Origin of the sequence: Mesorhizobium sp. BR1-1-3 (assembly GCF_020165455.1) — a bacterium.
Taxonomy (GTDB): domain Bacteria; phylum Pseudomonadota; class Alphaproteobacteria; order Rhizobiales; family Rhizobiaceae; genus Mesorhizobium; species Mesorhizobium ciceri.
In genome coordinates, this window is sequence record NZ_JAIUIC010000022.1 from 1 (window position 1) to 46,483 (window position 46,483).

The 46,483-nt window shown below is 63.9% G+C and carries 61 protein-coding genes and 1 tRNA gene; 29 read left to right on the forward strand and 33 right to left on the reverse strand.

Annotated features, from left to right (window positions below; genetic code table 11):
* Positions 1-160 precede the first annotated feature (160 nt).
* Positions 161-1,762 carry an FGGY-family carbohydrate kinase gene (locus LB559_RS31065; protein ID WP_224675766.1) on the forward strand — a complete coding sequence of 534 codons (1,602 nt, stop codon included), beginning with the start codon at positions 161-163 and terminating at the stop codon, positions 1,760-1,762.
* A 140-nt stretch (positions 1,763-1,902) separates the two neighbouring features.
* Positions 1,903-2,934 carry a cupin domain-containing protein gene (locus LB559_RS31070; protein WP_224675767.1) on the forward strand — a complete coding sequence of 344 codons (1,032 nt, stop codon included), beginning with the start codon at positions 1,903-1,905 and terminating at the stop codon, positions 2,932-2,934.
* Between the two features lie 9 nt (positions 2,935-2,943).
* Here the strand turns inward: LB559_RS31070 and dinB are convergent, their stop codons facing one another.
* Together dinB and LB559_RS31080 are read right to left on the reverse strand one after the other, a co-directional pair.
* The gene (gene dinB, locus LB559_RS31075) at positions 2,944-4,191 is read right to left on the reverse strand and encodes a DNA polymerase IV (RefSeq protein ID WP_224621174.1); all 1,248 of its coding nucleotides are present in this window, start codon (positions 4,189-4,191) and stop codon (positions 2,944-2,946) included.
* Between the two features lie 121 nt (positions 4,192-4,312).
* Positions 4,313-4,729, reverse strand: a complete 417-nt coding sequence (locus LB559_RS31080; protein WP_063172582.1) for a winged helix-turn-helix transcriptional regulator — start codon at positions 4,727-4,729, stop codon at positions 4,313-4,315.
* Between the two features lie 103 nt (positions 4,730-4,832).
* Between LB559_RS31080 and LB559_RS31085 the strand changes: the two genes are divergently transcribed.
* On the forward strand, positions 4,833-5,432 hold the full coding sequence (locus LB559_RS31085) for a dihydrofolate reductase family protein (RefSeq protein WP_224675768.1): 600 nt from the start codon (positions 4,833-4,835) through the stop codon (positions 5,430-5,432).
* Positions 5,433-5,456: 24 nt separating this feature from the next.
* Here the strand turns inward: LB559_RS31085 and LB559_RS31090 are convergent, their stop codons facing one another.
* The 4 genes from LB559_RS31090 to ada form a co-directional block, all read right to left on the reverse strand.
* The gene (locus LB559_RS31090; RefSeq protein WP_063168578.1) at positions 5,457-6,200 is read right to left on the reverse strand and encodes a 2OG-Fe(II) oxygenase; all 744 of its coding nucleotides are present in this window, start codon (positions 6,198-6,200) and stop codon (positions 5,457-5,459) included.
* On the reverse strand, positions 6,197-6,751 hold the full coding sequence (locus tag LB559_RS31095; RefSeq protein WP_224675769.1) for a methylated-DNA--[protein]-cysteine S-methyltransferase: 555 nt from the start codon (positions 6,749-6,751) through the stop codon (positions 6,197-6,199). The genes LB559_RS31090 and LB559_RS31095 overlap by 4 nt, the downstream gene beginning before the upstream one ends.
* Positions 6,752-6,901: 150 nt before the next feature.
* The gene (locus LB559_RS31100; RefSeq protein ID WP_224675770.1) at positions 6,902-7,120 is read right to left on the reverse strand and encodes a hypothetical protein; all 219 of its coding nucleotides are present in this window, start codon (positions 7,118-7,120) and stop codon (positions 6,902-6,904) included.
* Positions 7,121-7,141: 21 nt separating this feature from the next.
* A complete protein-coding gene (ada, locus tag LB559_RS31105; RefSeq protein ID WP_224675771.1) occupies positions 7,142-8,254 on the reverse strand; it encodes a bifunctional DNA-binding transcriptional regulator/O6-methylguanine-DNA methyltransferase Ada in 1,113 nt (370 codons plus the stop codon).
* Between the two features lie 129 nt (positions 8,255-8,383).
* On the opposite strand from ada, the gene LB559_RS31110 reads away from it, so the two are divergent.
* Together LB559_RS31110 and LB559_RS31115 are read left to right on the forward strand one after the other, a co-directional pair.
* Positions 8,384-8,680, forward strand: coding sequence for a type II toxin-antitoxin system HigB family toxin (locus tag LB559_RS31110; RefSeq protein WP_013530736.1), 297 nt, complete (start codon positions 8,384-8,386; stop codon positions 8,678-8,680).
* On the forward strand, positions 8,680-9,078 hold the full coding sequence (locus LB559_RS31115; RefSeq protein WP_024501642.1) for a type II toxin-antitoxin system HigA family antitoxin: 399 nt from the start codon (positions 8,680-8,682) through the stop codon (positions 9,076-9,078). The genes LB559_RS31110 and LB559_RS31115 overlap by 1 nt, the downstream gene beginning before the upstream one ends.
* A 15-nt stretch (positions 9,079-9,093) precedes the next feature.
* Here the strand turns inward: LB559_RS31115 and LB559_RS31120 are convergent, their stop codons facing one another.
* On the reverse strand, positions 9,094-9,786 hold the full coding sequence (locus tag LB559_RS31120) for a winged helix-turn-helix transcriptional regulator (RefSeq protein WP_024501641.1): 693 nt from the start codon (positions 9,784-9,786) through the stop codon (positions 9,094-9,096).
* A 176-nt stretch (positions 9,787-9,962) separates the two neighbouring features.
* Between LB559_RS31120 and LB559_RS31125 the strand changes: the two genes are divergently transcribed.
* Together LB559_RS31125 and LB559_RS31130 are read left to right on the forward strand one after the other, a co-directional pair.
* A complete protein-coding gene (locus tag LB559_RS31125) occupies positions 9,963-10,289 on the forward strand; it encodes a DUF1330 domain-containing protein (RefSeq protein WP_013530739.1) in 327 nt (108 codons plus the stop codon).
* 121 nt (positions 10,290-10,410) lie between these two features.
* The gene (locus LB559_RS31130; protein ID WP_196815378.1) at positions 10,411-10,947 is read left to right on the forward strand and encodes a hypothetical protein; all 537 of its coding nucleotides are present in this window, start codon (positions 10,411-10,413) and stop codon (positions 10,945-10,947) included.
* Between the two features lie 60 nt (positions 10,948-11,007).
* Here the strand turns inward: LB559_RS31130 and LB559_RS31135 are convergent, their stop codons facing one another.
* Positions 11,008-11,457 carry an ester cyclase gene (locus LB559_RS31135; protein ID WP_024501639.1) on the reverse strand — a complete coding sequence of 150 codons (450 nt, stop codon included), beginning with the start codon at positions 11,455-11,457 and terminating at the stop codon, positions 11,008-11,010.
* A gap of 255 nt (positions 11,458-11,712) precedes the next feature.
* Between LB559_RS31135 and LB559_RS31140 the strand changes: the two genes are divergently transcribed.
* Positions 11,713-11,814 carry a hypothetical protein gene (locus LB559_RS31140; protein ID WP_013530742.1) on the forward strand — a complete coding sequence of 34 codons (102 nt, stop codon included), beginning with the start codon at positions 11,713-11,715 and terminating at the stop codon, positions 11,812-11,814.
* Between the two features lie 138 nt (positions 11,815-11,952).
* Positions 11,953-14,070: an EAL domain-containing protein gene (locus LB559_RS31145; RefSeq protein ID WP_224675772.1), complete on the forward strand. Its 2,118-nt coding sequence runs from the start codon at positions 11,953-11,955 to the stop codon at positions 14,068-14,070.
* A gap of 54 nt (positions 14,071-14,124) precedes the next feature.
* Here LB559_RS31145 and LB559_RS31150 read toward each other — a convergent pair whose 3' ends face one another.
* On the reverse strand, positions 14,125-14,319 hold the full coding sequence (locus tag LB559_RS31150; protein ID WP_024501638.1) for a hypothetical protein: 195 nt from the start codon (positions 14,317-14,319) through the stop codon (positions 14,125-14,127).
* Positions 14,320-14,785: 466 nt separating this feature from the next.
* On the opposite strand from LB559_RS31150, the gene LB559_RS31155 reads away from it, so the two are divergent.
* Positions 14,786-15,517 carry a 3-keto-5-aminohexanoate cleavage protein gene (locus LB559_RS31155; RefSeq protein WP_224675773.1) on the forward strand — a complete coding sequence of 244 codons (732 nt, stop codon included), beginning with the start codon at positions 14,786-14,788 and terminating at the stop codon, positions 15,515-15,517.
* 35 nt (positions 15,518-15,552) lie between these two features.
* On the opposite strand, the gene gcvA is transcribed toward LB559_RS31155, so the two are convergent.
* A complete protein-coding gene (gene gcvA, locus LB559_RS31160; protein WP_224675774.1) occupies positions 15,553-16,455 on the reverse strand; it encodes a transcriptional regulator GcvA in 903 nt (300 codons plus the stop codon).
* A gap of 127 nt (positions 16,456-16,582) precedes the next feature.
* On the opposite strand from gcvA, the gene LB559_RS31165 reads away from it, so the two are divergent.
* Positions 16,583-17,287, forward strand: a complete 705-nt coding sequence (locus tag LB559_RS31165; protein WP_024501629.1) for an SDR family oxidoreductase — start codon at positions 16,583-16,585, stop codon at positions 17,285-17,287.
* Positions 17,288-17,336: 49 nt separating this feature from the next.
* The gene (locus tag LB559_RS31170; protein WP_224675775.1) at positions 17,337-18,395 is read left to right on the forward strand and encodes a Gfo/Idh/MocA family protein; all 1,059 of its coding nucleotides are present in this window, start codon (positions 17,337-17,339) and stop codon (positions 18,393-18,395) included.
* Positions 18,396-18,560: 165 nt separating this feature from the next.
* On the opposite strand, the gene LB559_RS31175 is transcribed toward LB559_RS31170, so the two are convergent.
* Positions 18,561-19,160 carry a DUF922 domain-containing Zn-dependent protease gene (locus tag LB559_RS31175; protein WP_063168572.1) on the reverse strand — a complete coding sequence of 200 codons (600 nt, stop codon included), beginning with the start codon at positions 19,158-19,160 and terminating at the stop codon, positions 18,561-18,563.
* Between the two features lie 118 nt (positions 19,161-19,278).
* On the opposite strand from LB559_RS31175, the gene LB559_RS31180 reads away from it, so the two are divergent.
* Positions 19,279-19,773, forward strand: coding sequence for a hypothetical protein (locus tag LB559_RS31180; protein WP_224675776.1), 495 nt, complete (start codon positions 19,279-19,281; stop codon positions 19,771-19,773).
* A gap of 71 nt (positions 19,774-19,844) precedes the next feature.
* Here LB559_RS31180 and LB559_RS31185 read toward each other — a convergent pair whose 3' ends face one another.
* Positions 19,845-21,281, reverse strand: a complete 1,437-nt coding sequence (locus LB559_RS31185) for a PLP-dependent aminotransferase family protein (RefSeq protein WP_224675777.1) — start codon at positions 21,279-21,281, stop codon at positions 19,845-19,847.
* 35 nt (positions 21,282-21,316) lie between these two features.
* Between LB559_RS31185 and LB559_RS31190 the strand changes: the two genes are divergently transcribed.
* From LB559_RS31190 to LB559_RS31200, 3 genes are all read left to right on the forward strand, one after another.
* Positions 21,317-22,069, forward strand: coding sequence for a pyridoxamine 5'-phosphate oxidase family protein (locus LB559_RS31190; protein ID WP_027160750.1), 753 nt, complete (start codon positions 21,317-21,319; stop codon positions 22,067-22,069).
* Between the two features lie 64 nt (positions 22,070-22,133).
* On the forward strand, positions 22,134-22,586 hold the full coding sequence (locus LB559_RS31195; RefSeq protein ID WP_127384752.1) for a GNAT family N-acetyltransferase: 453 nt from the start codon (positions 22,134-22,136) through the stop codon (positions 22,584-22,586).
* A gap of 175 nt (positions 22,587-22,761) precedes the next feature.
* Entirely contained in the window at positions 22,762-23,961 is a 1,200-nt protein-coding gene (locus LB559_RS31200) for a PLP-dependent aminotransferase family protein (RefSeq protein WP_224675790.1), read from the forward strand.
* Here LB559_RS31200 and LB559_RS31205 read toward each other — a convergent pair.
* Positions 23,938-24,240: a hypothetical protein gene (locus LB559_RS31205; protein ID WP_224675778.1), complete on the reverse strand. Its 303-nt coding sequence runs from the start codon at positions 24,238-24,240 to the stop codon at positions 23,938-23,940. The genes LB559_RS31200 and LB559_RS31205 overlap by 24 nt on opposite strands.
* A 318-nt stretch (positions 24,241-24,558) precedes the next feature.
* Between LB559_RS31205 and LB559_RS31210 the strand changes: the two genes are divergently transcribed.
* From LB559_RS31210 to LB559_RS31235, 6 genes are all read left to right on the forward strand, one after another.
* Positions 24,559-24,987: a VOC family protein gene (locus LB559_RS31210; protein ID WP_013530756.1), complete on the forward strand. Its 429-nt coding sequence runs from the start codon at positions 24,559-24,561 to the stop codon at positions 24,985-24,987.
* A gap of 185 nt (positions 24,988-25,172) precedes the next feature.
* Positions 25,173-25,688 (forward strand): hypothetical protein, encoded by a 516-nt coding sequence (locus tag LB559_RS31215; RefSeq protein WP_013530757.1) that lies wholly within the window; start codon positions 25,173-25,175, stop codon positions 25,686-25,688.
* 230 nt (positions 25,689-25,918) lie between these two features.
* Entirely contained in the window at positions 25,919-26,536 is a 618-nt protein-coding gene (locus tag LB559_RS31220) for a C39 family peptidase (protein WP_024501618.1), read from the forward strand.
* Between the two features lie 24 nt (positions 26,537-26,560).
* Positions 26,561-27,649 carry a D-alanine--D-alanine ligase family protein gene (locus LB559_RS31225; RefSeq protein WP_127369041.1) on the forward strand — a complete coding sequence of 363 codons (1,089 nt, stop codon included), beginning with the start codon at positions 26,561-26,563 and terminating at the stop codon, positions 27,647-27,649.
* 152 nt (positions 27,650-27,801) lie between these two features.
* Positions 27,802-29,787 (forward strand): AI-2E family transporter, encoded by a 1,986-nt coding sequence (locus tag LB559_RS31230; RefSeq protein ID WP_224675779.1) that lies wholly within the window; start codon positions 27,802-27,804, stop codon positions 29,785-29,787.
* Between the two features lie 78 nt (positions 29,788-29,865).
* Positions 29,866-30,354, forward strand: a complete 489-nt coding sequence (locus tag LB559_RS31235; RefSeq protein ID WP_224675780.1) for a GNAT family N-acetyltransferase — start codon at positions 29,866-29,868, stop codon at positions 30,352-30,354.
* 57 nt (positions 30,355-30,411) lie between these two features.
* Here LB559_RS31235 and LB559_RS31240 read toward each other — a convergent pair whose 3' ends face one another.
* The 4 genes from LB559_RS31240 to LB559_RS31255 form a co-directional block, all read right to left on the reverse strand.
* Positions 30,412-31,413 (reverse strand): aldo/keto reductase, encoded by a 1,002-nt coding sequence (locus LB559_RS31240; RefSeq protein WP_127388351.1) that lies wholly within the window; start codon positions 31,411-31,413, stop codon positions 30,412-30,414.
* A 98-nt stretch (positions 31,414-31,511) separates the two neighbouring features.
* On the reverse strand, positions 31,512-31,757 hold the full coding sequence (locus LB559_RS31245) for a DUF982 domain-containing protein (protein WP_013530762.1): 246 nt from the start codon (positions 31,755-31,757) through the stop codon (positions 31,512-31,514).
* A 130-nt stretch (positions 31,758-31,887) separates the two neighbouring features.
* Positions 31,888-32,067, reverse strand: a complete 180-nt coding sequence (locus LB559_RS31250) for a hypothetical protein (protein WP_024501614.1) — start codon at positions 32,065-32,067, stop codon at positions 31,888-31,890.
* Positions 32,068-32,177: 110 nt separating this feature from the next.
* Positions 32,178-33,062 (reverse strand): LysR family transcriptional regulator, encoded by an 885-nt coding sequence (locus LB559_RS31255; RefSeq protein WP_013530764.1) that lies wholly within the window; start codon positions 33,060-33,062, stop codon positions 32,178-32,180.
* Positions 33,063-33,165: 103 nt separating this feature from the next.
* On the opposite strand from LB559_RS31255, the gene LB559_RS31260 reads away from it, so the two are divergent.
* Positions 33,166-34,035: an SDR family oxidoreductase gene (locus LB559_RS31260; protein ID WP_224675781.1), complete on the forward strand. Its 870-nt coding sequence runs from the start codon at positions 33,166-33,168 to the stop codon at positions 34,033-34,035.
* Positions 34,036-34,115: 80 nt separating this feature from the next.
* Here the strand turns inward: LB559_RS31260 and LB559_RS31265 are convergent, their stop codons facing one another.
* Positions 34,116-34,433, reverse strand: a complete 318-nt coding sequence (locus LB559_RS31265; protein WP_013530766.1) for a hypothetical protein — start codon at positions 34,431-34,433, stop codon at positions 34,116-34,118.
* A gap of 278 nt (positions 34,434-34,711) precedes the next feature.
* On the opposite strand from LB559_RS31265, the gene LB559_RS31270 reads away from it, so the two are divergent.
* Positions 34,712-34,954 carry a hypothetical protein gene (locus tag LB559_RS31270; protein WP_013530767.1) on the forward strand — a complete coding sequence of 81 codons (243 nt, stop codon included), beginning with the start codon at positions 34,712-34,714 and terminating at the stop codon, positions 34,952-34,954.
* A 91-nt stretch (positions 34,955-35,045) separates the two neighbouring features.
* Here LB559_RS31270 and LB559_RS31275 read toward each other — a convergent pair whose 3' ends face one another.
* The 4 genes from LB559_RS31275 to LB559_RS31290 all read right to left on the reverse strand — a co-directional run bounded on the left by LB559_RS31275 (position 35,046) and on the right by LB559_RS31290 (position 36,404).
* Complete coding sequence (locus LB559_RS31275; RefSeq protein WP_013530768.1) at positions 35,046-35,252, reverse strand: hypothetical protein; 207 nt, start codon at positions 35,250-35,252, stop codon at positions 35,046-35,048.
* Positions 35,253-35,449: 197 nt separating this feature from the next.
* On the reverse strand, positions 35,450-35,635 hold the full coding sequence (locus LB559_RS31280; protein WP_013530769.1) for a hypothetical protein: 186 nt from the start codon (positions 35,633-35,635) through the stop codon (positions 35,450-35,452).
* Between the two features lie 317 nt (positions 35,636-35,952).
* Positions 35,953-36,026: transfer RNA gene (locus LB559_RS31285), tRNA-Gln, on the reverse strand.
* Between the two features lie 84 nt (positions 36,027-36,110).
* The gene (locus LB559_RS31290) at positions 36,111-36,404 is read right to left on the reverse strand and encodes a hypothetical protein (protein WP_063172570.1); all 294 of its coding nucleotides are present in this window, start codon (positions 36,402-36,404) and stop codon (positions 36,111-36,113) included.
* 551 nt (positions 36,405-36,955) lie between these two features.
* On the opposite strand from LB559_RS31290, the gene LB559_RS31295 reads away from it, so the two are divergent.
* Positions 36,956-38,023: a sensor histidine kinase gene (locus LB559_RS31295; RefSeq protein ID WP_224675782.1), complete on the forward strand. Its 1,068-nt coding sequence runs from the start codon at positions 36,956-36,958 to the stop codon at positions 38,021-38,023.
* Between the two features lie 34 nt (positions 38,024-38,057).
* Here LB559_RS31295 and LB559_RS31300 read toward each other — a convergent pair whose 3' ends face one another.
* From LB559_RS31300 to LB559_RS31310, 3 genes are all read right to left on the reverse strand, one after another.
* Positions 38,058-38,774, reverse strand: coding sequence for a helix-turn-helix transcriptional regulator (locus LB559_RS31300; RefSeq protein ID WP_224675783.1), 717 nt, complete (start codon positions 38,772-38,774; stop codon positions 38,058-38,060).
* A 45-nt stretch (positions 38,775-38,819) separates the two neighbouring features.
* Positions 38,820-39,752: an NAD(P)-dependent alcohol dehydrogenase gene (locus tag LB559_RS31305; protein WP_224675784.1), complete on the reverse strand. Its 933-nt coding sequence runs from the start codon at positions 39,750-39,752 to the stop codon at positions 38,820-38,822.
* 102 nt (positions 39,753-39,854) lie between these two features.
* Entirely contained in the window at positions 39,855-40,232 is a 378-nt protein-coding gene (locus tag LB559_RS31310) for a nuclear transport factor 2 family protein (protein WP_224675785.1), read from the reverse strand.
* A 284-nt stretch (positions 40,233-40,516) separates the two neighbouring features.
* On the opposite strand from LB559_RS31310, the gene LB559_RS31315 reads away from it, so the two are divergent.
* Positions 40,517-41,065, forward strand: a complete 549-nt coding sequence (locus LB559_RS31315; RefSeq protein ID WP_224675786.1) for an MgtC/SapB family protein — start codon at positions 40,517-40,519, stop codon at positions 41,063-41,065.
* On the opposite strand, the gene LB559_RS31320 is transcribed toward LB559_RS31315, so the two are convergent.
* On the reverse strand, positions 41,045-41,983 hold the full coding sequence (locus tag LB559_RS31320; RefSeq protein ID WP_224675787.1) for an alpha/beta fold hydrolase: 939 nt from the start codon (positions 41,981-41,983) through the stop codon (positions 41,045-41,047). The two genes, LB559_RS31315 and LB559_RS31320, sit on opposite strands and share 21 nt — an antisense overlap.
* Positions 41,984-42,129: 146 nt before the next feature.
* On the opposite strand from LB559_RS31320, the gene LB559_RS31325 reads away from it, so the two are divergent.
* Positions 42,130-42,438, forward strand: a complete 309-nt coding sequence (locus LB559_RS31325) for a hypothetical protein (RefSeq protein ID WP_013530773.1) — start codon at positions 42,130-42,132, stop codon at positions 42,436-42,438.
* Positions 42,439-42,529: 91 nt separating this feature from the next.
* Complete coding sequence (locus LB559_RS32975; protein ID WP_263484935.1) at positions 42,530-42,664, forward strand: hypothetical protein; 135 nt, start codon at positions 42,530-42,532, stop codon at positions 42,662-42,664.
* A gap of 38 nt (positions 42,665-42,702) precedes the next feature.
* Here the strand turns inward: LB559_RS32975 and LB559_RS31330 are convergent, their stop codons facing one another.
* From LB559_RS31330 to LB559_RS31350, 5 genes are all read right to left on the reverse strand, one after another.
* Positions 42,703-42,948: a DUF982 domain-containing protein gene (locus LB559_RS31330; protein WP_027160738.1), complete on the reverse strand. Its 246-nt coding sequence runs from the start codon at positions 42,946-42,948 to the stop codon at positions 42,703-42,705.
* Positions 42,949-42,962: 14 nt separating this feature from the next.
* Positions 42,963-43,199, reverse strand: a complete 237-nt coding sequence (locus LB559_RS31335; RefSeq protein ID WP_224675788.1) for a DUF982 domain-containing protein — start codon at positions 43,197-43,199, stop codon at positions 42,963-42,965.
* A 94-nt stretch (positions 43,200-43,293) separates the two neighbouring features.
* Positions 43,294-43,737 carry a GFA family protein gene (locus tag LB559_RS31340; RefSeq protein ID WP_127370569.1) on the reverse strand — a complete coding sequence of 148 codons (444 nt, stop codon included), beginning with the start codon at positions 43,735-43,737 and terminating at the stop codon, positions 43,294-43,296.
* Positions 43,738-43,908: 171 nt separating this feature from the next.
* The gene (locus LB559_RS31345; RefSeq protein ID WP_013530777.1) at positions 43,909-44,088 is read right to left on the reverse strand and encodes a DUF3606 domain-containing protein; all 180 of its coding nucleotides are present in this window, start codon (positions 44,086-44,088) and stop codon (positions 43,909-43,911) included.
* A gap of 493 nt (positions 44,089-44,581) precedes the next feature.
* On the reverse strand, positions 44,582-44,773 hold the full coding sequence (locus LB559_RS31350; RefSeq protein WP_224621159.1) for a hypothetical protein: 192 nt from the start codon (positions 44,771-44,773) through the stop codon (positions 44,582-44,584).
* 198 nt (positions 44,774-44,971) lie between these two features.
* Between LB559_RS31350 and LB559_RS31355 the strand changes: the two genes are divergently transcribed.
* Entirely contained in the window at positions 44,972-45,400 is a 429-nt protein-coding gene (locus tag LB559_RS31355; protein ID WP_013530779.1) for a DoxX family protein, read from the forward strand.
* 52 nt (positions 45,401-45,452) lie between these two features.
* On the opposite strand, the gene LB559_RS31360 is transcribed toward LB559_RS31355, so the two are convergent.
* Both LB559_RS31360 and LB559_RS31365 read right to left on the reverse strand, forming a co-directional pair.
* Positions 45,453-45,758, reverse strand: a complete 306-nt coding sequence (locus tag LB559_RS31360; RefSeq protein ID WP_224675789.1) for a hypothetical protein — start codon at positions 45,756-45,758, stop codon at positions 45,453-45,455.
* Between the two features lie 73 nt (positions 45,759-45,831).
* The gene (locus LB559_RS31365; protein WP_063168562.1) at positions 45,832-46,101 is read right to left on the reverse strand and encodes a hypothetical protein; all 270 of its coding nucleotides are present in this window, start codon (positions 46,099-46,101) and stop codon (positions 45,832-45,834) included.
* Positions 46,102-46,483: the final 382 nt, after the last annotated feature.

Here is a 46,483-nt window from a genome sequence, read left to right on the forward strand (position 1 = left end):
GGGACATTGGGGGAAACCTTCGGTTTAAGGGAGTAGGGGAGTAGGGCAGTAGGGCAGTATGATTGCTCTGCCGTTCAATGCCCGGGCCCGAGCCAAGCCACCATCTCCTATTCCCTTACTGCCCTACTCCCCTACTGCCTTAAACCGAAGGTTTCCCCCAATGTCCCACTTCCTCGGCATCGACGTCGGCACCGGCAGCGCGCGGGCCGGGGTGTTCGACCACATGGGAAACCTGCTTGCCTCGGCCAAACGGGACATCGAGGTCTGGCGCGAGGCCGGCGACATTGTCGAGCAGTCGAGCAACGACATCTGGCGGGCGGTTTGCGCGGCCACGCGTGAAGCGGTCGCGCAATCGGGCGTGGCGCCCGAGGCGATCGCCGGCATCGGCTTCGACGCCACCTGTTCGCTGGTGGTGCTGGGCGAGGGCGGCGTGCCGCTGCCGGTAAGCAAGTCCGCCAATCCGGAACGCAACATCATCGTCTGGATGGATCATCGCGCGGTCGAGCAGACGCGCCGCATCAATCGCAGTGGCGAGGCGGTGCTGAACTACGTCGGCGGCGTCATCTCGCCGGAGATGGAAACGCCGAAACTCTTGTGGCTGGCCGAAAACCTGCCCGCCACTTTCGACGCCGCCTGGCAGTTCATGGACCTCGCCGATTTCCTCACCTGGCGGGCGACCGGCAGCCTTGCCCGTTCGGTCTGCACGGTGACCTGCAAATGGACCTATCTGGCGCATGAGAGCCGCTGGGACGAGACGTATTTCCGCAAGATCGGCCTCGGCGCGCTGGCCGACGAGGCATTCGCGCGCATCGGCACCGAGATCGTGCCGGCCGGTGCCGCACTCGGCGGCGGATTGACCGCGCAGGCAGCAGCAGACCTTGGTCTCAACCCCGGCACCGCGGTGGCGGCCGGACTGATCGACGCGCATGCCGGGGGCGTCGGCACGGTCGGCGCGCGCGGCGATTTCGGCAGCGTGCTGTCGCGCATGGCCTATGTTTTCGGCACCTCGGCCTGCACCATGTCGTCGACCGCCGAGCCGGCCTTCGTCGACGGTGTCTGGGGTCCGTATTTCTCGGCCATGGTGCCGGGCCTGTGGCTGAACGAGGGCGGCCAGTCGGCAGCTGGTGCTGCGATTGATCATCTGGTGCGCATGCACCCTGCAGCCGGCGAAGCGACCGCCAAAGCGCAAGCCGAGGGGCTCAGCCTCAGCGCCTGGCTGTCGCTGCAGGCGCAAAGCCGCAATGGAGCCGCGGCCACGCCAGCCCTGGTCGGCGGCATCCATGTCGTGCCGGAGTTCCTCGGCAACCGCGCGCCTTTCGCCGACCCGGACGCGCGCGCGCTGATTGCCGGGCTCGATCTCGACACCAGCCTCGACAGCCTGGTCGGGCTCTATGTCGCCGGGGTCTGCGGGCTGGGCTACGGCGCGCGCCAGATCGTGCGGGCCGAGCATGACAAGGGCATTCCCGTCGACACCATCGTGGTCAGTGGCGGCGCCGGCCAAAGCCCGCTGGTGCGCCAACTGCTGGCGGACACCACAGGCATGGTGGTGGTGGCCTCGACCTCGCCGGAACCGGTGCTGCTCGGCTCGGCGATGCTGGGCACGGTCGCCGCCGGTGCCTACAAGGATGTGGCGGCGGCGATGGCCGGCATGTCGGAACTCGGCGAGGTCTATCATCCCGACGCTACGCTGGCCGGCTGGCATGCCAAACGCTTCGCGGCGTTCGAATTGCTGCAGCAGGCGGGCAAGGCCATCCGAGGCTGAAGCGAGTGGCTTCTGTCCGGCTTTGTCAGGAGCGTAGCGAACACCGCTTGGCGGTTTAGCCGGAAGCTGGCAGCTTTGTTCTGTCGTGGACCCTCTAGCAGCACGCGACGAGGGCAGGGCGACAGGACCAGGAGGCCCTAATGGTGGACGAAGCTAAACCGCCGCTACCATTCGCATCGGATGAGGTGCCGTGGACGGAATGGTCCGATGTGCCACGCTTCGGCCTGCGCTACCGGCATTTGTCGCTGGCTGCCCTTGGCGAAAAACACCGTGTCGGCGTGGCAATCGAGGAGCTTCCGGCTGGCAAGCAGTCCTCGCCGGCGCATTACCATATTTTCGAGGAAGAGCATGTCTTCATCCTCGAAGGGGCGCTTACCGCGTATGTCGGCGACGCGGCCTATGCCATGAAGTCCGGCGACTACATCTGCTTTCCCGCCGGTGCCGCGGCGGGGCATTGCCTGATCAATACCAGCGACGCACTGTGCCGCTATGTCATCGTCGGCGAGCGCAACCCGAATGAAGTGGTCGTCTACACCGCCTCCAACAAGGTGCTGGTACGCGCCCTGGGCCGCCGCGCGATCTTCGATCTCGCTGCAAACCGAAGCTACTGGGACGGCGAGAACACCGGCCTTACCGCCGGCGATCCGCTGCCGTCGGATGTGACGGCCGGTGTCACCAAACCCCCAGCCGCGCCGATCCCGCCGATCGCCAGCGATGCTGTCGAATGGAAGGTCGAGGGCGAAGGTCTGCGGTTCGGCGGCCGGTCCAGGCACCTGACTTATGCCGCGCTGGGACGCTCCGACTATCATGTCGGCATGCTGATCGAAGCGCCGGCGCCCGGCATGCGCCTGGCGCCCCGGCACTATCACATGCTGGAAGAGGAGCATGCGCTGATCCTGGAAGGGGAGGTGACGCTGCTGCTTGGCGAGGAGCGCCACGAAATGAAAGCCGGCGACTATGTCTGCTTTCCGGCCGGCCTGGCGGTCGGGCATTCCTTCCTCAACAGCGGCACGGGGCCGTGCCGTTACCTGATGATCGGCGAGAAAAATCCCAACGAGGTCTGCGTCTATCCAGATTCCAACAAGATGGCGGTCGACGCCTTGCGCCGGCGCGACGGCATTTTCGACATGGGAGCGGTGAGGCGGTACTGGGACGGCGAAGAGATGGAGTAGCCCCCGGCTTCACAGCTCCTTCTCCGCCAACTCCCTGAATTCGTCGGGAACCGAGCGCGCCGCCTCCAGTGCCACGGTGCCGTAGCCGACCGCCTGTTTGCCGAAGCGCTCGCGGATCTTGTCGATGGCGCGGTCGGCGTCGAAGCGTGCTAGGCCCTTCTTCGTGCCGGGCCGGCGCCTCTCGTCGGCGAGGCCAAGCGGCAGGTGGAGCTGCAACTCGAAGCTTTCCTCAAGATGCGAGACCGAGATCGCCAGCAGCGAGATCGTTTTCTCCTGTGGATTGTCGGCAAGCACGCCGCGCACCAGATCGCCGGCGATCTCGGCCAGCATCGCGGTTGCCGAGATCGGCTGGTCAAGCGTGATCGAGCGGGTGACGGCTCTGAGATCGGCAAAGCGCACGCGTACCGTCACCGTGCGGCCGGGCCTTGCCTTGGCGCGCAGCCGACTGGCGACGCGGTCGGCCAGATGCAGCAGTGTCGGCACGATGACCCGTGCCACAGCCGGCTTCTGGCCAAGCGCCGATTGGGCGCCGGCCGAATGCGCGCGGCGCTTCGTCTCCAGCTTTCGCGGGTCGCGGTTCCAGGACAGGGCGGCGAGCTTTTCGCCGGCGGCGGGACCGAGCAGGCGCGTCAGCGCGCCGCGATGCGTCCTGGCCAGTTGACCGATGGTCTCGACGCCGATCTCGGCCAGTCGCGCCCTGGTCGCCGGGCCGACGCCCCACATCAGTCCGACCGGCAGATCATGCAGGAAGGCGAGTTCGGTGCCGGGTTCGACGACCACCAGCCCGTCGGGTTTGGCGACCTGCGAGGCGATCTTGGCCAGATGCTTGGTGCGCGCCACGCCGATCGAGATCGGCAGGCCGAGTTCGGCCCGCACGCGGCGGCGGATGGTTGTCGCGATCTCCTGCGGCGAGCCGAACAGATGCGTGCAGCCGGCGACGTCGGCAAACGCCTCGTCGATGGAAATGCGCTCGACTACAGGCGTAAAATCGTCGAGCACCTTGATCGCCGCATCGCCCAGCCGCTGGTAATGGCTGAAATTGCCGCCGACGAAGATCAAATGCGGGCAGAGTTCGCGCGCCTTGCGCCCTGGCATACCGCCACGCACGCCGAAGGCGCGCGCCTCATAGGAAGCGGCGAGCACGACGCCGCCGCCCACCGCGATCGGCTTGCCGCGCAGCGACGGATCGAGCAACTGCTCGACAGAGGCGTAGAAAGCGTCGAGATCGGCATGCAGGATGGTGGCTGTCGTTTCCATCGACCGCACATCCGCAGTTGCTGATAGATTGGAACAAATAAAGAACAAAGATGGATCGTTGTCAAGCGAAGGGCGATTGGGTGCGGCAACAGCCATGCCGGTTCGGCTTGAACGCAACCGCCTAGACACTATGCTCCGCTCGCAGCGCCGCTTTCATCTTTTCCAGCGCTGCTTCGCCGCCTGCCGCCAACTGATCGGTAATCTTGGCCAATCTCTCGTCGGCCTTGCGGTGCTTGCTGCCCCAGGCGCCGAGCGTCGCCAGCACCGGCAATAGGTCGATGCCTGCTTCGGTCAGCCGGTAGACCGTTCTCAAGCCATGCGTCGGGTCGTCGCTTCTGGTGAGGATGCCTTCGTCCTGAAGCGTTTGCAGTCGCTCGGCCAGCGTGCGCGAGGAGATGCCTTCGTCGGATTGCAGGAATTCGCGAAAGTGCTTTTTCCCGGCGAAGACCATGTCGCGGATGATGAGCAGCGTCCAGCGGTCGCCGATGAGTTCGAGCGACAGGTTGATCGGGCAGTCGGATTTTTCGCGCGTCGCCATCTATGGTTCCATTTCTAAATCACTTTACTATTGACATCGTTTTGGCCTTGCGTCAACAGTTCCAAATGTAAACTATTTTGCGATAGCCGTGAGGAGAATGACGGTGAAAAAGCTGGTCCTGCAGATGCAGATGTCGGTCGACGGCTTTGTCGGCGCCACCGAGGACCATTCCTGGCAGCTCTGGGAGTGGGGTGACGAGAGCGCTTGGGACGATGAGCTGAAGCAGGACTTCAACGCTGTCTTCACAGGCGTCGATACCATCCTGCTCAGCCGCAAGATGGCGCAGGAGGGCTATCTCACCCATTGGAGCAATGCCGCCAAGAAGTTTCCACACGATCCGTTCTACGCCTTTGCACAACGCATCGTCGACGCCCGCAAGGTGGTGCTCAGTGATAAGCTCAAGCAATCGGCCGGGGAGCCGGTCTGGGAGCGCACGAGCGTGGCCAGCGGCGACCTGCCGCGCGAAGTCAATGCGCTGAAAGCGGGCGAGGGCGGCGACATGGCCGTGTTCGGCGGCGCCGGTTTCGCGTCGGCGCTGATTGCGGCCGGGCTGGTCGACGAGTTTCAGCTTTTCATCAACCCGGCGGTGCTGGGTGCGGGCCGCCGGATTTTTGATCAGGGCGGTTTTAGAAACCTGCGGCTGCTCGGCTCGAAGACCTATGACTGTGGCATGGTGGTCAGTCGCTATGCACCGGCGGGGTGAGGGGGACCTCCATCTTCTCCCTGCTCACTTCGCATCGTGAAAAATAATCCCGACCGTGTGGCGCATGCCTGAGCGCAGCCGGCTGACGCCATGACGCAGGTTGACGCGGTAATTGCCTTTGGTGCCCTGCACCGGCCGGTTGTGGACGGCAAAGACAACGGCGTCGCCCTGGCGCAGCGGCACCACCTCGACCCGGCTCTGCATGCGCGGCCGCTGCTCGGTCAGCGCGAACTCACCGCCGGTGAAATCCTGGCCCGGCTCGGAGAGCAGGATCGCCACCTGCAGCGGAAAGGCGAGGTCGCCATAGAGATCCTGGTGCAGGCAGTTGAAGTCGCCAGGCACATATTGCAGCAGCAGCGGCGTCGGCCGCGTCTGGCCGGCGGCATGACACTGATCGAGAAACGCGGCATGCGTCGCGGGATAACGCATGGCCTGCCCCATCCGCTCGTTCCACCGATTGGCGACCTCGGCCAACCTGGGATAGAGCGCGCTGCGCAGGCCGCCCAGAAGGTCGGGCAAGGGATAGCGGAAATAGCGGTACTCACCCTTGCCGAAGCCGTGCCTGGCCATATGGATGTGGCTGCGGAAATGCTCTTCTTTGGGATAGAGGCCGGCGATCTCCCGGCATTCTTCGGGCGAGAGCAATTTCTCGATCACCGCGCAGCCGAAACCGTCGAGTTCGGCGGCAAGGGCGGGCCAGTCGTAACCCGCGACACGCGTCCGAGCAGCTTCAACCGCCGATGCGGCAACCCTGGCATGGGCATTCATATCGTAGCCTCCTTGTCGATCAGAGCGCGCTTGCGCTCGACGCCCCAGCGGTAGCCCGACAGCGTGCCGTCGGCGCGGACAACACGGTGGCAGGGAATGCCCAGCGCAATCGCGTTGGCCGCACAGGCCGTCGCCACGGCACGGGCGCCGTCCGGCTGGCCGAGGCGCTGGGCCAGCGCGGCGTAGGTGATGGTGGCGCCGCACGGGATGCCTCGGAGCGCCTCCCACACGCGCTGCTGGAATGGCGTGCCGCGGCGCAGGTCGAGCGGCAGGTCGAGGCCGACGCCAGGCATTTCGATGAAGCGCGCGATTGCCGCGAGATCGTCGCGCAAGGTGGCCCCGTCTTCGACCAGTAGCTTGCCCGGGAAGCGATGGCCAAGATCCCGCTCCAGTGTGTCGGCGTCCGAGCCGATCAGGATGGCGCAGACGCCGATAGCGCTGCGTGCCGCCAGGATTTTACCGATCGGGGATTCGCCGATGGCGTAGGTTATGATATCGAGGGCGGCGAGCTTGGTGGCTGTCGCCGGAATATTGGTTTGTACGAGGTTCATTGCCTTCACTCCTTTGTCTGTGCCTGAACCCTAGCCACGTGCTGATTGGCGCTCACTCCGATGCTTGCTTTCAAATTCGAATCTCCAAGGCAGGTGCTCTACGGCGCCGTAGAGCGCCGATTTTGATCATTGGCACTTCGCCTGAGGATGTCATGCGACACGGGTGACGGAAATTTCGCCCAGCATGAACACTTCGCCTGATGACAGGCGCAACTCAACCTCGCCGGTTGCGGTGCGGCTCCATTCGGCTTTGCCATCATCGACCATCTGGCCGATGGCGGTCATCACCCATGATTTCGCGTCAGGGGCGCGGCGGCTGCCGGCAGCTTGGGTCTGGATGTTCGCATCGGTGGTGGGAGACCTTGCCATCGCGCGCATTGCCGGTCCTCGTCAGGCCCGCACCGACCGGTTGGGATTGTCGGACGCTGCCTCGCGGTCGAGCAGCGCGCGCTTGCGCTCCGCGCCCCAGGCGTAGCCGGAAAGTGCGCCGTCCTTGCGGATGACGCGGTGGCAGGGAATGGCGACGGCAAGATTGTTGGCGGCGCAGGCGGCGGCGATGGCGCGGGTCGCCTTAGGTGCGCCTATGCGATGCGCGATCTCGGCATAGGAAACCGTTTGGCCGGCGGGGATGGCGCGCAAGGCCTGCCAGACGCGCTGCTGGAACGCCGTGCCGCGGACGTCGAGCGGCAGGTCGAGGCCGAGCGCCGGAGCCTCGACGAAACCGACGACGCGGGCGACCAGCGCCTCGTAGTCGCGGTCGCCACCGATCAGCCGTGCCCTGGGGAAACGATCCTGCAGGTCGCGCACCAGCGCGTCGGGATCGTCTCCGAGCAGGATCGAGGCGACGCCCTTCTGGCTGGACGCGACCAGGATGGTGCCGAGCGAGGTCTCGCCAACGGCGAAGCGGATCTCTTCGTCGGCGCCACCGGCGCGATAGCGCGTCGGCGTCATGCCGAGCATGCCAGTGGATTTCTCGTAAAAACGTCCGCTTGAGTTGAAACCGGCATCGTAAATCGCCGTCGTCACGCTGGCGCCGTCTTCCAGGCCCTGGCGGACCCTGGCGGCACGGTGCGCGGCGGCAAAATCCTTCGGCGTCAGCCCGGTGACGGCCTTGAAGATGCGGTGGAAATAACCGGCGCTGCGGCCGGCGGCATCCGCCAATTCAGCCAGCGAGGGTTCTTCCCCGCTCTGCTCGATCCTGCGGCAGGCAGCGGCGACCATCGCCGCGTTGCCGGCCTCGAGCGACGGGCCATGTGGATCGCAGCGCCGGCACGGGCGAAAACCGGTCGCCCTGGCCTGGTCCAGCGTGTCGTGCAACTGCACATTTTTCGGATTGGCGCGCCGAGACGGACAGGAAGGCCGGCAATAGACGCCCGTCGTCGCCACCGAATACCAGAATGCGCCGTCGGCGGATTTGTCGCGCGCGACGATGCGCGCCCAGCGCGGATCGTCGGTGATTTGCAGCGGCGCGGACTTCAGACTCTTGGCCAGGGTGATGAACATGACCGCATTGAAGCCACCACAAGCCGGCCCGCCACCCGTTTCCTGACAAGTGCCTGGAGAACCTCACTTGCCTTTCCCAATTTGGGAAAATCCTCTTGTTCCCAATTTGGGAATTTGCTATATCAGGTCATGCAGATAATTGCCAAGAAGGCGCTGAAGGATTTTTGGGCAAAACACAATCAGGCCGAAGCTCCTTTGACGGCTTGGTATGTGGCTGTCGGGAATGCTGATTGGAAGACCCCGGCTGACGTCAAGGATGCGTTTGGAGCGACAGTTGATTTCGTCGGTGACAATCGCATCATTTTCGACATTAGCGGCAACAAGTATCGTTTGATTGTCCACGTCGCCTACAAGTTTCACCGCGTTCTGATCAAATTCGTCGGCACGCACAAAGAGTATGACAAGATTGATCCGGAGAAGGTGTGATGGAAAACATTCGACCCATTAAAACCGAAGCCGATTACGATTGGGCGATCGCCGAAATCACTAAATATTTCGAAAATGAGCCGGAGGTCGGCTCTCTCGATGGTGACCGGTTCGACGTTCTCGCAACCCTGATCGAGGCTTATGAGGATAAGCACTACCCGATTGAAGCACCGGATCCCGTTGAAGCCATTCATTCGCACATGGAACTGTTCAACCTGTCGCGGAAGGCGCTGGCCGAGGTGATCGGATCATCACCCCGGGCGACCGAGGTGTTGAACAAAAAGCGCGCACTCACCCTGGATATGGTCTTCAAACTGAACAAGGAATGGAAAATTCCCGCCGAAGTCCTCGTGCAACCCTATCACCTTGCAAATGACAGGGGCCGCAGGCGCGCCTAACATGCACCGTTTCTCCTAAGCCGCGCGTTTGGGCTCCACCGCGAACGGGCTGAGGCCGAGCCAGGTCTGCATCTTCCTGCCGATGGCCTGGTCGCCGGTCAGGGCAACCCTGGCGCCGGCCTTCTCGACGGTCAGCACTCCCATCCAGATCGCCGTCATGGTGTGCAGGTCGGTCGAGACGTAGAGATCGACATCGAAACCCGGATCGTACCAGCACAGATCGACCTCGCCGTGCTTCTCGACGATCAGCCACCACGAGCGTTTGGATGCCGGCAGGTCCTGATACAGGAATTGTATCACCGTACGTCCCTCGGGCAGCGGCGACGGGTTCAGATTGCGCCGCATGTCCCACATCAGCAACGACGGATCGAGGTTCTTCAGCGACAGCCGGGACTCGACCCATTTCTGCCCCCAGAAGCCCATTGCCTCGACGACAGGACGCAAATCCCGGCCGGCTTCCGTCAGCCGATATTCGAAGATGCCTTTTTCGCCCGGCACTTCCTTGCGCTCGACGATCCCGGCGATCTCAAGTTCCTTCAGCCGTTGCGACAGAAGGGTCGGCGACATTTTGGGGACGCCGCGGCGAAGATCATTGAAGCGGGTCGAGCCGGCCACCAGTTCACGCATCAGCACCATGGTCCAGCGGGTGCACAGCACCTCAGCGGCCATCGATAGCGGGCAGAATTGTTTGTATCCGTGCTGGCTCATGATTGGTGCCTCTCCCTCAAACCTGACCGAATATTAGGCCTTCATGAATGAAGCGGCCAGTACGGAAACTGTACTGCCCCGGTACAGATCGCGGACTGGTTGGCGAGGGTCCTGCCATGCGAGCCTTTTGGCCGGTTGCACGGGATACGCCTGTGCACCGCAACCAGGAGACCACCATGACCGCCTACGTTATCGCAGACATCAAGATAAACGACCCGCAGTGGGTGCCGGCTTACGCCGCCTCGGTGCACGATCTCGTCCACAAGCATGGCGGCAGATATCTGTCGCGCAGCGGCAATGTGAAAACGCTTGAAGGCAAGCCGCTCGATACCACGCTGATCGCGCTGATGGCGTTCCCGTCGGAAGCGGCGGCGCGCGCCTTCACCACCGATCCTGCCTACGCGCCCTTCGTCTCGGCCCGTCAGGACGGCAGCGACAGCCGTTTCCAGATGATCGACAACACCGATCTGGCCGGAACGATCCCGTATCTGCCGAAGGGATGATCCTTTTCGGTAGCCGTTACATCAATTTCGGGATCTCCAAGCAACAACAGCCACAGCGCTTGCCTGCCGGGCCTCCGTATTTTCGGCGGCCGGCCAGCTGTGCTTTTTCAAGAAGAATGGAATGAAGATGATATCAAACTTTCGCAGCGGACTTCTTATGGCGGGGACCATGCTGGCAATCTGCACCACCCTCGCGCAGGCGCATCAGGAGCCGGCTGAAGCTGCCTCCGGCCCCAACCCGCTGGCCGACAAGGTGCGGGCTGTCAACAGCCGGTTTGTCGACGTCAAGGCAGCGGTATCAGAGGGCTATGCGCCTATTCCTTGTGCCAGCGGCATCACCGGCGGCGCCATGGGCATCCACTATGTCAACGGCCAGTATCTGAAGGACGACAAGATCGACATCGCCCGTCCCGAAGCTGTGATGTACGAGCCGATGGCCGATGGCACGCTGAAGCTGGTGGCGGTCGAGTACATCACTTCGAAAGGACCGGCATCGTTGGACGGCCAGCTGTTCAACTTCAACAACGCCCCCAACCGCTATGGCCTGGGTGAATTCTACGAGCTGCATGTCTGGGCCTGGAAAGGGAACCCGACAGGCACGTTCGCCGACATGAATCCGAAAGTGTCATGCGAGCACGCAATGGCGCCGAGCCAATAAGCAATGAGGCCAGGCGGCATTGACGCCGCCTGGCCCGAACGATCGTTTTGCCTGATCGCCTCAGGCGGTCTTGATCAGACCGAGCTGGGTGAGGGCGGCGACGCCGTCATCGAGGCCGATTTCCTCGACGATCCTGCCGTCAACCACCTTCAGCACCGTGGTGCCGGTGAAGCGCATGGTGCGGCCGGTGGCGGCCGGCAGCGAACCGACGAGGAAGTCGCCGAAGGCTGGGCCGGTATGCGTGCCGCCGCCCTCCCACTGGCCGACGACATAGTCGCCCTCGGCAATCAGGTCGGCGGTGGCCCAGAAGTTGAGGTCCGGGAAGGCGGCGCGGAAGTCGGTCATGAAGGCCTTGATGTCGTCGCGGCCGCGGCGCGGCTCGTGCAGCGAATATTTCAGCAGCATGTCGGGTGCCGCGATCTCGTCGACGACGGACAGATCGCAACGTTCACCCCAGAAGTGGGTGAACCATCTGACGACGACGGCCTTGTTGTCTTCTTGCTTGGTCATGGGGAGGTCCTTGTTGTTGTCGTGCATGGGATCATCGGCGCCGCCGATGATCCAGGGGTCACCGGCTTGCGCCGCTGACCTGGGCAGCAGTAGGACGATCCGCCAGACACAAAACTCCGGTTCCTGCCGGCCAATCGAAAAGGCGGGTTCGGCGCCGGGCAGGGCCGCCTGGGCCGGAACCCGTTCCGCTGAGCCCAAGCATGGCTGCCCCGCCTCAGCTAGACCCTGGAAATCGGATGGCCACGGGAGAAGGCGATGGCAATGAAGAAGACCTATGAAAAGCCGAGGCTCGAGAAGCGCGAAAGACTGTCCGGCGTGACGGCGGGCAATGTCGTGTCGTCGACCTGGGGAAATTGACGGCTGCCTGGAGTAGTTCGGTACGGCCTTGATGAACAGGGGCTCCCAATCAGACGTCGACAACTCCGCCCGCGCGGTAACTGTTTCTTCTCTGGTTTTGCCGCAGATTGCGCCGCGGTGGAGCAGGCGAAGCAGACGATGGCGCGTCAGGGCAAGAAAAGTCGCAATGGAACCTTCTGGGCCAAGGCCCTGGAACGCGCCCATCTTGGCGTCTGGGACTGGGATCTTGTAACCGGCGACTGCTTCTATTCCGCGACCTGGGCGCGGATGCTGGGCTATGATGAGAGCGAACTTGCCAACACCAGCGACCTTTGGCTGCAACTGACCCATCCCGACGACCGCGAGCGGGCGCTGGCCAGCGGCGACCGCCACATTGCCGGCCTGACCGATGCCATCGAGACCGAATTGCGGCTGAAGCACAAGCAGGGACACTGGGTGTGGGTGCTCGATCGCGGCGGCGTCGTCGAGCGAGACGCGATGGGAAAGCCGCTCAGGCTGATGGGTGTGCAGACCGACATCTCCAGGCAGAAGGCCGCCGAAGCCGAACTCGAGCAGGTCAATGTGCGCTTCCGCCTGGCGCTCGCCGCCAGCGGCACCGGCATCTGGCACCACGACCTCGCCACCGGCAAAAGCTATTGGGACGAACGCACCAGGGAGATTTTCGGGCTTGTCTCCGACACCGCCGAAGTCGAGCGCGACCACTGGTTCGGCTATCTGCATCCGGACGACAAGGAGGCCGCGTCGCGTGCGCATCTGGTGCCGCTCGAAACGGACAAGGTCACCGCCGTGCAATACCGCATCGTCCGGCGCGACGGAGAGGTCCGGCACATAGAATCCCTGCTGCGTTTCATCGCCGACCCGCAAATCCCGGACCGCCGGCTGGCGGGGCAGATCCTGGGCACGGTGCGCGACATCACCGAAGACAAGCAGCGCGAGCAGGAGCTTGCCTATGCGGCCCGCCATGACGCGCTCACCGGTCTCTTGAACCGTGCCGCTTTCGACCGGCTGCTGGCCGATCATATCGCGGCCGCGCAGCGGCTGCCGCTCTCCGTGTTCTATGTCGATCTCGACTACTTCAAGGCGCTCAATGATTTTGCCGGCCACGCGGCCGGCGACCTGGCACTGAAAAGCGTTGCCCAAGGCATTCTGGGCTGCCTTCCCGCGACGGCGCATGCCGCGCGCCTCGGCGGTGACGAGTTCGCGCTGCTGATGCCCAATTGCGATGCGGCGCAGGCCGGGCGGCTGGCCGACGCGGTACTTGCCGCGGTTCGCGATGCCGAACTTGGATCGACGGCCACGTCGCGCAAGCTGGCGGCCTCGATCGGTATCGCTTTCGTCGATGACGCCGACACGACGGTGGCCGACGCGCTGGCCTGTGCCGACGACGCCTGCTACGCGGCCAAGGCCGCCGGGCGAAACCGATTTGCCGTCTTCTCCACCGATACGGCATCGGGTTCGGGTGGCCTCAACGCGGCGCGCGTCGTCGCCGATACGGTCGATGCCATGGAAGACGGAAGGCTGAAGCTGTTTGGCCAGGAAATCCATCGGCTGGGCCGGCCCTGGCAGGAAAGCCGCCATGTCGAGGTGTTGGCCAGGCTCGCCGCACGCAACGGCCGGCTGGTGCCACCCGGCGAGTTCATTCCAGTGGCCGAGCGGTTCGGTATCGCGTCGCGGCTCGACCGCTGGATCATCCGCACCGCGCTGTCGCGGCATGGTGCCGCCTTGCGTTCGGGGGCGCTGACGCTTGGCTTCAATCTGTCGGCGCAGACGCTGAGCGATCCGCAGCTTTGGGACTTCGTCGACAGCGTCATAGAAGAAACCGGGGCGCCGCATTCGGGCATCGGCTTCGAGATCACCGAAACCGCCGCCGTCACCAATTTCGATGCCGCCGAACAGTTCGTGCGCAAGGCGCGCGAGCGGCGCTGCCGGGTCGGCCTCGACGATTTCGGAGCCGGCATGAGCTCGTTCGAATATCTCCGGCGGTTCCCCGTCGACACGATCAAGATCGACGGTTCCTTCATCGAGCACATCACGCAAAGCCGCTTCGACCGCGAGATCGTGCTGGCCATCACCAGCATTGCCCGTAGCCTCGGTTGCGACGTGGTCGGTGAGAAGATCGAACGGCAGGACACGCTGGCCATGTTGAGCGACATGGGGGTCGCGTTCGGCCAGGGATTTTTGCTGCACCGGCCGGAGCCGCTCGAGCGAATTGTCGCGCGCGCAACCAAGGGAGCGACGGCCCGCAAGGCATCGTGATCCGGGTGCGGCGAGTTTCAGGCCAGACCGGACTGGCCTGAAACTCGACACTTTCTATCCGGTTCGCCGCGCCGTCGATTGCGGAAACTCCAGCACTCCAGCCTCGGGTCGCCTGTGCTGCGCCTCCGTCACCGCTTCGATCAACAGATCGAGCGCGTCACAGGCCGCGCGACTCGTCTCGTCGTTGCCTTGCAGATAATGATAGGCGCGTTCGAGGTGGATGCGGGCGGCTGAAAAATCGCTGGTCAATGGTCCCTCCATGATCCCGCCCTAAAAGACCTTGCCGCAGACGAGGGAACGCCGGGTAAATATCCACAAGCGGCTTTTATTCAAATGCCGGCGAGTGTTCGCAAGGAAGAGACCTTGGGCGCTGCGGCCTTGCCCTTCAATCTTGCAAGGAAGGGCGCCGCTGGCGACGCTGCAAATCTCCCCCCTTGAGGGGGAGATGCCCGGCAGGGCAGAGGGGGGCGTGAAGGATCGCCGACCTCTCTGATCTCAATTTCATCAACTGCTGCTGGCTGCAAACAGGGCCGAAAAATGCCATTTGGTCATTTGGGTCGGCGGGACAGCGCCCCCCTCTGTCCTGCCGGACATCTCCCCCTCAAGGGGGGAGATTGGCGGTTCCACGGCCGCACTGTCAGGAGAGATGCCTCCAACCCTTTGTCATGTCTTGCCGCACAGCTACACTGCGGCCCCCTTGCGCAAGGTGAGATCGATGATCGTCCAGGCCTGCATCAACGGCGCGCGTCCGCGCGATTTCCACCCGAAGCTGCCGCTGACCGCCGAGGCAATGGCCAGCGATGCAGCAGCCTGCGTCACCGCTGGAGCGGCCGAACTGCACATCCATCCGCGCGGCACTGACGGGCGCGAAAGCCTGACAGCCGTCGACGCCACCGTGCTGGCGGTGCGCCGGACCTGCCCGGGAACACTGGTTGGCGTGTCGACCGGCGCCTGGATCGAGAATGACGTCGAGCGGACCCGCACGGCGATCGCAGGCTGGCGAGACCTGCCCGACTATGCCTCGGTCAACTTGTCCGAACCGGATGCGCCCGCCGTGATGGAGTTGCTGCGCCAGCGTGGTGTCGGCATCGAGGCGGGGCTTGCCGTCGTCGCCGATGCCGGGCGCTTCGTAGCGCTTCCCGGCCACGACCAGGTGCTGCGCATTCTGATCGAGATCGACATCCCCGATCTGTCGGCTGCACTCGACGAAGCGCATGGCATCGCCGCCGTACTCGAGCGCGCCGGGGTACGGCGGCCGATCCTGCTGCATGGCGTCGACACAACTGTCTGGCCCCTCGTCGAGCTTGCGCATCGCCAGCGCTGGTCGACACGGGTCGGTCTGGAAGACGGCAAGACGCTCGCCGACGGCAGGACAGCCAAGGACAATGCGGAAATCGTCGCTGCCGCCGTGGCGATCTTTCGCGGTGCGCCCGTCGTTGCCTCATAGGCAAGCGGCTTGACGTCTCCGTGCGTGCGAAGGTCTCACGACAAAGGTCGTCGCTCTCCGGCATCCAGCAACCATTGCCGCACGGCTTGCGTCGGCTCGGGATGGCGCTGTTTTCTCGGCATCACGACATAAAAATCCTGCGTGCCGCGCATTTCGCCGCTGACGGGCTGAACCAGACGGCCAGCGGCGAGGTCGGCGGCGACGAGAAAGCGGCTGGCCAGCGCAATGCCTTGGCCGGCGACGGCCGCGTCGATGGCGAGGCCGGTCTGGTTGAAGCGCATGCGTTTGAGTTCGGTCGTCATCTTCAGGCCGATCGCCTTTTCCATGAATTCCGGCCACAGATTGTGGGCATCGTGCAGCAGCACGTGGTGCTGGATTTCGGAGGCCGCGATCTCGATCGCGCCGGCCGGCAGCAGGGCCGGGCTGCACACGGCGACGATCTGCTGGGGAAACAACAGGTCGACGACCAGCCCGGCGCCGAAGGGTGGGCGGCCCTGCCTGACCGCGATGTCGACGCCGTCGGCCTGGAAGCTCGACAGGCTTTCGCTGGCCAGCACGCGCAGGTCGACCAGCGGGTTGTGCGCGACGAAGTCGTGCAGCCTCGGGATAAGCCATTTGGTGGCGAAGCTCGGCGTCACGCTGATCGTCAGCCGCGCCGGCTCGGGACGAAGCAGCAGCGTCGCCTCCGAGATCAGGTCGAAGGCGCGGCGGATGTTGGGGACATAGGCGCGGCCCTCGTCGGTCAGCGCCAGGCCGCGCGGCAGCCGCTCGAACAGCTTCGTGCCGAGATCGGCCTCCAGCCCGCGAATGTGCTGGGCGACCGCCCCTTGCGTGACGTTGAGCTCTTCGGCCGCGATGCGGAAGTTGAGATGACGCGCCGAGGCTTCGAAGGCGCGCAGCGCATTCAACGGCGGCAAGCTGAGGAAGGTTTCGGGCATGCAGTAGTTTTTCTACAGGTTGATTTCAGGCATTCTGGTTCGAACCGACGGGGAAAACCAGCTATATCGACGCTCAACTCCCGAAAACACCGCTTGCGGTGCCCGCAAACCCTGAGAGGAAAATCCGATGAGTGTAGAAAAAGTAGCTGTGGTGGTGGCCGGCGGCAGCGGCATGGGGGCGGCGGCGGCCAAGCGGCTGGCGGCGGACGGCTTCAAGATTGCCATTCTTTCCTCTTCGGGCAAGGGCGAGGCGCTGGCCAAGGAGCTTGGCGGGCTCGGCGTCACCGGCTCCAACCAGTCGAACGACGATCTGCAGCGCCTCGTCGACCTGACGCTGGAGCGCTATGGCCGCATCGACGTGCTGGTCAACAGCGGCGGCCACGGGCCGCGCGCGCCGATCCTCGAGATCACCGACGAGCAATGGCACACCGGCATGGACGTCTACCTCCTCAACGTCATCCGGCCGGTGCGCATCGTGGCGCCGCAGATGGTCAAGCAGAAGGGTGGGGCCATCATCAACATCTCGACGGCCTGGGTGGTCGAGCCGAGCCCGATGTTCCCGACGTCCGCCGTGTTCCGAGCCGGCGTTGCCGCCTACACCAAGATCTTCGCCAACACCTATGCCGCCGACAATGTGCGCATGAACAATGTGCTGCCCGGCTGGATCGACAGCCTGCCGGCCACCGAAGAACGCCGCGACTCGGTGCCGATGCAGCGCTACGGGACTTCGGAAGAGGTCGCCGCGACCATCGCCTTCCTGGCGTCGGAGGGCGCCGGCTACATCACCGGCCAGAACATCCGGGTCGACGGCGGCATTATACGCGCTATTTGAGGGCGTCGGCCGGGAGGGGATTCCGGCATCTCACCCCAAGGAGCAAATAATGCGGCTTTTGATACTCGGCACCGGCTGGATGGCGCAGGAACATGCCCGGCGCTTCAGCGCCATCGAGGGCGTCGACATTGTCGGCGCGGTCGATGTCGATCCGGCGCGGGTCGGCGAGTTCGCCGACAGCTTTGACATTCCCAACCGCTTTACCGCACTGGAGGAGGCGCTGAACTGGGGTGAGTTCGACGCTGTGGCCAATGTCACGCCCGACCGCATCCATCACCCGACCACCATGGCGCTGATCGCCGCCGGCAAGCCGGTGCTGTGCGAAAAGCCGCTGGCCGAAAACTTCGGCAAGGCGACCGAGATGGCCGATGCCGCCGAGGCCGCCGGCATCGTCAACATGGTGAACCTCACCTATCGCAATGTGGCCGCGCTGCAGAAAGCGCGCCAGATGGTGCAAGCGGGCGAGATCGGCACGGTCAGGCATGTCGAGGCGTCCTATCTGCAGAGCTGGCTGGTTTCGAAATTCTGGGGCGACTGGCGCACCGATCCGAAATGGCTGTGGCGGCTGTCGCGCGGCCACGGTTCCAATGGCGTGCTCGGCGATGTCGGCATCCACATCCTCGATTTCGCCAGCTATGGCGCAGCCGTCGACATCGACCATGTCTTCTGCCGGCTGCGCGCCTTCGACAAGGCGCCCGGCAACCGCATCGGCGACTACGGACTCGACGCCAATGACAGCTTCGCCATGACGCTGGATTTTTCCAACGGCGCCTTCGGCGTGGTGCATGCCAGCCGCTGGGCAACAGGCCATCTCAACGAACTGCGTCTGCGCATCTATGGCGAGAAGGGCGGCATCGAAGTGGTGCACAATCTCGACGGTTCGACGCTCAAGGCATGCGTGGGGGAGAATGTCGAGAACGCCATATGGGAAGAGCGCGACCCCGGCACGGTGGAGACCAACTACCAGCGTTTCACTGACGCGGTGCGCACGGGCGTGCAGGCCGAACCGTCCTTCCGCCATGCGGCCGAATTGCAGAAGGTGCTGGATCTGGCCGTGGTGTCGGACGAGAAGCGGGCCGAGCTGCGGGCGAACGCGGAAACGCGGTGAGGGCTCGTACCTTGCGCCCATACCGCAGTAGCTGGAAGGGGCCGAGTTCTGTCAGCCCCCCCTCTGGCCTGCCGGCCATCTCCCCGCAAGGGGGGAGATCGGCAGCTTCAATTGCTGCGCCTGGTAAGTCATCAGTGCCCGCCTCCTGATCCGTGTCAGGTGGCTTCAGGGGCCGGTCACGAGCGAAAAAACCAGTTTCTGCAAATTGCCGCCATTGCCGAATTCGATACGGTCGAAGTCGCGGCTTGCCTGCACCCGCGCCTTCGAGATCGCGTCGAGCCGCTTGACCACCTCGGCCCTGGTCTTGCTGCATTTGGGATCGTCGGCGACGGTCAGGCCGTCCGTCGCGGCTTGGATGTCGTGGACCATCTGGACCATGCTGGCGCCATGCACCTTCTCATGGGCGGCGACGCCGGCGATGAAGGTGTCCCAGTTCTTCTGGACGGCCGGCGGCAGGGAGCGGGAGGGTTTCGGCAAAGTGTAGGTGACGATCAGCTTCGGCCGCCCGGCCGTCAGCACGCAGTCCTTGCCGCTGGGCTTGTAATCCCTTAGCCCCCAGGTCAGCTTGAAATTGGTGTAGGCGATGGCGCGGGCAATGCCGAGCTTTGGCCCTTTCTCGCCGATCGAGCGGTAGAGTTCGGCGCCGGACTGGCCCGAGATCGCGTAGGGCTCGATCTTCTCGACCGGCTTCCACTCGGCATGAGCGGTGAGCGGCAAGGCCAGCAGGGCGGCAAAGGACAGACACAGGCGAATGCAGGCTCTCAATCCAACTCTCCGCGAAACAGGACTGGCTGCCGCAAGGGGCAATGCCATCGGATCGCTTTTCCTATATGCTGGCGACGGGCGCTGCAAATGCCCTGAAGGCAGTCAATTGGGGGGAGCCATGAGAGTTGCACATCTCGTCGTCGCCGGTGCGGTAGCGGTCCTGCAGGCCGCGCAAACGGCGTTTGCCGCGTCGTGCGGCGGCTGGAGCGCCAGGGTGGAGGAAGACGAGGGCGGCAGCGTGCTGACGGCCTCGGTCTGCGGCGGGCCGAAAGGCGATGCGTATCTGATGCTGACCTGTTTCGACACGCCGGTGCTGAGCTACGATCTCGGCGCCAACGGCCGGCAATTGGAGCCTGGCATCAGCGGTTCGTTCGCGTTCAAGGCCGACGGCAAGACGGTAACTAAGGCGCTGCAGCTGGAGGCCATGTACAACTACTTCGTGGTCAACCTGGCGAAAGCCGATCCGCTGCTCGACCTGTTGCGCGGCAAGGGCGATGTGTCGGTCAGTTCAGCCAAATATGGCGAGATCAGCTTTCCGCTGAAGGGTTCAAGCGCGGCCATCGGCAAGGTGCTGGCGCAGTGCGGCAAGGCCCAGCCCGCCGATGGGGATTGAGGACTTCGTCATCCGAGGGCCTCCGAGACGGAGCTGCGCTCCTGCTTCGCCCTAGGATTGTTTGAGCAGGATCAGGTAGTTTGGCGGCCGGGACTGCGGCCCATCACCCCACCCAGTCGTACCGTCGCGGCCATCAGTTCCTCGTCCGAAAACCCGGAAAAACCCAGCACCAGGCCTTGCCGGGACGCCCCGCCGATGAACATCGAGGACAAGGCCCTGGCGCCGACACCTGCCGCCTTCGCCGCCTCGACGATCGCCGTGTCCGGCCCGGCGTGCTTCAGCGTCGCCATCAAGTGCAGCCCCTGTTCGGGCACGGTTACTTCGAGGGCATCGCCGCAATGCGTCTCGAGGCCGGCGACCAGCACGTCGCGCGCGGCTTGCACCCGGCGGCGCACGCGCCTGAGATGCGCGGCGAAATGGCCCTCGTTCAACAGGTCGGTCAGCGCGCCTTCGGCCAGCGTCGAGGGGAAGCGGTCGGAGCGCGCCCTGACCGCCATCACGGCATCGAGCAGCGCTTCGGGCACCACGATGTAGCCGATGCGCAGGCCGGGGAAGAGGATTTTCGAGAAGGTGCCGAGATAGGCGACACGGCCCGAGCCGTCCATGCCCTGCAGCGAGGTCAGCGGCGGGCCGGCATAGCGGAACTCGCTGTCGTAGTCGTCCTCGATGATCCAGGCATCGTTGCGCCGCGCCCAGTCGAGCAAAGCGAGACGGCGGCGCATCGTCATCGTCACGCCGAGCGGATATTGATGCGAGGGCGTGACATAGGCCGCGCGCGCCTTGGAGCACAGGCTTTCGCCGATCTCGGGATCGAGCCCTTCGGCGTCGACGGGTACGCCAGAAACCCTGGCCCCGCTGCCGGCCAGCACGGCGTGCGCCATGGGATAGCAGGGGTTTTCGATCCAGACGGCATCGCCGGGACGAAGTGCTGCACGCACCAGGAGATCGAGCCCCTGCTGCGTGCCCGACGTCAGCACGATCTGGCCGGCGTCGCAGCGCACGCCGCGTGCGGTCCTGAGATAGGTGGCAATTGCCGTGCGCAGCGACAGGCGGCCGCGCGGATCGCCATAGCGGAAATGCTCCGGTCCGGGGCGGGTGAGGTGGCGCGACAGAAGGATGCGAAACATATCAAGCGTGCGCGGATCGGAGACCGCAACGCCAAGGCCGCAAGGTAGCCACGCCGCGACCTCGATCTCCGCTGGACGCGGCTTGATCAGCGTCAGCGGCAGATGCGGCACATCAGGCGCGACGAAGGTGCCGGCGCCGACCTTGGCGACCGCAAACCCCTCCGAGATCAGCATTTCGAAACAGGTAACCGCCGCCGAACGCGACAGGCCGAAGCGCTGTGCGAGATCCCGGGTGGTCGGCAGTTTCGCCCCGGCGGCCAGCGCGCCGGTCTCGATCAGCCGCCTGAGCGCCGCATAGAGCTCGCGGCTGCGCGGGCCGTCGCCCGGCAGGACCGGGATCAGCGCCGACCAATCCGGAAAATTGGTCTGGTTTTTCTTCATGGGATTGGTTCTTTTATCGACCAATGTCATGGCGCATGCTTGGCAGACGACAACCAAGGATGCAAGCCGTGAACGACACGCCAGCCAGTTTTCCGACCACCAGCCGCAACCGCGTCAAGCGCCTGCACGAGCGCGGCAGCTACGACCATGCGGCAGTCTTCGCGGTGCTGGATGCCGGGCTGCTGTGCCATGTCGCCTATACGTTCGATGGCCAGCCCTATTGCACGCCGACCATCCACTGGCGCGAGGACGACATGCTGTACTGGCACGGCTCGTCGGCCAGCCGCATGCTGCGCAATCTGCGCGGCGGCACGCCGGCCTGTCTCACGGTGTCGCATCTCGACGGGCTGGTGCTGGCGCGCTCGGGCTTCAACCATTCGGCCAACTATCGCTCGGCGATGTGTTTCGGCACGGCGCGAATCGTCGACGAGCCGCAGGAGAAACTGAAGGCGCTGGCCGGCGTCGTCGACCGTTTCTATCCCGGCCGGAGCGAGACCCTGCGGCCGATCTCGGCGCAGGAGGCCAAGGCGACGACGGTGATCGGCATGCGTATTGAAGAGGCATCGGCGAAGGTGCGCGCCAAGGGCGTCGGCGACGACGAGGAGGATTACGGGCATCCGGTTTGGGCCGGCGTCATCCCGGTGCGGATGGTGGTCGGCGCCGCCGAGCCGTGTCCGAGGCTGATGCCTGACATGGAGCGGCCGCGGAACCTGGCTGGATATGCCGAGGGCGCGCGGCTCGATGAGGCGCTGACGCAGGCGCAGCGGGTTTATGAGGGCGAAGTTTAGCCCGCGCCTAGTGGGAATGTATTCAAATCTTGCCGCTGCCGCCGCCTCGCGATATCTCGACACCATGATCACCTTCCGCCGTGCGCAAGCCTCCGACCTGCCTGATATCGTGGCCATGCTGGCCGACGACCCGCTTGGCGCCGGCCGCGAGGACGCTTCCTTGCCGCTGGCGCAAGGTTATGTCGACGCTTTCAACGCCATCGACGCCGATCCCAATCAGCTGCTGGCGGTGGCCGTGGATGGCGGCGAGGTGGTCGGCACCTTGCAGATATCTTTCCTTGCCGGGCTCTCGCGCAAGGGCGCGTGGCGCGGCCAGATCGAGGCGGTTCGGGTCGCCGGCCACAGGCGCTCGGACGGCATCGGCAGGCAGATGATCGAATGGGCGATCGACGCGTGCCGCGCGCGCGGCTGCGGCCTCGTTCAACTGACCACCGACAAAGGGCGGGCGGACGCGCATCGTTTTTACGAAAGCCTCGGCTTCACCGGCAGCCATCTCGGCTACAAGAAGAGCCTTTAGGCGGTCGGAAAACGCTGCAACACTTTTGTGGAACTGCTCGCGGCGTTCGAGCAGTGCGCCAGTGCTGGCGCATTCGGGAAACCGTTCAGGCACACTTCAATTCGCGGCCAAGAGGGGATATAGGTCAGTCAAGTTGACCTATATTGCAGCGTCGGGGAGGCGTGCCGTGACCCTTATGAACCTGTTGGCTTCGCGCTCGTCGCGCATGAAAGCGTCCGAAATCCGCGAGCTGCTGAAGCTGCTCGACCAGCCGGACATCATCTCGTTTGCCGGCGGTATTCCCGATCCGGCGCTGTTCCCGGCCGAGGCGATCCGCGACGCCTATGCCGATGTGCTGGGTGGCGCCGAGGCGGGCGCTGCGCTGCAGTACCAGGTCTCGGAAGGCTATCTGCCGTTGCGGCGCTGGCTCGCCGGCCAGATGGGCAAGCTCGGCGTCGCCTGCGACGAGGCCAACATCTTCATCACCTCCGGCTCGCAGCAGGCGCTGGATTATCTCGGCAAGCTGTTCCTGTCGCCGGGCGACACCGCGCTGGTGACGTGGCCGACCTATCTCGGCGCGCTGCAGGCTTTCAACGCCTATGAGCCGCGCTACGACCGGCTGACCCCGGCCGGCGGCAACATGACGCCCGATGCCTATCGCGCGGCGGCGGCCGCCAATGGCGGCAAGGCCAAATTCGCCTATCTGGTGCCGGATTTCGCCAACCCGACCGGCAACACGCTGAACCGTGAGCAGCGCGAGGCGGTGCTCGACCTTGCCGGCGAACTCGACATCGCCGTCCTCGAGGATGCCGCTTACCGCGCGCTGCGCTATGACGGCGAGGGCGAGCCGCCGATCCTGGCGCTCGATTGTGCCCGGTCCGGCGGCATCGACAAGGCGCGCACGCTCTATTGCGGCTCGTTCTCGAAGATCCTGTCGCCGGGCATGCGGGTCGGCTGGGTGTGCGCGCCGCGCCACATTGTCGAGAAGCTGGTGCTGATGAAGCAGGCCTCGGACCTGCACAGCCCGTCGATCAACCAGGTGGTGATGCATCGCGTCGCCGAAGCCGTGTTCGAAGGCCAGGTGGAAAAACTCATCGACGCCTATCGCGAGCGCCGCGACGGGCTGCTCTCGGCACTGGAAGCCCACATGCCCGAAGGCGTGACCTGGAGCCGCCCGGAAGGCGGCATGTTCGTCTGGGTGACACTGCCGGAAGGGGCCGACGCCACCGAGCTTCTGGCTCGGTCGGTGAAGGAAGCGCGGGTCGCCTTCGTGCCGGGCAACGCCTTCTATGCCGATGGCACCGGGCGCAACACACTGCGGCTGTCCTTCACGCTCGCCGACCGGCGCGCGGTGAGCGAAGGCATTCCAAGGCTAGCCGCCATCCTGAAGGGATAGGCCGGCGCTGGAAGCCGGCTTTTCCTCCGCCGTTACAGTCACCAGCCGCTCAAGCTTTGAAAGCCTGGTGCGAGCGAGCTTGCGGACCGGCCCTTCGAAACCTTCTTCGCCGTTTTCGACGACGAAGACCAAGGTCATGAAATCGAGCATGAATTCGTCGATGGCTGCCGCGACCTCGCGCGACCTGCCCTTGAACCGGCGCAGCAGAGCGGTTGCTTCCTCGATATCGTCGACAGCGGCGCTGTCGACCAGCGCTTCGAGCCTCTGAAAACAATCCAATCGCAATTCCTCCCACCGCGCCACCAAACCCGGTTGCGAGCGGAAAGTTCCAAACTGTGAGTGGTCTCGCGAAGAAATCGCCTCCATTGCTTGAATTCCGCGGACGGGCCATCGGCAATTTTTTTGTTCGGGTGGAACCTCCGCGGCCAACAAAGGTTCTTACCAGGTCTGATCCCCCCTCAGACCCCTGAAGGCTAGACATGCTTTCCAAAGGCCCGCCGGATCCCCTCCCGGCGGGCCCTTTGTTTGCTGGGAAGTATCCGCATTGACGACGCCCTATCCCAACCTAAATTCGAACCCACACGAGGAGGCGTTTTCATGGAAACCCAGGAATTGCATCGCGGCCGGCTCATCGACCACATCCAACTGGTGGTCAGAAACCTCGCGGCCAGCCGGCGTTTCTACGAGGCGGTCCTGCAGGCGCTCGATGTCCCGATCGGAGGTAGCGGCGCCGACTTTTTCTGGGCCGACGAACTGTTTGTCTCCACTGCCGACAGCCGGGCCGCACAGGGAAAACTCACCGGCCGCCATCACCTGGCTTTCCAGGCAAGGGACCACGCCATGGTCGACGGCTTCTACAAGGCCGGGCTGGCGGCCGGCGGCACGGACAATGGCGCGCCGGGCGAACGGCCCTATCACCCCGGCTATTACGCCGCCTTCCTGCTCGATCCGGACGGCAACAACATCGAGGCCGTCCATCACGGCCCGCATCGTCGCAGCGCCGCTTCGGTGAAGATCACCTTCTAAGCTGCCGATATTCAGCCGGCCGGGATCGCGGGTGCATGGGCGATGCCGGAGAGAAGTTGCTTGCGTTGCCAGATCGGTGGCCCCGATGCTAACCGTGCAAATGGCGGGTGGGAATCGGTCCCGAAGCAACGTCCGCCACAAATTTTCAATAAAACTCCCCTTACCCCCCGTGGAGATATTTTTTTATGCAAAACCCAGCAAGGGCGATCTGTGCCGCCACGCTTCTATTTGCGATCGGGGCAGTTGGCCTCACAAGTATATCATCCTTTGCTTATATTTCATCGGCGCAGGCCCAGGAGGAATATCTTCCGACCGAGAAGGATTTTGTCGGCAAATGGAAACTCAACGGCGGAGCCATCCGGCCGCCGCGCGATATGAAGGATGCGCCGACACCGGAACAGGAAGCGGCCGCCAGTGAGTTCCAGCAGACGGTGACCGCGTTTTACGGGGCGTTCGATTATCTGGAGATCACGGCGGACGGCCGCTACAATTTTCACCAGCCCGGAGATCCGACGTCGGGGCCTTGCGTCTGGTGCGGAACCTGGTCGTTCAGCAAGAGTTCGGCGTGGCTCGAGCTGGATACGGCGCCCCGGCTGGATATCTACGCCAAGGACGGCGACATGCAGATGACCTACACTGTCGAACCCTACGAAAAATCGAAATATGCGTGGCTGGTTTTCGGCTGGGCGAAGGCCGAGTAGGCGGCGCGCAGCATTCACCGCCTTCGTCATCCTCGGGTCTCCGCGACGGAGCTTCGCTCCTGCTCCGCCTGTGGATGACGAAGGCGGGAGAGGCTTCCGCTAACCCCGGATGTCAGCGATGGTTGACCGAAACGGAAGATGACATCTTCTGGGTCGCGCCACTGAATGTCACGGCTTTTCATCCATCTCGTATCCTCGTATACGAGATGGAGCCCGACCGAGGAGACCGCATGAGCCCGCCGCCTGAAACCGTGCCGTTTTTCAGCCAGTGGGAAACGCCTGACATGACGCTGGACGTGCTCGCCGACGGCGCGGATGTTGCGCTCAGGCGCGATCCGCTGTGGAGGCGATCCGGGGCGGAGACCCTCGATGAATACGCAATCTGGGCCGCCAACATCTGCGGCATGGCCTGCCTTAAGATGATCCTGGCCAGCCGCGGCGAGATCGTGCCGACGATCGAACTTGCCAGGCGCTGCACCTTATATGGCGGCTATGTCGTCAATGAGGGATCGATCAAGGGGCTGATCTACGCGCCCTTCGTCAGCTTCGTGAAGGAAGCTTTCGGCCTGCGCGCCGAGGTGATGACCAATGTCGCCACATCAGACATTCCGGCGATCATGCAGCGGACGCGCTTCTTCATCGCGTCGGTCAGCAGCTCGATCCGCTGGCCCGAGCGCGAGCCGCCCTCGAAGGGCGGCCATCTGGTGCTGATCACCGCGGCATCCGACGAAGGTTTCCGCTTTCACAACCCGTCCGGCCATGAGCCCGCCACACAGGCAGACGCAGTGTTGTCACCGGCCGATTTCGACCGCTTCTTTGCCAATCGCGGCATTGCCGTCGCCATTTGATTTTTTGACAGTCGAGGGATTTTGATGACCGACAAGACAAGAGTGGCCATCCTCTATGGCGGGCGTTCGGCCGAGCACGACGTGTCGCGCCTTTCGGCCGCCAATGTGCTGAAGGCGATCGACCGGACGCGCTACGATATCGTGCCGATCGCCATTTCGCGAGGCGGCAGGTGGCTGCTGCAACAACTCGATCGCGCCGCGGCGATCGGCGATGAGGCGGCAGGGGCGCCGGCCTCCGAAGACGGCCCGGAGGTTGCTTTGTTGCCCGGCGGCAAGGGCCGGCTGGTTGCGGTGTCGCGGGATGGTACGCAGCCTGAGCTGCCCCCCATCGACGTCGTGTTCCCGGTGCTGCACGGGCCGTTCGGCGAGGACGGCTCGGTGCAGGGCTATGCCGAGGTCGCCGATGTCGCCTATGTCGGCTGCGGCATTCTCGCCTCGGCCGCCGCCATGGACAAGGACGTCGCCAAGCGGCTGATGCGCGAGGCGGGACTGGCGGTTGCCCGCTCCGTCACCGTGCATCGAAACGGCAAGCATTCCTTCCAGGAGATTGCCGGGACGCTCGGCCTGCCTTTCTTCGCCAAGCCGGCGCGCCAGGGCTCGTCCTTCGGGGTCAGCAAGGTGAATGACAGGGACGGCTTCGAGCAGGCCATCGACACGGCTTTCCGCTACGACGGCAAAGTGTTGATCGAGGAATTCGTCGAGGGCCGCGAGATCGAGTTCTCGGTGCTGGGGCGCGCCGACGGGTCGCTGACGGTGTCGCTGCCCGGCGAGATCATTCCGGCCGGCAAGCACGGCTTCTACACCTATGAGGCCAAATATCTCGATGCCGACGGCGCGCTGGTCAAGGTGCCCGCCGATGTCCCGGCCGATGTGGCCGAAAAGGCCAGGGATATGGCGCGGCAGGCGTTCCAGGCGCTTGGCTGCGAAGCCATGGCGCGCGTCGATTTCTTCCTGCGCACCGACGGCAGCCTGCTTGTCAACGAGGTCAACACCATTCCCGGCTTCACCGACATCTCGATGTATGCCAAGGCGCTTGCCGCCTCAGGCATCGGCTACAGCCAGACCATCGACGTGCTGATCGAGCACGCGCTGGCCAGGCATGCGGCGCGCTGATCCGATCGGGCGAGCCTGACTTCCATTTAGCCCTTGGGGAGCGGCCGGTGCGGGCCGGATCATTGCCTGTGAGCGAGGCGTATTTCATCGTTGGCTAAAGTTGCACGTCCGCTCTATATGCCCGACCATGGCATTTGGCAGGGAGGCATCACGTGGCCAATCGTCGAAACGGCACGGCGTCTCCGGCTGATGGGCTGGGGGACACCCTTTCAGCGGCCGCGCCCCATCCGCGAACCTCTTTGCCCAATGTGGCGGCCATCGTCACGACAGTGGCGGCACTGTATTTCGGGCGCGAGGTTTTCCTGCCGATCGCCATCGCGCTGCTGCTGACCTTCGCACTGGCGCCGCTTGTCGCAGCGCTAAAAAAGCTCGGCATTCCCCGGATTGCCGCCGTCATCGCCAGCGTGCTCGGCGCCTTCGCGGCGCTTGGCCTGTTCTCCTTCATCGTCGCCACGCAGGTCAGCGAACTGGCGCAGAACATCCCGGTCTACCAGACCAACATCCTAACCAAGATCCGCTCGCTCAAGGAAACCGGGGTCGGCGGCGGGATCCTTGCCAGACTGAGCAAGGTGGTCGAGCGGGTCGGCCAGGAGATCGACAGGCAAGACCCCTCGCTGCCGGTCGCCACCCCGGAAAAGCCGCCGCGCGAGCCGGTGCCCGTCGAGGTCGTCGCGCACGAAAGGCCGCTTCAGGTCCTGCAGAATGTCGTCGGGCCGCTGATCAGCCCGCTTGGGTCGGCCGGGCTGATCATTGTCGTCGTCATCTTCATGCTGCTCGAGCGGGAGGATCTGCGCGACCGCTTCATCCGGCTTGTCGGCTACGGCGACCTCCACCGCACCACCGAGGCGCTTCAGGATGCCGCCAAGCGGGTGGGCCGCTATCTCTTGATGCAATTGGTCGTCAACATCGTCTACGCCATACCGATCGCGATCGGGCTCTGGGCCCTCGGTATTCCCAATGCGCTGCTGTGGGGGCTACTGGCCCTGGCGCTGCGTTTCGTTCCCTATATCGGCCCGATCATAGGCATGCTTTTGCCGCTGTTCCTGGCGCTGGCCGTGGCACCGGGCTGGTCGCTCGTGCTGTGGACAGCCGCCTTGTTCGTGGTGATGGAACTGATCACCGGCAATGTCATCGAACCCTGGCTCTACGGTTCGCGAACGGGACTGTCGCCGCTGGCGATCATCGTCGCGGCGATTTTCTGGACGTGGCTCTGGGGGCCGCTCGGGCTGATCCTGTCGACGCCGCTCACTGTCTGCCTGGTGGTGCTGGGCAGGCACGTGCCGCAGTTTGAATTCCTCGACGTGCTGTTCGGCAACGAGCCCGTGCTCGAACCCCATGCGCGCCTGTACCAGCGGCTGCTGGCCGGCGATCCGGAAGAAGCCACCGATCATGCCGAGGAGATGCTGGAGGAGAAATATCTGGTCGAATTCTATGACAAGGTTGCCATTCCGGCGCTTCTGCTGGGCGAACAGGACCGTGTGCGCGGCGTCATGGGCGATTTGCAAAGGCGGCAGGTGGCGGCCAGTGCCCTGATGCTGGTCGCCAATCTCGACGACAGCGCGCAGGAGGAGGCAGGCGAGGAGGAGGGGCCGCCCGTGGCCGCAGAGGCGAGCGACGATGACGATCCCGGCGGGGAGGACGAGACCGAACTGCCCGATGGCACGGATATGTCCGTGCTTTGCGCCGGGGGGCGTGGCGAGCTCGACGACGCCGCTGCCGCGATGCTGGCGCAGGTGCTGGAGGTCCAGGGCGCGACGGTGTCGAAAGCCAGCTTTGCCGATATGGAACCCGCCAGCATTCGCCGCCTTGAGCTCGAAACCGTCGACACCGTCGTGGTCGGATTCCTGAACCGGGATTCCATCAAGCACGCCCGCTTTCTGGTCCGCCGGCTGAAGCGTGCGAAGGCCGCACTTCGGGTGGGAATCGTGTTCTGGTCGGAGGCCGACAGCGAGGACAAAGAGACGGCGGGCAAACTGGCGCGTGACATGAACGCGGATTTCGTGGCGCATGGCATGGTCGACGCCGTGCTGGGCGCGCTGTCAAACGAGCCGCCGGTCGCGCTCAAGCTTGTCGCCAAACCGCGCATGCGGCGACAGCGGGCCGCGTCCAAGAAGGTTACCGCGGCAGCGGCGGGTTGACCGAAATCGGCGGAAGGCCCATGGAACCAGGCGGCCCCCCGCGCGGCCTTACGGAATTGGCCACCCCGGCGGTGAGAAATGCTCGAAATTCGCCCAGCCCACGAAGCCGACCGGTCGGCGATCGTGCAACTGTGGCATCGGGGCTGGCATGATGCCCATGCGCATCTGGTTCCAGCCGAAATCCTGGCGTACCGAACGCCGGCGCATTTTGCGCTGTGGCTGGAGCAATCCACCGATGCCTTCCATGTGGCGGCAGCCGATGGATTGCTTGGCTTCGTCTCGATAAACGGGGCGGAGCTGGTCAAACTCTATGTAAGCCCGCAAGCACGGGGAAGCGGAACCGCCCGCGATCTGCTGTCTTATGCCGAGCATCTCTTGTGCGAACAGGGCGTGGCGGAGGCCGAGCTTTTCTGCACGGCGGGAAATGTCCGCGCGCAGAGATTTTATGCCCGCGAAGGATGGCGCTTGAACCGCAGCTTCGAAGACGCACTTTGGCTGCCGGATGATGTCGCCGGCAGGTTCACCGTGGAAACCCACTGCTATCGGAAGCATCTGGGCTTTCGTTAGCATCACTATTCGGAACGAGCTTGGCGAGATTGTCGCGGACGCTGGAGCAGGCGCCCCCTACCGGTCGACCATCGCCATGCCCCGCTCGGTATAGCGCGGGCCGGAGATTTTTCCCGGCGCGAGCGCTTCGTTGAGCGCGGCCATCTCGGCGGCATCGAGTTTGATAGCGGCGCCGGCGACGTTCTCTTCCAGGTATTTTCTGCGCTTGGTGCCGGGGATCGGCACGATGTCGATGCCAAAGCCGTCGCCCTTCGCCAGCAGCCAGGCCAGCGCGACCTGGCCGGGCTTGACGCCGCGGGCAGCGGCGATGTCGCTCACCTTGGCGGCCGCCTCGACATTGGCGTCGTAGTTTTCGCCCTGGTAGCGCGGGTCGTTGCGGCGATAATCGCCGTCGGGATAGTCTTCCGCACGCTTGACCTGGCCGGTGAGAAACCCTCGGCCGAGCGGCGAGAACGGCACCAGGCCGATGCCGAGTTCGCCAAGCAGCGGGATGATCTCCGGCTCCAGATTGCGCTCCCACAGCGAATACTCGCTCTGCAACGCCGACACCGGATGCACGGCATGCGCCCGGCGGATGTTGGCTGCACCCGCTTCCGACAGGCCGAAGAAGCGCACCTTGCCTTGCGCGACGAGTTCGCCGACGGCGCCCGCGACATCCTCCATCGGCACCGCCGGGTCGACGCGGTGCTGGTAGAGCAGGTCGATACGGTCGGTTCCGAGGCGGCCGAGCGAGGCTTCCACCGCCTCTCGAATGTGCTCGGGCCGGCTGTCGGTTCCGGTCTGCTTGCCGTTTTCGATGCGGAAGCCAAATTTCGTGGCGATCGTCACCTGGTCGCGCTTGCCCTTCAATGCCCGGCCGAGCAGGGCTTCGTTGTCGTAAGGGCCATAGACTTCGGCGGTGTCGAGGAAGGTGCAGCCGAGGTCGATGGCACGGTGCAGCGTGGCGATGGATTCGGCCTCGTCGGCCGGGCCATAGGACTGGCTCATGCCCATGCAGCCGAGGCCGATAGCCGAGACCTGCAGCCCCTGGCTGCCGAGCTTGCGTGTTTTCAGGGTCATGGCAGGCGTTCTCCGGAGGGGGCGCAGCGATTATAGCGTCAGCACGTTCAATCGATACGCCTATTCGATCACGATGTGGCTATTCGATAAGGATGTGGCTATTCGATCAGGATGTGGGCTTCGCGCGCTGCTTCGACGAGCGCCGCCCTGGCGACGTCGGGGGCAACATCGCCGCTCGTCGCCCGCTGGCAGGCGCGCAGTGCGGACCGATGCTTCGGGCTGCCTGCGTCACGCCAATGTGTGGTGAGCAAATCAATGGCCTGCTGTGTGTTGGATAGATGATGGATGGAACCGGTGACGCCGACCGAAACCGCCACAGGTTTGGAGAACCATGCCGTTTGCATTGGAACCACCTCAATTGGGCTGAAGCAATAAACGCTTGTGTCCGCTCAAGGTTTCGTCGCTACCAATCAATCTGGCGTGATAGATTGCCGATACCCCCAGCGGCATTGGGCCCCACATTGTCCGCGGGGCTCACATGTTCGAGGCGACGTCGCGGGTGGGCGGAGTTTTGGGTTTGTGGGCGGCGCGTTGCCGCGTCGCCTGGTGGGCAGGGCGGGGTTTGACCGTGTTCACGGTCGTGGGCGCCTGCGCCTTGCGGCGCTTGAGCCAGTTGGCTGACAGTTCGGCAAGGAGACTGCGCAAGTCTTTCACGACGTCCTCCTCTTGTAGGGCGACAAGGTAATTGCCGTCGCCCCAACTTGTTCCACCGCAAACTCCTTCCGCCAGAAATAAAAGTTCTTGCCGGCGAAAGCAGCCGGGCATCACCTGCCGATATAGGCGGCCAGTTCGTCCGGCGTCCCGTTCGGGAAGGCCTGTTTCAGAAAATCCAGGAACGCCGACACGCGCGGGCTGAGCAGCCGCCGGGAGGGGTAGAGCGTCCAAAGAGCGATCTCAGGGGCGTCGATGTCCCCCCAATTCACCAACGTGCCGTCAGCCAAATCGTGGGCCACCAACGAAATGGGAAGACGTGCCGCACCGACCCCCGCCCGCACCGCATCGCGCACCATAATGAGCGTTCCCAAAGCGAGGACCGGCTCGATTTTGATCGTCGACCGGCCACCCTCGGTCTTCACGTGCCATGTTTGCCGTTCGCCTTTCCCGCGCGCAACGGCAGGGGCCGGTCCACCGGTGCGAGGAAGGTGAGGGCTCGCCACGACGACCAGCCGGTCGCGGAGAAACGCCCGTCCGACCAAGCTTTCGTCGGGATCCGGGTTGACCCGGATTACCAGGTCGTAGCCTTCCTCGATCATGTCCACAGCCCGGTCCTCCGTCGTGACCTCCAGCCTCACCTCCGGAAATTTGAGGGCAAATCCCGCGGCGATCCTCCCCATCGCGGTCTGAGAAAAAAGCAGGGGCGCGCTGATCCGCAGTCTTCCCTTGGGTCTTTGACCGCCCGAGGCGATCGCCGCGGCCGTCTCGTCCAGTTCGGCAAGCAACGCCCCCGTCCGCTCGAAAAGCGCCCGTCCTTCCTCGGTCAGCTTCAGATTACGCGCACCCCGTTCAAACAGGCGCAGGTCAAGGCTGCTCTCCAAGTCTCCAACGCGCCGCGACAGGGTTGCCTTGGGCCGGCCGGTGGCCCGTGCCGCCTTGCCGAAACCGCCATGGCGGGCAACGAGGTTGAAATCGGTGAGGGCCAGAATATCCATAGGTGTTCCACCAGTGAGACGGTGCGTCTAAAATTTCGGTCTGTTTGAGTGTTTGTGAGCCACACATATTGGGCCTGTCAAGCAACCCAACAGGAGAAATTCCATGACCATCCTCGTTACCGGCGCCACAGGCAATGTTGGCCGCCAAGTCGTCGAGCACCTCGTCAAGCGCGGCGCCGACGTCCGTGCTCTCGTCCGCGATCCGTCGAAAGCCAGCTTCCCGGCGGGCGTATCGGTCGCGCAAGGCGACTTTCTCGATGTCGATTCACTGCGCAAAGCCATGTCCGGCGTTTCCACCCTGTTCCTCTTGAACGCCGTGGTGCCGGACGAATTCACCCAGGCTTTGGTCGCGCTGAACGTCGCCCGATCGGCGGGCATCGAGCGGATCGTCTATCTCTCGGTGATCCATGCCGACGTGTATGTGAACGTGCCGCATTTCGCCGGCAAGTTCGGCGTCGAGCGAATGATCGAGCAGATGGGCTTCCAGGCTACGATCCTGCGCCCGGCCTATTTCATCCAGAACGACCTGATGATCGAAGACGTCATCACCGGCTACGGCACCTACACAATGCCGATCGGCGCCAAAGGCCTCGCCATGGTCGATGTGCGTGATATCGCCGAGATCGCCGCTCTCGAGCTGCTGCGCCGCGAACGGCCCGCGGAGCCGCTTGCGCTCGAGCGGATCAACCTCGTCGGTCCGCAGACACTGACCGGGACGGATATCGCGGCCATCTGGTCCGACGTGCTCGCCCGGCCGATCAGCTACGGCGGCGACAACACCGAAGGTTTCGAGCAGAATCTCAAGCAGTTCCTGCCTGCCTGGATGGCCTACGACATGCGCTTGATGGGCGAACGGTTCCTGACCGACGGCATGCTGCCCGAGGCCGGCGACGTCGAGCGCCTGACCGCGCTTCTGGGCCGCCCTCTGCGTCCCTATCGCGACTTCGCCTCACAAATCGCCGGCTCTGCCTGACGGAACGGCTCCGGTCATCACCCGGTTCAGAAACAGCAGGGCGGCCTTTTGAGAAGGCCCCCTGTTCAGCCGGTACCGTCTTACTGCAGGGTGGCCGGACCAGGCCCGTCGCGTTGGGCGATCATCCGCCCGCCATCGTCGCCACCGAGACCATCCACGAACAGGCCAGCCACGCCGTCGAAATTGGTGAGCCCGTCGAATTCAATTGCGGCGCCAATCAGCTGGGCTGCCTGGAAGACAAGGTATTCGACGTCCTCGAGAGCGATGTTTTCGGCCAGGTTCCTGACCCTTACATGTTCCGCCACCGCCGTGATGCTGACGATGCCGGTCTTCCTGAAGGCGATCTGGACCGCTGAACGGACGTCATCGCGCAGTCGCGCCGAGTAATCATACCGCATCGAAACCTCCCAAAGGGAACGGTTTTCTGTTCAGGTTGCACAATGCGGCAGAGGCTTCGTCTTGGCAAGTCACGAATTAAATAATATCTAAACAAATCAGCTAGTTAGCATAGTTATGCAAGTATGCGCCTTACGCCGAATACCATCAGGCTCATCATGTGCATGAGAAGCAGTTCACTCATCGGGAGGCCTTGACGCACTAGGAGCGCTTTCCTAACTATTAGGTAAGCGAGTTGAATACTCATTCGAGGTATCGGGATCCTGAGCGAGGGAGCGCGATGACTGAACTGGAACGCCCGGAACGGTTGCAGATCATGCTGACGTCAGACGAGCTGGCTGCGCTGGAAAACTGGCGCTTCGACAAGCGTATGCCGAGCCGTTCGGCCGCGGTCAGGGAATTGCTGCGGCGCGGGCTTGCCTCGGACGGGTTCCTGACGGCGGAGCAAGGGGCGAAGTCGCAAGACTTCGGCATCCTGCCAACCGCCGGCGGCAACGGCATTTCCGAAAGCGGCAAGGAGTAGCGGGTCACCGCGCGTGAGCCGCTCGAGTCCTTTCAGGCTGCCGGTCGCCGCAACGCGGTGCCGGCCGGCCCAGCGGACCATAACTCTCGATTCAGAGGATGTTGGTCGTCACTTCGACGACGATCGCGGCACCTTCCAGGCTGCCATTGGTGACGTGCACGACACGCGATACCCGCAGATCCTGCGTGGTTCCATCGATCGACAGCGCAACGCTTTCGCCGATCCGCGGAACCGCCTGAAAAACCGCGTCCGTGGCCTCCGGCCGGTTGTCGATCGATATGCGGCAGTTGACGGTCATGAGATGTCTCCTGTGTCGGCCCGGTGGTCAACGCGGGGTCCGCGAAATGGTTTCAGGAGCCGGATGCAACTTGATGGCGCCCGGATCCGTAAAGCAGTAATTGCTCCATTGTTCATCGTAACGGAGCAACAAGGCTCGCCGGGGAGGGCGTTGGGGCTGCCCCGGCGAGCTTGATCCGCCTTACCAGGGGCGTGGCATCACCGGGGTATGGAGACGAGTTTCGGCGCCCGCAATTCCCCGGCCATCCTTGCCGCCTGGAAAATTGTCATCAAAACCAGGATGGGCTCACCCTCGGTCGGGTTGATGGTCAGCACGACGCGGCCAAGCTCGTCGCTCATGCCGCAAGACCAGTCCTTGACGGCTATCACCTTTCTCGCGGCCATATGCCGTTCTCCTGCACGGGAGGTTCTCTGCCGGCTACGCCGTCTGGAGTTGGTCGACAGAACCTTCGCCTGACATTGCAACCAGCCGAAATGCGGCAAATGCGGCCAATATCATGAAAACCGCCGTGACGTTCAGGGACATCGTCGACGCAAGGACGCCCCCGTCAAAGCAACTCAGTTCCATGCGCTGTACCCCTTCAAGCCACTGACGGCCTGGATGATGATCCTGCTTCGAGTGAAATACAAGCGCGCGCTAATGTGCTGAAGTCGGCTGGCCAGTCTGCGCGCGGCTCCGAACCAGCCAAGCGCTTGGTTGCTGGTTCCCGCTCAAGGGCTCGAACCTCGATTCACGCCTTCAAAGGGCGCTGTCCTACCATTAGACGAAGCGGGAAAATGCACGTTGCGCCCCACCCCTAGCCGGTTCGCGCGCCGGGATCAACGCACTGCGGCGGCAAAGCCGATTGGAAGCGCGGTGTCAGTCCGGAAAGTTGGTGACAGGTTCCTCGCAGCGGTAGACCGGGCAGCTGCCGTCACGGGTCGGGACATAGGCCGACATCGGCACCTCCGGCCAGTCGCATTCGTTGCCGAACTGCCTGACATAGCGGTCATAGGTGTTGGGGCCTGTGGTCAGCACCACGGCATGGCGGCTTTGGAGCAGTTGCCGGAGCTGGTCGCAACTCATCGTGCGGGTGTCGGGCCTGGCTTCGGCGAGGCCGGTCGCGGCCAGCAGGATCGCTGCCGTCATGAAGGCAATTCGGCGCATTGGCATGGCTGTTCCTCGAATGGACATATCGGCCGAAACTCGCATCCCGCCGGGTGGTTCCGCAACCGCCGGCTCGCCGTCTGTGGCAGCGCAACCAAATGGTCCGTCGTGCATTGCTGGGGATGGATGGCAGGAAGCCCTACAAAACTCCGCAATGGCGGCCCGGAAGCGGGGATCGCGAGGCCATGTGCTGTTCTTTCTGCGGCGGGCGCGACCACAGCTATGAGGACTGTCCGCAAAGGAATCCCGACGCCGATGCAGTGCCCGTTGCGCCGCCCAACGACGCTGGCTCCGAAAAAGCAGGCCGATGAGACGGACAGGGCGAAGCGGTCATCGGGCTTACAGCAGCTCGACTGGATCGGCATTTACGGCCGCAGAGGCATTGCCGAGATGGAGGGCCGGGCATTATCGTGACATGCGTGTCCGCGACCGCAAATGCGGAATGTTGCGCACCGACTGCAACCAAAATGCCCGGTCAGGCATTTCTGGCACGAGGGAAATCCTCACGCGTGCCCGGACGCTGGCGGGAGGCGGCAAGGTGGGGCCACGACGGGGCAATGACAGAATTGGCAAGCGTCGATAGCCTGCTCGAAATCACTGCCCACGCTCGGCTGGCGGCGATTGTCGATTCGTCCTTCGACGCCATCGTCAGCAAGGACCTGAACAGCATCATCACCAGTTGGAACGCGGCGGCGCAACGCATGTTCGGCTACACCGCCGAAGAGGCCGTCGGCCGCTCCGTGCTCATGCTCATCCCCGATCATCTCAAGGATGAAGAGACCGACATCATCAGCCGGGTTCGCAAGGGCGAACTCCTGGCCAGCTATGAGACGATCCGCCGGCGCAAGGATGGCGGCCTCATCGCCGTGTCGCTGACCATTTCGCCGATCAGGAACGCGTCCGGCGAGATCATCGGCGCATCGAAGATCGCCCGCGACATCACCGCCAGCAAGGAGAGCGAGCGTCGGATCAGGCTTTTGCTCCGCGAGGTGAACCATCGCGTCAAGAACCAGTTCGCGGTGATCCTCTCGATGATCCGGGAGACCAGCAAACGCTCGACCGATCCGCGCGAGTTCGAGGAGATGATCCGTTCCCGCATCATGGCGCTGTCGCGGTCGCACGATCTGCTGGTGAACTCGGAATGGGCCGGCGCCAGCCTCTTCGACCTTGCCCAGGAGCAGCTCAAGCCGTTCGGTCACGAGGCGCGGGTATCGCTTTCCGGACCGCTTTTGACCCTGCAGCCGAATGCCGTGCAAAATCTCGGCATGGCGTTTCATGAACTCGGCACCAACTCTTCCAAATATGGCGCGCTGGCGAGCGAGGCCGGGCGGCTGGAGATCACCTGGCGGATCGTCGAAGGCGCTTCGGACAAGCTGGAAATCCATCTGCTCTGGGACGAGACGATGCCGGTGCGTGAGGGAGAGCGGCCCGGGGGGCGGCAAGACGAAAGCACGCGCAAGGGTTTCGGCACCGTCGTCCTGCAACGGGTCGCGCCGCAATCGCTGAACGGCTTGGCGGTGCTGGATCGCAGCCCGGGCCATCTCAGCTGGTCGCTGACGGCGCCGCTGGATTCGATCATCGTTCCGCAGATCGGCGCTGACCTGCCTGAAACCGAAACGTCCTGAGCCCATCAAGGGGAGGGCTCTTGGCGGCCGCCAATTAAGCGCGGGGTTTGCCGTCGCGAGATGTGTTCGCGTTTTCGCTATCGACCTTTGCCCGCCATTGCTTGGCGAGATCACGACGGCGTCCCGGATAGCGGTCGATCTGTAGTTTCGCCCGGCCAACCCGATCCATGCGAAACAGCCGGAAGTCTTGCCGCAACTCGCACCAGCTGGCGATAAAGCGCTTTGTTTCGACGAAGCCGAGCACGATCGGCCAGATGATCCGTTCGGTCTCGGACCCCTTCGGGTCATGATAGGTTATCAGCAGCTTGCGTTGCTCGCGCATCGCCTGGCGCACCATTTGCATATCGATCTCGTTTGCATGGTCTGGCGCGCGGCCGACATGGAAGGCGTTCTCATTCAGGATTGGGCGGAGCTCGACAGGGAGCACCGCGCCGATCTTGCCAAGCAAGTTTTCCGCGGCGCGCGCCAGTCCCGCATCTGTCTGCCGGCTCACCCATTGCGCCCCCAGCGTGAGCGCGTGCATTTCCTCCTCTGAGAACATCAGTGGGGGCAAAAGGAAGCCGGGCTTCAAAATGTAACCGAAGCCCGGCTCACCTTCGATTTGAGCGCCCAAAGCCTGCAAGGCGGCAATGTCGCGATAGATGGTCCGCAAAGAAACCCCGGCTTCGCGCGCAAGCTCCGTGCCCGGCACCGGGCGTTGGTGCCGTCGCAACATCTGCATAAGCTCGAAAAGCCGGTTGCTCTTGGACATGGAACTATCCTAGCACAGCTGGTGCCAAAATTTGGCAGCGAGCTGTCAGGCCATGGATACCAAGGCTTTTCCGCCCAGTTTGCGGCCTCCTTCAAGGGCGATCACCAAGGGGATCGCGTCCTGAAGCCGAACAATCTCGGCAACCGGCAGCTTGAGTTGCGCTTCCCCTGCGGCCCGGGCAAGGCCATCCAGGATGTCGGCCCCCGGTGTGCATATGATCGGCTTCAGCTGCCGCGTGAAAAGGGCACGGATGAACTTGGGCAGCGTCGGCTTGATGTCTAGATATATGCCATCCTTGCGCAGCAAACCGAGGCCCACGGCCACCGTCATGATGCCAGCGGTGTCGTAAACGACGTCGTAGCGGGCGCCGAGCTTGGACAGATCAATCGTGCGATAGTCGAATACTTTTTGCATGCCGAGGTCGACAGCCCTTTGCATCGCTTGCGCGCTGCAACTGCCCGACACCGTGGCGCCGAGCATACGGGCGATTTGAACCGCCGATTCACCGACGGCGCCGCTGCACCCGTTGATGAAGACCTGCTGCCCGCCCTTCAGGCGCGCCTTGTCGACGAGGCCATTCCAGGCTGTGATGCCGGGGGTGGCAAGACACGCCGCCTCCTCGAAAGAGATGGAGTTCGGCTTCTTGGCAATGAAGGTTTCCGGCACGATCACGGCTTCGCCGAGTGCGCCACCATCCTTGATTGGGGCGAGGCCAAACACGGCATCACCAACCTTGACGCGCGAAACGCCGGGACCAATGGCGGTGACGGTCCCTGAAAAGTCGCTGCCCAGGGCGCGCGGGAAGGTTTTCCCCGTCACCATCTTCAGCGCACCGTTGCGCACTTTCCAATCGATGGGATTGATGGCCGCGAAGCTGACCCTGACAGCAACCTCACCCTTTCCGGGGGTGCGAAGCTCGAAATCCCTGAGCTTCATCAATTCCGGGCCGCCGTAGCGGTCATACTGGATGCGTCTCATAGCAGGGCTCGGTGTGGAGGCGACCACCTCGGCCAAGGTGCCTAGCCGTTGTGTCGTAGGGGCAATGATAGTCATTGGGGGACTTCTTTCTGCCGGCGCGGCTCAGTGCGGTTGAACCGTTTTCATGTACTCGGCGAAGGGCGTGCCATCGTAAATCACGGTCGTCGATGCGATCTTGCCGTGCTTGACGATGATGTGCTCGGCCACGATCGCGTTCGGAACCGGATAGGTTTCCGCATCGTAGACAATGACGGCGTGCTCATCGTCGCCGAAGGCTGCGAGCAGGGTCAGCTTCTTGATCATCTTGGCGAAGCCTTCCTGAAAGCCACGGAATGCTTGCACGCCCTGAAGCTCGCCCACCGGAGAAATACAGGCCACGTCTTCGGCAGAAATAGAGACGATATTGCCGGCGTCCTTGTTTGCCATCGCTTCGAAATAGGCCTGCGCGATCGCCAGAGCCTTGCCGTTTGTTCCAGTCATCGTTCGTTCCTTTTTGTTCGGTGTTGATGGCCAGCATATAGAGCAAGGCAGTGACAGATTTTGTCAGCATGATGCACGCAGCTTGGAATTGGCCCAAAGGCGAGGCCAACAGGCGAGGCGAGAGTGACGAGACCCGGCCACTCGACCCCGAACTACTTGCTGCACCTCTTTCAGCCGTCGAGAAGCCTGCCACGATCGTCGTGGCTCGGGCCACCTTGAAGACAATCCTGGGGGAACCGTGACCCGGCGGCCGCGTTGTTGGCGTCAGGCCTTCAGGGGACATCATGGAACAGCTCGTCGAGGAATTCGGCCATCCCACCTACACCTCGTTTCCGGTCATCGCGGCAAGGCTGTTGCTGGCGACGCTCTACGGCGCGGTCATCGGTTTCGAGCGCGAATGGCGTAACCGCCCGGCCGGGCTTCGGACGCATATTCTCGTCTGCGTCGCCGCCGCCACCTTCGGCATCCTGACGATCGAGATCGTGCATGCGCCGATGTTCGCGCGGGAAGCCGTCAAGGTCGATCCAATCCGGGTGGTCGAGGCGGTGACCGCCGGCGTCGCCTTCCTCGCCGCCGGCTCGATCATGTTTTCGCGCGGCGAGGTGCATGGGCTGACGACCGGCGCCGGCATGTGGCTGGCGGGCGCGATCGGCGTAGCCTGCGGCCTTGGTCTTTGGCAGGTGGCCGGGTTCGGCACGCTGATCGTACTGGTCGTTGCCGGCTTCCTGCACCGGTTCGAACGCGGACCCGGCCTTGCCGCCGGTGATGAAGGCAGTCAGGCCAAGGTGCAGAAGGAGGCGGCCTCGACCCCATCAAGGGGAGGGCGAAGGTAACTCCGATCGCACGGAGATGCCGTGACTGGTTTCGCCGAAGAAGCCGTCCAGCAGATCGGCCGTCCGCGCCGGGTCCTCCTCGGGGAAGAAGTGTCCGCCCGGCATCGCCTGGCCGCGCACATCGTCAGCCCAGCCGCGCCACAGGGCCAGTGGTCCGCCTTCGCCGGCATACCTATCCGCCAACGCGCCCTGACCGCTCCATAGCGCCAGCAGCGGGCAGCGGATGCGCCGGCCGGCTGCCTTGTCGGCATGGTCATGCTCGCGGTCGAGCGTGGCTGCCGCCCGATATTCCTCGCAGATGGCATGGGCGTGGGCAGGCGTACGCAGGGCCTCGACATAGGCCTGACGCACTTCGGCTGGAAACGCCGATGGCTGTGAGCCCCAGCCGTTGAGCGCATTGTCGACGATCGCCTCGGCGGCGCCGGACAGGATCTTTTCCGGCAATGGCTCGGGCTGCGCCAGCAGCGACCATGGCCAATAGCCCAGCGCCAGCCTGGCGTCGGCGCGGTCCCAGGCATCGGCGGTCGGCACGATGTCGAGGACGGCGAGCCTGTCGATGCTGCCCGGATGGTCGAGCGCCATGCGGTAGGCGACACGCCCGCCGCGATCATGGCCGGCGACCATGAAGCTGCTGAAACCCAGCTTCTCCATCAGCCTCACCAAATCGTCCGCCATGGCGCGCTTGGCATAGGGTGCATGGTCCGGAGTGGACGCCGGACAGGAGCTGCCGCCATAGCCGCGCAAATCGGCGCAGACGACGCTGAACCGGCTGGCCAGAGCGGGCGCGATGTCGCGCCACATCAGATGCGTCTGCGGAAAGCCGTGCAGCAACAGCAATGGCGGCCCGGTCCCGGCACGCAGGCAGAATATGCCGGCATCGCCGGTGTCGATTTCCGCGCCTTGAAAACCTTCGAACATGACCGCCTCCGGCACGCGCAACGGCCGGCGAACGGGTTTGGTTGCAATGCCGCCCGGCGACGCGGCCAACCTTTTTCGTCGACAGGCGTTGTCCCTGTGAAGGGAAGGTCGCCGCGGGCGACCGTGAAAGAAAGAAGGAGGCAGGGATGAGAACTCTCGCCATCATGCCATTCGGCCTTATGCTGGCGCTGGCAGTGCCGGCCGCAGCCCAGCAGCAGAACGACAGCCAGGCGCCGCAGGCCGACAAATGCAGGGCTCAGACCGGGCAAGAGGCAAAACAGCAGCCTGAAAAGCAAGCCGATGACGGCAATTTGACCGCGAAGCTCAACGACTGCGGCGGCGTGCTGAAACCGCCCCCGACGGGAGACCAGGGCATGGCGGCGCCGGCCCCCGACGAAGGCAAGACGCCGGTGATCAAGCCGGGTGAAGTTCCACCCCAGCCGCCGAAGCAATAAACGCCGGCTCACTGGTATTATCGCACAAGCTAATGGAACCTCGTTTTCTCGGGAGCGTTTTTCTCACGACTTGGAATTTGGAGAGATTATCGTGAGAGATATTGCAGCCACAGCCACGTTGCTTGCGTCGATCGCCATCGTGATTGCATTGATTCTTCTGGTGCCGAAGAGCTTTGGATTCGAAACCTCTCAGCCGATTGTCCAGGGCGAGCTTCCAACGAAATGACAAAGCAGGCGAGGCACGACGTCTGCTTCCTTTGACACCTACCGCACCAAGACGCCGGCGTGGCTGCAGAGCGCTGCGAACGCTTCCTGCGCCTCGGCGGCGCCTGTCTGGGTTTCCAATGCGGCTTCGACCTTCTCGCGCGCCGCCTGGTAGAACGGGCCGCGCTTGGCCTGCGGCCAGTCGATCAGGATTTCGCTGGCATCCCTGAGCGTGGCGACGTCGCGGATCGTGTCCGACCCATGCGGCTTGATCCGCATCGGTGTGGGCAAAATGAGCTCGGACATGTCCTGTTTTCCAACTACTGCAGGAGTTTTGCTTCGCGCGCGGCGTCGATCACCGCCCGCATCGCTTTTTCCGGCGGCGTCCAGCCATCCAGCGCATCGCGGCAGCTGCGCAACGCCGCCCGGTAGCGCCGTCCCTGGCCAGCCGGCCAGTCGCCGAGGCATTCCAGGCCTTCCCAGGCGCTGCGGATGATGCGCTCGCGCTCAGGCGCGAATTTCAGCCTGATGGGGCGGCGAAACATCTTGTCGTTCAACGGTCGTCTCCATGATTGCCGCAAGTCGCCGGGCGACATGCGTGAGAGGCGTCCGGTAACGTCGGCGGCAGGGCAGGGTTCCCTTGCCCGGAGATCAAATCTCTGCGTCGATGTCCGACAGCGATCTCGGCGTCGGCGCTTCGGCGTTGTACGTGGCTGGGCGGTCATGCTCGAACTGTTCGGCGCCTGGCAAAGCGTGCAGCCAGGTCTCGCGCCTGGAGGTCCACAATTCATATTCGGGCACGAGATCGGTCGGCGCGATGTCGAGGCTGCCGATTGCCACCTCGGCCTCGTTGTCGTCGACCCAGGCGACGCGGCCGCCGCATGTCGGGCAAAAGCTGCGCGTGCCATAGGAACTGACGAGGCCGGTGGTCTCGAAGGCCTCGCGCGGCCAGATGGCAAAGGCCGAATAGACCGAACCGCCGGCCTTGCGGCAATCCTTGCAATGGCACAGGCCGACGCGCAGCGGCGCGCCGTGAACCTCGAACTGCACGCCGCCGCACAGGCAGCTGCCGGTCCTGCGTATGGTGTCGGACATGACAACCTCCCTCAATGCGTGGCGCTGCGGGCCGGGTGGGACAGATGCTCGTCTGCCGTTTCGTTGGCCAGGATGAGAAACCGGGAAAAAGACATCCTGTTCACCGTACCACCAGGCCCGGTTGACGCGGCCCGCAGCGTCTTCAACGCCGCCCAGGCGAAATGGTTTCGGCTAGCCGCGGGCCGCCATATGGGCGTCGAGCTTCTTGCGCGAGGGTCCGTAGCGCTTGATGATGGTCTGTGCCTCGCTTGGCGGAATGCCGTATTTGCGGGCAAAGGCGGCAACCTCGTAGGGCTCTTCGCCCGAGACCTGCTTGCGGTCCTGTTTCGTCTTCGACTTGTCGTCAGCCATCTCAGGCCTCGCTTTCTGTTGTCGGGGAAACGCGCAACCTTCGGCGCCCGCGATCAACACGACATAACACAGATCGGCGCCGCCGGTTCCACCAGGCGACACGGCCAGGCTGCAACCGGCCTGTATCAGGCCGATGGCCGCATCGGGTCGGCGTCGGCAGCGTGGTCGCCGTCACATTCGGAGCATGCCGCGCTGAGGCCGGGGCAGCCGCGCCGGTGGGTGCCGGCAGGGCAACAATGGCCATTGGAACTCGTCCAGCGCGGACATTGGAAGACCTGGCCAGCGCCGCCGCAGCCGCTGCATTCCAGCGTCGCCGACCCCACGCCACGAGGTGTCGCCCCAAACCTGACGCTTGTTCGCAAATTTCAGCCCACCCAAAATTGCTGCACCGGCACACCGCTGCATTAGCCCCGGCTAACAATATCACATTCGTGATTACCAACAAGTTTCAATCGCGAGATGCGCCGGAGAGCCGGTTCAGGCCGGCGTGTCGTCAGGCCGGCTTCAGCCGCATCGCGGCGAGATACATGAGCGCCGAGGCGGCCTGCCCGCGGTCCCAGCCGGCAGCCTCGACCTTGCGGAGCAGGGCGTCGAGATGCGGAGCCAGCATATCCCTGCATTCCTGTTCGTAGGCGGTGCTCATCGCCGGATGCCGCGGTGCGCCGATGGCCAATGCCTTGGCCATGTCCGTTTCCCCTTTGAGCGAGCAACGCTATACCGTCGGCCGGCAAACCGAAGATCGCTCCTTGCCGTCGGTGTGAGGCTTCGAAGCCTGCTTCGACCCGCGGCAAGCGCCCTGTCGAGAAAAATTGGCCTGGCGTGTCGGATCTGGCTCCAGTCGCGCGTCCTAGGGGCGAGCAACCTGCAAAGCTGGAGAACGAGCATGTCGTCGCAAATCACTCAATCGCCGTGGCAGACCGCGGCCCTTCTCATCGCCCGGCTGATCTTCGCCGGCGTCTTCCTGATGGCGGTGACGTTCAAATTCATGGGCATGGCGGCCACCGCCGGCTATATCGCCGCCGCCGGCTTTCCGTTTCCGCTGTTCCTGGCCTGGTGCGCGGCGATCCTGGAAGTCGTGCTGGTGCTCTGCTTCCTGACCGGCGCCTTCTTCACGCAGGCGGCCCTGGTGGCCGCCGCCTATGTGCTGTTCCTGGCCCTTGCCTTCCACGGACCCAGCCACTGGGCGGGCAACCAGGCCGAGTTCGGCTTCTTCATCGACCATTTTTCGTTCCTGGCCGGACTGCTGTTTGCGGCGGTGCATGGACCGGGCAAGGTGCTTTCGCTCAATTTGGGATGGCCGGGCAGGGCTTGAGGCGAGGCCGGTCGGCCACCGCGCGAAGGACGCGCGCCGAGCCCGGCACCGCTCACAGCTGGTCGTTGTAGGGTTCCTTTATCTTGCCGACCATGCGGGCCAGCTTTGAGAAGGACGGCAGCTCCGCCTCCGGCTGGCACTGGTTGGCGAGTTCCAGCAGCCGGATCGGAAAGTTGACGGCGTCGCGGCTGGATGCGGACATGCCTTCGGATCGTTCCTCGTTGGTTTCGCCGGCCTCGGTCTTGCGCAGGGCCAGGTCGATTTCCTCCGCCTTCAGCACCCCCTTTTGAACCAGGAGACGATTGATCGAGGCGACGGCCATCAACAGGCCTTCGAGTTGCAGGTTGGCGACATTCATGGCGATTGCTCCCGTGGCTGGGGTTGAAACGCACGAGCGGCATTTCCGCTCCAGAAAGGCTGCGGGCGAACGCCTATTCCTGCGTCAGCCGTTCGCCATATTCGCGCCACAGCGCCTTGACCTCCAGGTTGCCGAGGCTGCCGATCGAAACATCCCCACAGCTGATGGCGACGGCGCCGACGTCGTATTGGGGGTAGGCGTTGGCGACGAAACGGATGGCTTCGCCCAGCGAACGCACGCGGATGACTGGATCGGCCTGACCCTGGCCGGTGCTGCACACGCCGGAAACCGTGGCTGGTGCATGTCGCATCCTGAACACGGATGCCATGGCTGGTCTGTCCATCGTCCTCTCCCACAAGGCCGTGCGACGGGAATCATTCCATGAGCTTCGACGAATGATTTCACACCTGCCGGCTTATGACCAGCCGCCGGCAAAAGCAGGGTTTTATGCGCTTTGCCAGCGTCGCTCAGCGCGGGAGTTTCGACCAGACTAGGAATTTTTTCTCAGAAAATGGTTGACGGGGTGAGTGCAGCTATGCTACATTTTTGCCCATGGTGCTGAGTTGCGCCAACGACCCGCCGCCGAGGCGGGTTTTTTGTTTCTGGACCGGTTTCATTTGCGCCACATGGAAACGTCGGCGGGACAGCGGGGGCGCCAAGGAATGCCATCCTTCGCCCGATGACTCATTTCGCAATCCGAGAGACACCCATGACCCGCTACGCCA

What these genes read in the sequence shown, in the direction of transcription:
- LB559_RS31065 (WP_224675766.1), top strand. Translation starts at nt 161, where the DNA reads ATGTCCCACTTCCTCGGCATCGACGTCGGCACCGGCAGCGCGCGGGCC.
- LB559_RS31070 (WP_224675767.1), top strand. Translation starts at nt 1,903, where the DNA reads ATGGTGGACGAAGCTAAACCGCCGCTACCATTCGCATCGGATGAGGTG.
- dinB (WP_224621174.1), bottom strand. Translation starts at nt 4,191, where the DNA reads ATGGAAACGACAGCCACCATCCTGCATGCCGATCTCGACGCTTTCTAC.
- LB559_RS31080 (WP_063172582.1), bottom strand. Translation starts at nt 4,729, where the DNA reads ATGGCGACGCGCGAAAAATCCGACTGCCCGATCAACCTGTCGCTCGAA.
- LB559_RS31090 (WP_063168578.1), bottom strand. Translation starts at nt 6,200, where the DNA reads ATGAATGCCCATGCCAGGGTTGCCGCATCGGCGGTTGAAGCTGCTCGG.
- LB559_RS31095 (WP_224675769.1), bottom strand. Translation starts at nt 6,751, where the DNA reads ATGAACCTCGTACAAACCAATATTCCGGCGACAGCCACCAAGCTCGCC.
- LB559_RS31100 (WP_224675770.1), bottom strand. Translation starts at nt 7,120, where the DNA reads ATGGCAAGGTCTCCCACCACCGATGCGAACATCCAGACCCAAGCTGCC.
- ada (WP_224675771.1), bottom strand. Translation starts at nt 8,254, where the DNA reads ATGTTCATCACCCTGGCCAAGAGTCTGAAGTCCGCGCCGCTGCAAATC.
- LB559_RS31110 (WP_013530736.1), top strand. Translation starts at nt 8,384, where the DNA reads ATGCAGATAATTGCCAAGAAGGCGCTGAAGGATTTTTGGGCAAAACAC.
- LB559_RS31115 (WP_024501642.1), top strand. Translation starts at nt 8,680, where the DNA reads ATGGAAAACATTCGACCCATTAAAACCGAAGCCGATTACGATTGGGCG.
- LB559_RS31120 (WP_024501641.1), bottom strand. Translation starts at nt 9,786, where the DNA reads ATGAGCCAGCACGGATACAAACAATTCTGCCCGCTATCGATGGCCGCT.
- LB559_RS31125 (WP_013530739.1), top strand. Translation starts at nt 9,963, where the DNA reads ATGACCGCCTACGTTATCGCAGACATCAAGATAAACGACCCGCAGTGG.
- LB559_RS31130 (WP_196815378.1), top strand. Translation starts at nt 10,411, where the DNA reads ATGAAGATGATATCAAACTTTCGCAGCGGACTTCTTATGGCGGGGACC.
- LB559_RS31135 (WP_024501639.1), bottom strand. Translation starts at nt 11,457, where the DNA reads ATGACCAAGCAAGAAGACAACAAGGCCGTCGTCGTCAGATGGTTCACC.
- LB559_RS31140 (WP_013530742.1), top strand. Translation starts at nt 11,713, where the DNA reads ATGGCAATGAAGAAGACCTATGAAAAGCCGAGGCTCGAGAAGCGCGAA.
- LB559_RS31145 (WP_224675772.1), top strand. Translation starts at nt 11,953, where the DNA reads ATGGCGCGTCAGGGCAAGAAAAGTCGCAATGGAACCTTCTGGGCCAAG.
- LB559_RS31155 (WP_224675773.1), top strand. Translation starts at nt 14,786, where the DNA reads ATGATCGTCCAGGCCTGCATCAACGGCGCGCGTCCGCGCGATTTCCAC.
- gcvA (WP_224675774.1), bottom strand. Translation starts at nt 16,455, where the DNA reads ATGCCCGAAACCTTCCTCAGCTTGCCGCCGTTGAATGCGCTGCGCGCC.
- LB559_RS31165 (WP_024501629.1), top strand. Translation starts at nt 16,583, where the DNA reads ATGAGTGTAGAAAAAGTAGCTGTGGTGGTGGCCGGCGGCAGCGGCATG.
- LB559_RS31170 (WP_224675775.1), top strand. Translation starts at nt 17,337, where the DNA reads ATGCGGCTTTTGATACTCGGCACCGGCTGGATGGCGCAGGAACATGCC.
- LB559_RS31180 (WP_224675776.1), top strand. Translation starts at nt 19,279, where the DNA reads ATGAGAGTTGCACATCTCGTCGTCGCCGGTGCGGTAGCGGTCCTGCAG.
- LB559_RS31185 (WP_224675777.1), bottom strand. Translation starts at nt 21,281, where the DNA reads ATGAAGAAAAACCAGACCAATTTTCCGGATTGGTCGGCGCTGATCCCG.
- LB559_RS31190 (WP_027160750.1), top strand. Translation starts at nt 21,317, where the DNA reads ATGCTTGGCAGACGACAACCAAGGATGCAAGCCGTGAACGACACGCCA.
- LB559_RS31195 (WP_127384752.1), top strand. Translation starts at nt 22,134, where the DNA reads ATGATCACCTTCCGCCGTGCGCAAGCCTCCGACCTGCCTGATATCGTG.
- LB559_RS31200 (WP_224675790.1), top strand. Translation starts at nt 22,762, where the DNA reads ATGAACCTGTTGGCTTCGCGCTCGTCGCGCATGAAAGCGTCCGAAATC.
- LB559_RS31210 (WP_013530756.1), top strand. Translation starts at nt 24,559, where the DNA reads ATGGAAACCCAGGAATTGCATCGCGGCCGGCTCATCGACCACATCCAA.
- LB559_RS31215 (WP_013530757.1), top strand. Translation starts at nt 25,173, where the DNA reads ATGCAAAACCCAGCAAGGGCGATCTGTGCCGCCACGCTTCTATTTGCG.
- LB559_RS31220 (WP_024501618.1), top strand. Translation starts at nt 25,919, where the DNA reads ATGAGCCCGCCGCCTGAAACCGTGCCGTTTTTCAGCCAGTGGGAAACG.
- LB559_RS31225 (WP_127369041.1), top strand. Translation starts at nt 26,561, where the DNA reads ATGACCGACAAGACAAGAGTGGCCATCCTCTATGGCGGGCGTTCGGCC.
- LB559_RS31235 (WP_224675780.1), top strand. Translation starts at nt 29,866, where the DNA reads ATGCTCGAAATTCGCCCAGCCCACGAAGCCGACCGGTCGGCGATCGTG.
- LB559_RS31240 (WP_127388351.1), bottom strand. Translation starts at nt 31,413, where the DNA reads ATGACCCTGAAAACACGCAAGCTCGGCAGCCAGGGGCTGCAGGTCTCG.
- LB559_RS31245 (WP_013530762.1), bottom strand. Translation starts at nt 31,757, where the DNA reads ATGCAAACGGCATGGTTCTCCAAACCTGTGGCGGTTTCGGTCGGCGTC.
- LB559_RS31255 (WP_013530764.1), bottom strand. Translation starts at nt 33,062, where the DNA reads ATGGATATTCTGGCCCTCACCGATTTCAACCTCGTTGCCCGCCATGGC.
- LB559_RS31260 (WP_224675781.1), top strand. Translation starts at nt 33,166, where the DNA reads ATGACCATCCTCGTTACCGGCGCCACAGGCAATGTTGGCCGCCAAGTC.
- LB559_RS31265 (WP_013530766.1), bottom strand. Translation starts at nt 34,433, where the DNA reads ATGCGGTATGATTACTCGGCGCGACTGCGCGATGACGTCCGTTCAGCG.
- LB559_RS31270 (WP_013530767.1), top strand. Translation starts at nt 34,712, where the DNA reads ATGACTGAACTGGAACGCCCGGAACGGTTGCAGATCATGCTGACGTCA.
- LB559_RS31275 (WP_013530768.1), bottom strand. Translation starts at nt 35,252, where the DNA reads ATGACCGTCAACTGCCGCATATCGATCGACAACCGGCCGGAGGCCACG.
- LB559_RS31280 (WP_013530769.1), bottom strand. Translation starts at nt 35,635, where the DNA reads ATGGCCGCGAGAAAGGTGATAGCCGTCAAGGACTGGTCTTGCGGCATG.
- LB559_RS31290 (WP_063172570.1), bottom strand. Translation starts at nt 36,404, where the DNA reads ATGCCAATGCGCCGAATTGCCTTCATGACGGCAGCGATCCTGCTGGCC.
- LB559_RS31295 (WP_224675782.1), top strand. Translation starts at nt 36,956, where the DNA reads ATGACAGAATTGGCAAGCGTCGATAGCCTGCTCGAAATCACTGCCCAC.
- LB559_RS31300 (WP_224675783.1), bottom strand. Translation starts at nt 38,774, where the DNA reads ATGTCCAAGAGCAACCGGCTTTTCGAGCTTATGCAGATGTTGCGACGG.
- LB559_RS31305 (WP_224675784.1), bottom strand. Translation starts at nt 39,752, where the DNA reads ATGAGACGCATCCAGTATGACCGCTACGGCGGCCCGGAATTGATGAAG.
- LB559_RS31310 (WP_224675785.1), bottom strand. Translation starts at nt 40,232, where the DNA reads ATGACTGGAACAAACGGCAAGGCTCTGGCGATCGCGCAGGCCTATTTC.
- LB559_RS31315 (WP_224675786.1), top strand. Translation starts at nt 40,517, where the DNA reads ATGGAACAGCTCGTCGAGGAATTCGGCCATCCCACCTACACCTCGTTT.
- LB559_RS31320 (WP_224675787.1), bottom strand. Translation starts at nt 41,983, where the DNA reads ATGTTCGAAGGTTTTCAAGGCGCGGAAATCGACACCGGCGATGCCGGC.
- LB559_RS31325 (WP_013530773.1), top strand. Translation starts at nt 42,130, where the DNA reads ATGAGAACTCTCGCCATCATGCCATTCGGCCTTATGCTGGCGCTGGCA.
- LB559_RS31330 (WP_027160738.1), bottom strand. Translation starts at nt 42,948, where the DNA reads ATGTCCGAGCTCATTTTGCCCACACCGATGCGGATCAAGCCGCATGGG.
- LB559_RS31340 (WP_127370569.1), bottom strand. Translation starts at nt 43,737, where the DNA reads ATGTCCGACACCATACGCAGGACCGGCAGCTGCCTGTGCGGCGGCGTG.
- LB559_RS31345 (WP_013530777.1), bottom strand. Translation starts at nt 44,088, where the DNA reads ATGGCTGACGACAAGTCGAAGACGAAACAGGACCGCAAGCAGGTCTCG.
- LB559_RS31350 (WP_224621159.1), bottom strand. Translation starts at nt 44,773, where the DNA reads ATGGCCAAGGCATTGGCCATCGGCGCACCGCGGCATCCGGCGATGAGC.
- LB559_RS31355 (WP_013530779.1), top strand. Translation starts at nt 44,972, where the DNA reads ATGTCGTCGCAAATCACTCAATCGCCGTGGCAGACCGCGGCCCTTCTC.
- LB559_RS31360 (WP_224675789.1), bottom strand. Translation starts at nt 45,758, where the DNA reads ATGAATGTCGCCAACCTGCAACTCGAAGGCCTGTTGATGGCCGTCGCC.
- LB559_RS31365 (WP_063168562.1), bottom strand. Translation starts at nt 46,101, where the DNA reads ATGGACAGACCAGCCATGGCATCCGTGTTCAGGATGCGACATGCACCA.